The sequence below is a fragment of the Pseudomonas sp. B20(2017) genome, assembly GCF_002113125.1.
Lineage (GTDB): Bacteria > Pseudomonadota > Gammaproteobacteria > Pseudomonadales > Pseudomonadaceae > Aquipseudomonas.
In genome coordinates this window covers 1-57671 of the sequence record NZ_NEJP01000018.1, presented here as the reverse complement: position 1 = coordinate 57671, position 57671 = coordinate 1, and the positions used below count along the sequence as shown (strand labels likewise).

At 60.9% G+C, this 57671-nt stretch carries 50 protein-coding genes, 1 tRNA gene and 1 pseudogene (1 of these 52 running past the window's edge); 26 read left to right on the top strand and 26 right to left on the bottom strand.

Annotated elements, in window-relative coordinates:
- The 7 genes from tolB to nadA all read left to right on the top strand — a co-directional run.
- Positions 1 to 817 carry the 3' portion of a Tol-Pal system beta propeller repeat protein TolB gene (gene tolB / locus CAF63_RS23460; RefSeq protein WP_166742344.1) on the top strand. The gene continues 464 nt to the left of window position 1, outside the view, so only the last 817 of its 1281 coding nucleotides appear in the window; its start codon lies off the left edge, out of view; the stop codon is at positions 815 to 817.
- Positions 818 to 869: 52 nt separating this feature from the next.
- Positions 870 to 1367 (top strand): peptidoglycan-associated lipoprotein Pal, encoded by a 498-nt coding sequence (gene pal / locus CAF63_RS23455; protein ID WP_003178634.1) that lies wholly within the window; start codon positions 870 to 872, stop codon positions 1365 to 1367.
- A 6-nt stretch (positions 1368 to 1373) separates the two neighbouring features.
- Positions 1374 to 2213, top strand: a complete 840-nt coding sequence (gene ybgF / locus CAF63_RS23450) for a tol-pal system protein YbgF (RefSeq protein ID WP_085689397.1) — start codon at positions 1374 to 1376, stop codon at positions 2211 to 2213.
- A 165-nt stretch (positions 2214 to 2378) separates the two neighbouring features.
- Positions 2379 to 3026: a 7-carboxy-7-deazaguanine synthase QueE gene (gene queE / locus CAF63_RS23445; protein ID WP_085689394.1), complete on the top strand. Its 648-nt coding sequence runs from the start codon at positions 2379 to 2381 to the stop codon at positions 3024 to 3026.
- 1 nt (position 3027) lies between these two features.
- A complete protein-coding gene (gene queC / locus CAF63_RS23440; RefSeq protein ID WP_007951197.1) occupies positions 3028 to 3720 on the top strand; it encodes a 7-cyano-7-deazaguanine synthase QueC in 693 nt (230 codons plus the stop codon).
- Between the two features lie 63 nt (positions 3721 to 3783).
- Positions 3784 to 3859: transfer RNA gene (locus CAF63_RS23435), tRNA-Lys, on the top strand.
- A 271-nt stretch (positions 3860 to 4130) separates the two neighbouring features.
- Entirely contained in the window at positions 4131 to 5189 is a 1059-nt protein-coding gene (gene nadA, locus CAF63_RS23430; protein ID WP_085689392.1) for a quinolinate synthase NadA, read from the top strand.
- A 58-nt stretch (positions 5190 to 5247) separates the two neighbouring features.
- On the opposite strand, the gene CAF63_RS23425 is transcribed toward nadA, so the two are convergent.
- The 12 genes from CAF63_RS23425 to arcD (CAF63_RS23370) form a co-directional block, all read right to left on the bottom strand.
- Positions 5248 to 5736, bottom strand: a complete 489-nt coding sequence (locus CAF63_RS23425) for an RDD family protein (RefSeq protein ID WP_085689389.1) — start codon at positions 5734 to 5736, stop codon at positions 5248 to 5250.
- A 97-nt stretch (positions 5737 to 5833) separates the two neighbouring features.
- Positions 5834 to 6046: a cold-shock protein gene (locus CAF63_RS23420; protein ID WP_065258514.1), complete on the bottom strand. Its 213-nt coding sequence runs from the start codon at positions 6044 to 6046 to the stop codon at positions 5834 to 5836.
- A 405-nt stretch (positions 6047 to 6451) separates the two neighbouring features.
- On the bottom strand, positions 6452 to 7576 hold the full coding sequence (gcvT, locus tag CAF63_RS23415) for a glycine cleavage system aminomethyltransferase GcvT (protein WP_085689386.1): 1125 nt from the start codon (positions 7574 to 7576) through the stop codon (positions 6452 to 6454).
- A 51-nt stretch (positions 7577 to 7627) separates the two neighbouring features.
- Positions 7628 to 9004, bottom strand: coding sequence for an L-serine ammonia-lyase (locus CAF63_RS23410; protein ID WP_085689383.1), 1377 nt, complete (start codon positions 9002 to 9004; stop codon positions 7628 to 7630).
- A gap of 204 nt (positions 9005 to 9208) precedes the next feature.
- A complete protein-coding gene (gene gcvP, locus CAF63_RS23405; protein WP_085689381.1) occupies positions 9209 to 12061 on the bottom strand; it encodes an aminomethyl-transferring glycine dehydrogenase in 2853 nt (950 codons plus the stop codon).
- A 10-nt stretch (positions 12062 to 12071) separates the two neighbouring features.
- Entirely contained in the window at positions 12072 to 12455 is a 384-nt protein-coding gene (gene gcvH / locus CAF63_RS23400) for a glycine cleavage system protein GcvH (RefSeq protein ID WP_007951190.1), read from the bottom strand.
- Positions 12456 to 12904: 449 nt separating this feature from the next.
- Positions 12905 to 14413 carry a sigma-54-dependent transcriptional regulator gene (locus CAF63_RS23395; protein WP_085689379.1) on the bottom strand — a complete coding sequence of 503 codons (1509 nt, stop codon included), beginning with the start codon at positions 14411 to 14413 and terminating at the stop codon, positions 12905 to 12907.
- A gap of 208 nt (positions 14414 to 14621) precedes the next feature.
- Entirely contained in the window at positions 14622 to 14984 is a 363-nt protein-coding gene (locus CAF63_RS23390) for a DUF5064 family protein (protein ID WP_085689376.1), read from the bottom strand.
- 62 nt (positions 14985 to 15046) lie between these two features.
- Positions 15047 to 15976 (bottom strand): carbamate kinase, encoded by a 930-nt coding sequence (gene arcC / locus CAF63_RS23385; RefSeq protein WP_085689373.1) that lies wholly within the window; start codon positions 15974 to 15976, stop codon positions 15047 to 15049.
- 180 nt (positions 15977 to 16156) lie between these two features.
- The gene (locus tag CAF63_RS23380; protein ID WP_039766039.1) at positions 16157 to 17167 is read right to left on the bottom strand and encodes an ornithine carbamoyltransferase; all 1011 of its coding nucleotides are present in this window, start codon (positions 17165 to 17167) and stop codon (positions 16157 to 16159) included.
- A gap of 69 nt (positions 17168 to 17236) precedes the next feature.
- Positions 17237 to 18493: an arginine deiminase gene (arcA, locus tag CAF63_RS23375; RefSeq protein ID WP_085689370.1), complete on the bottom strand. Its 1257-nt coding sequence runs from the start codon at positions 18491 to 18493 to the stop codon at positions 17237 to 17239.
- Positions 18494 to 18527: 34 nt separating this feature from the next.
- A complete protein-coding gene (arcD, locus tag CAF63_RS23370; protein WP_085689366.1) occupies positions 18528 to 19955 on the bottom strand; it encodes an arginine-ornithine antiporter in 1428 nt (475 codons plus the stop codon).
- Between the two features lie 449 nt (positions 19956 to 20404).
- Here arcD (CAF63_RS23370) and arcD (CAF63_RS23365) point away from each other — a divergent pair, with 449 nt between their 5' ends.
- A complete protein-coding gene (gene arcD, locus CAF63_RS23365; protein ID WP_085689363.1) occupies positions 20405 to 21832 on the top strand; it encodes an arginine-ornithine antiporter in 1428 nt (475 codons plus the stop codon).
- Positions 21829 to 22680, top strand: coding sequence for a DNA-3-methyladenine glycosylase (locus CAF63_RS23360; RefSeq protein ID WP_085689360.1), 852 nt, complete (start codon positions 21829 to 21831; stop codon positions 22678 to 22680). The genes arcD (CAF63_RS23365) and CAF63_RS23360 overlap by 4 nt, the downstream gene beginning before the upstream one ends.
- Positions 22681 to 22813: 133 nt before the next feature.
- Here CAF63_RS23360 and CAF63_RS23355 read toward each other — a convergent pair whose 3' ends face one another.
- The 9 genes and pseudogenes from CAF63_RS23355 to gap all read right to left on the bottom strand — a co-directional run bounded on the left by CAF63_RS23355 (position 22814) and on the right by gap (position 33422).
- Positions 22814 to 24160, bottom strand: coding sequence for a CoA transferase (locus tag CAF63_RS23355; RefSeq protein WP_085689357.1), 1347 nt, complete (start codon positions 24158 to 24160; stop codon positions 22814 to 22816).
- Positions 24161 to 24317: 157 nt separating this feature from the next.
- Positions 24318 to 25073, bottom strand: coding sequence for a methyl-accepting chemotaxis protein (locus CAF63_RS29330; RefSeq protein WP_371320921.1), 756 nt, complete (start codon positions 25071 to 25073; stop codon positions 24318 to 24320).
- A 102-nt stretch (positions 25074 to 25175) separates the two neighbouring features.
- Positions 25176 to 26183 (bottom strand): annotated as a pseudogene (locus tag CAF63_RS29325) (HAMP domain-containing protein); the annotation flags it as partial.
- A gap of 453 nt (positions 26184 to 26636) precedes the next feature.
- Positions 26637 to 27032: a YbaN family protein gene (locus tag CAF63_RS23345; protein WP_085606588.1), complete on the bottom strand. Its 396-nt coding sequence runs from the start codon at positions 27030 to 27032 to the stop codon at positions 26637 to 26639.
- A 179-nt stretch (positions 27033 to 27211) separates the two neighbouring features.
- Complete coding sequence (locus CAF63_RS23340) at positions 27212 to 27808, bottom strand: biliverdin-producing heme oxygenase (RefSeq protein WP_085647314.1); 597 nt, start codon at positions 27806 to 27808, stop codon at positions 27212 to 27214.
- Between the two features lie 109 nt (positions 27809 to 27917).
- Complete coding sequence (locus tag CAF63_RS23335; RefSeq protein WP_085689355.1) at positions 27918 to 30503, bottom strand: TonB-dependent receptor; 2586 nt, start codon at positions 30501 to 30503, stop codon at positions 27918 to 27920.
- A 122-nt stretch (positions 30504 to 30625) separates the two neighbouring features.
- Positions 30626 to 31591, bottom strand: a complete 966-nt coding sequence (locus CAF63_RS23330) for a FecR domain-containing protein (RefSeq protein ID WP_085689352.1) — start codon at positions 31589 to 31591, stop codon at positions 30626 to 30628.
- A gap of 122 nt (positions 31592 to 31713) precedes the next feature.
- On the bottom strand, positions 31714 to 32232 hold the full coding sequence (locus CAF63_RS23325; RefSeq protein WP_007951175.1) for an RNA polymerase sigma factor: 519 nt from the start codon (positions 32230 to 32232) through the stop codon (positions 31714 to 31716).
- A gap of 188 nt (positions 32233 to 32420) precedes the next feature.
- The gene (gap, locus tag CAF63_RS23320; protein WP_085689348.1) at positions 32421 to 33422 is read right to left on the bottom strand and encodes a type I glyceraldehyde-3-phosphate dehydrogenase; all 1002 of its coding nucleotides are present in this window, start codon (positions 33420 to 33422) and stop codon (positions 32421 to 32423) included.
- Between the two features lie 220 nt (positions 33423 to 33642).
- Between gap and edd the strand changes: the two genes are divergently transcribed.
- The 11 genes from edd to CAF63_RS23265 all read left to right on the top strand — a co-directional run bounded on the left by edd (position 33643) and on the right by CAF63_RS23265 (position 46929).
- Positions 33643 to 35469 (top strand): phosphogluconate dehydratase, encoded by a 1827-nt coding sequence (gene edd, locus CAF63_RS23315; protein ID WP_039766072.1) that lies wholly within the window; start codon positions 33643 to 33645, stop codon positions 35467 to 35469.
- Entirely contained in the window at positions 35466 to 36422 is a 957-nt protein-coding gene (locus CAF63_RS23310; RefSeq protein WP_085689345.1) for a glucokinase, read from the top strand. Before edd ends, CAF63_RS23310 begins: the two co-directional genes overlap by 4 nt.
- A gap of 79 nt (positions 36423 to 36501) precedes the next feature.
- Positions 36502 to 37233 (top strand): response regulator, encoded by a 732-nt coding sequence (locus CAF63_RS23305; RefSeq protein ID WP_085689342.1) that lies wholly within the window; start codon positions 36502 to 36504, stop codon positions 37231 to 37233.
- A 31-nt stretch (positions 37234 to 37264) separates the two neighbouring features.
- Positions 37265 to 38692 (top strand): ATP-binding protein, encoded by a 1428-nt coding sequence (locus CAF63_RS23300; protein WP_178081318.1) that lies wholly within the window; start codon positions 37265 to 37267, stop codon positions 38690 to 38692.
- Positions 38693 to 38796: 104 nt separating this feature from the next.
- Entirely contained in the window at positions 38797 to 40056 is a 1260-nt protein-coding gene (locus CAF63_RS23295; protein ID WP_085689336.1) for an AGE family epimerase/isomerase, read from the top strand.
- 118 nt (positions 40057 to 40174) lie between these two features.
- Positions 40175 to 41476 (top strand): ABC transporter substrate-binding protein, encoded by a 1302-nt coding sequence (locus CAF63_RS23290; RefSeq protein ID WP_064598941.1) that lies wholly within the window; start codon positions 40175 to 40177, stop codon positions 41474 to 41476.
- Between the two features lie 93 nt (positions 41477 to 41569).
- Positions 41570 to 42478 carry a carbohydrate ABC transporter permease gene (locus CAF63_RS23285; RefSeq protein ID WP_007951166.1) on the top strand — a complete coding sequence of 303 codons (909 nt, stop codon included), beginning with the start codon at positions 41570 to 41572 and terminating at the stop codon, positions 42476 to 42478.
- The gene (locus tag CAF63_RS23280; RefSeq protein WP_007951164.1) at positions 42471 to 43316 is read left to right on the top strand and encodes a carbohydrate ABC transporter permease; all 846 of its coding nucleotides are present in this window, start codon (positions 42471 to 42473) and stop codon (positions 43314 to 43316) included. Before CAF63_RS23285 ends, CAF63_RS23280 begins: the two co-directional genes overlap by 8 nt.
- A 2-nt stretch (positions 43317 to 43318) precedes the next feature.
- Positions 43319 to 44479: an ABC transporter ATP-binding protein gene (locus tag CAF63_RS23275; protein WP_085689333.1), complete on the top strand. Its 1161-nt coding sequence runs from the start codon at positions 43319 to 43321 to the stop codon at positions 44477 to 44479.
- A gap of 132 nt (positions 44480 to 44611) precedes the next feature.
- Complete coding sequence (locus CAF63_RS23270; protein ID WP_085689330.1) at positions 44612 to 45958, top strand: carbohydrate porin; 1347 nt, start codon at positions 44612 to 44614, stop codon at positions 45956 to 45958.
- A 116-nt stretch (positions 45959 to 46074) separates the two neighbouring features.
- Positions 46075 to 46929 (top strand): D-hexose-6-phosphate mutarotase, encoded by an 855-nt coding sequence (locus tag CAF63_RS23265; protein WP_064383726.1) that lies wholly within the window; start codon positions 46075 to 46077, stop codon positions 46927 to 46929.
- A 135-nt stretch (positions 46930 to 47064) separates the two neighbouring features.
- On the opposite strand, the gene CAF63_RS23260 is transcribed toward CAF63_RS23265, so the two are convergent.
- On the bottom strand, positions 47065 to 47925 hold the full coding sequence (locus tag CAF63_RS23260) for a MurR/RpiR family transcriptional regulator (protein WP_169842436.1): 861 nt from the start codon (positions 47923 to 47925) through the stop codon (positions 47065 to 47067).
- Positions 47926 to 48151: 226 nt separating this feature from the next.
- Between CAF63_RS23260 and zwf the strand changes: the two genes are divergently transcribed.
- The 4 genes from zwf to CAF63_RS23240 all read left to right on the top strand — a co-directional run bounded on the left by zwf (position 48152) and on the right by CAF63_RS23240 (position 51906).
- Complete coding sequence (gene zwf / locus CAF63_RS23255) at positions 48152 to 49618, top strand: glucose-6-phosphate dehydrogenase (protein ID WP_085689327.1); 1467 nt, start codon at positions 48152 to 48154, stop codon at positions 49616 to 49618.
- Positions 49605 to 50318, top strand: coding sequence for a 6-phosphogluconolactonase (pgl, locus tag CAF63_RS23250; protein ID WP_085689323.1), 714 nt, complete (start codon positions 49605 to 49607; stop codon positions 50316 to 50318). The genes zwf and pgl overlap by 14 nt, the downstream gene beginning before the upstream one ends.
- A gap of 17 nt (positions 50319 to 50335) precedes the next feature.
- Positions 50336 to 51001: a bifunctional 4-hydroxy-2-oxoglutarate aldolase/2-dehydro-3-deoxy-phosphogluconate aldolase gene (locus CAF63_RS23245; protein WP_064598929.1), complete on the top strand. Its 666-nt coding sequence runs from the start codon at positions 50336 to 50338 to the stop codon at positions 50999 to 51001.
- Between the two features lie 188 nt (positions 51002 to 51189).
- The gene (locus CAF63_RS23240; RefSeq protein WP_085689320.1) at positions 51190 to 51906 is read left to right on the top strand and encodes an intradiol ring-cleavage dioxygenase; all 717 of its coding nucleotides are present in this window, start codon (positions 51190 to 51192) and stop codon (positions 51904 to 51906) included.
- Here the strand turns inward: CAF63_RS23240 and CAF63_RS23235 are convergent.
- Together CAF63_RS23235 and CAF63_RS23230 are read right to left on the bottom strand one after the other, a co-directional pair.
- Positions 51903 to 53084 carry an aminotransferase class V-fold PLP-dependent enzyme gene (locus CAF63_RS23235; RefSeq protein WP_085689317.1) on the bottom strand — a complete coding sequence of 394 codons (1182 nt, stop codon included), beginning with the start codon at positions 53082 to 53084 and terminating at the stop codon, positions 51903 to 51905. The genes CAF63_RS23240 and CAF63_RS23235 overlap by 4 nt on opposite strands.
- 30 nt (positions 53085 to 53114) lie before the next feature.
- Complete coding sequence (locus CAF63_RS23230; RefSeq protein ID WP_003213031.1) at positions 53115 to 53351, bottom strand: DUF3820 family protein; 237 nt, start codon at positions 53349 to 53351, stop codon at positions 53115 to 53117.
- A 205-nt stretch (positions 53352 to 53556) separates the two neighbouring features.
- Between CAF63_RS23230 and CAF63_RS23225 the strand changes: the two genes are divergently transcribed.
- On the top strand, positions 53557 to 54024 hold the full coding sequence (locus tag CAF63_RS23225; RefSeq protein ID WP_064598919.1) for a PA2169 family four-helix-bundle protein: 468 nt from the start codon (positions 53557 to 53559) through the stop codon (positions 54022 to 54024).
- A gap of 124 nt (positions 54025 to 54148) precedes the next feature.
- On the opposite strand, the gene CAF63_RS23220 is transcribed toward CAF63_RS23225, so the two are convergent.
- Both CAF63_RS23220 and CAF63_RS23215 read right to left on the bottom strand, forming a co-directional pair.
- Positions 54149 to 54619: a MaoC family dehydratase gene (locus CAF63_RS23220; RefSeq protein ID WP_003227420.1), complete on the bottom strand. Its 471-nt coding sequence runs from the start codon at positions 54617 to 54619 to the stop codon at positions 54149 to 54151.
- Between the two features lie 42 nt (positions 54620 to 54661).
- Positions 54662 to 55606 (bottom strand): alpha/beta hydrolase, encoded by a 945-nt coding sequence (locus tag CAF63_RS23215; RefSeq protein ID WP_085689314.1) that lies wholly within the window; start codon positions 55604 to 55606, stop codon positions 54662 to 54664.
- 247 nt (positions 55607 to 55853) lie between these two features.
- Here CAF63_RS23215 and fadD2 point away from each other — a divergent pair, with 247 nt between their 5' ends.
- Positions 55854 to 57542: a long-chain-fatty-acid--CoA ligase FadD2 gene (gene fadD2 / locus CAF63_RS23210; RefSeq protein ID WP_085689311.1), complete on the top strand. Its 1689-nt coding sequence runs from the start codon at positions 55854 to 55856 to the stop codon at positions 57540 to 57542.
- Positions 57543 to 57671: the final 129 nt, after the last annotated feature.

The window sequence follows — 57671 nt, the reverse complement described above, 5'->3', positions numbered from 1 at the left end:
GACTCGCCTGCTGTACGTCACAGCCGAGCGCTTCTCGGAGAAGAACACCCGTTACACCCTGCAGCGTTCGGACTATGACGGCGCCCGCGCCGTGACCCTGCTGCAATCGCGCGAGCCAATCCTGTCGCCGCGTTTTGCACCGGACGGCAAGCGTATCGCCTACGTGTCGTTCGAACAGAAGCGTCCGCGCATCTTCATGCAGAATATCGACACCGGTCGCCGCGAGCAGATCACCAACTTCGAAGGCCTGAACGGCGCGCCAGCCTGGTCGCCGGACGGCAATCGCCTGGCGTTCGTGCTGTCGAAGGACGGTAACCCGGACATCTACGTGATGAACCTCGGTTCGCGTCAGATCACCCGCGTGACCGCAGGTCCTGGCATCAACACCGAACCGTACTGGGGCAAGGATGGTTCGACCATCTACTTCACCTCCGACCGTGGCGGCAAGCCGCAGATCTACAAGACCAGTGCCGGTGGCGGCGGTGCCGAGCGTGTGACGTTCGTGGGCAACTACAACGCCAACCCCAAGCTTTCGGCGGATGAAAAGACCCTGGTGATGATCCATCGTCAGGACGGTTTCACCAATTTCAAAGTGGCGGCCCAGGATTTGCAGCGCGGAAGTGTAAAAATCCTCACTGATAGCACTCTGGACGAGTCGCCTACTGTTGCGCCCAACGGCACCATGGTAATCTACGCCACCCGCCAGCAGGGCCGGGGAGTCTTGATGCTCGTGTCCATTAATGGACGCGTGAGGCTCCCGCTTCCTACCGCACAAGGCGAAGTCAGAGAACCGTCCTGGTCCCCTTACCTGAACTGACGCGGCGCTTTACGTTTTACTTAACACACTGGGGTTCATTAGGAGTTTCACGATGGAAATGCTGAAGTTTGGTAAATTTGCTGCGCTGGCTCTGGCCATGGCTGTAGCTGTAGGTTGCTCGTCCAAAGGCGGCGACAACGCCGGTGAAGGCGCTGTTGATCCAAACGCTGGTTACGGCGCAAACACTGGTGCAGTTGACGGTTCCCTGAGCGAAGAAGCTGCTCTGCGCGCAATCACCACCTTCTACTTCGAATACGACAGCTCGGACCTGAAGCCAGAAGCCATGCGCGCTCTGGACGTTCACGCCAAAGACCTGAAAGCAAACGGCGCTCGCGTTGTTCTGGAAGGCAACACCGACGAACGTGGTACTCGTGAGTACAACATGGCACTGGGCGAGCGTCGTGCGAAAGCCGTTCAGCGCTACCTGGTACTGCAAGGTGTTTCCCCAGCTCAGCTGGAACTGGTTTCCTACGGCGAAGAGCGTCCAGTTGCTACCGGCAACGACGAGCAGTCCTGGGCTCAAAACCGTCGCGTCGAACTGCGTAAGTAATTCGATATGCGAACGTGCCGTCGTGCTGTAACTGTTCTGGCTCTCAGCCTCGCGCCGCTTGCGGCGTGGGCTGCGGTTCCTGTGGTCGATGACAACTCCGGTTATAACAATAGCGGGAGCAGTTATCCGCCTGCAGGTTACGGTACGAACGGCGCCTATGCCGGGGGAGCGGCTTCGGCCCCTGCCTCGGCACAAGGCATGCTGTTCAACCAACTGCAACAGATGCAGGATCAACTGTCGCGCCAGCAAGGTGTGATCGAAGAACTGCAGAATCAAGTTTCGCGCATGAAGCAAGAGTCCCTGGAGCGATACCAGGATCTTGATCGGCGCATAGGATCCGGCGTTGCACCTGCCGCGACTCCCGAGAATTCTTCTGCCGGTGGCGATGCAAGCGCTGCTGCCGGTGCCGCCGCTGGAGCCGGTGCCGCTGCGGCCACCCAGGCACCTGCTGCGGGTGGCGAACCGGCTGATCCGGCCAAGGAAAAGCTGTATTACGATGCAGCCTTCGACCTGATCAAGGCCAAGGATTTCGACAAGGCCAGCCAGGCGTTTGCCGCTTTCCTGCGTAAGTACCCGAACAGCCAATACGCGGGCAACGCCCAGTACTGGCTGGGTGAAGTGAACCTGGCCAAAGGCGATCTGCAAGGTGCAGGTCAGGCTTTCGCCAAGGTGTCGCAGCTGTATCCCAAGCACGCCAAAGTGCCGGATTCGCTGTACAAGCTGGCTGATGTAGAGCGCCGCCTCGGTCACACCGACAAGGTCAAAGGCATTCTGCAGCAGGTGGTGGCCCAGTATCCGGGCACGTCCGCCGCTCAGTTGGCCCAGCGCGATCTGCAACGCATGTAACAGCGTTTGACCCGTTTGGAAGAAACCCGCGCTTGTCGCGGGTTTTTTCGTTAGAATTCACGCCCTTTTATGAAACACGCTTCTGGTGATCTACGCGTTGGCGGGGTTGCCTGAAGTGCCTGACGGAGGCGGACAGCCTGTTTAGCTGTTACGCCCGTGGCGATTATGCAAGACACATTGAGAATCACCGAAGTTTTCTACTCGTTGCAGGGGGAAACGCGGACTGCCGGGCTGCCCACTGTTTTTGTGCGCCTGACCGGTTGCCCATTGCGTTGCCAATACTGCGACAGCGCCTACGCGTTCAGCGGTGGCACGATCCGCACCCTCGAAGACATCCTCGAGCAAGTGGCCGGCTTTCGCCCGCGCTACGTCTGCGTCACTGGCGGTGAGCCGCTGGCACAACCCAATGCCATCCCTTTGCTCAAACAGTTGTGCGATGCCGGCTACGAAGTCTCGCTGGAAACCAGCGGCGCCCTCGACATCTCGGCGGTCGATCCCCGGGTCAGTCGGGTGGTCGACCTGAAAACGCCTGACTCCAAAGAAGCCCATCGCAACCGTTACGAGAACATCGAACTGCTGACGCCTAACGATCAGGTGAAGTTTGTCATCTGCTCGCGGGAGGACTATGACTGGGCGGTATCGAAGCTGATCCAGTACGGTCTCGAGCGACGTGCAGGTGAAGTGCTGTTTTCCCCAAGTCACCACGACCTGAATGCTCGGGACCTGGCGGACTGGGTGGTGGCGGATAACCTGCCAGTGCGCCTGCAACTGCAGCTGCATAAATATCTATGGAATGATGAGCCGGGGCGCTGAGATGACTGAACAACTGAACACTAGCCAGAAACGTGCGGTAATCCTGCTGTCGGGTGGTCTGGACTCGGCTACGGTCGTGGCGATGGCCCGCGCTGAAGGTTACGCCTGCTACACCATGAGTTTCGATTACGGTCAGCGTTCCCACGCCGAACTGCATGCCGCTGCTCGCGTTGCCCGCGACCTGGGCGTTGTCGAGCACAAGGTGATCGGCCTGAACCTGAACGGCATGGGTGGTTCGGCCCTGACCGACACCAGCATCGATATCCCGGAAGAGCTGGGCGAAGGCATCCCGGTGACTTACGTGCCGGCGCGCAACACGGTTTTCCTGTCGCTGGCCCTCGGCTGGGCTGAAGTGCTCGGCGCCCGCGACATCTTTATCGGCGTTAACGCGGTGGACTATTCCGGCTACCCGGATTGCCGTCCCGAGTTCATCGAGTCGTTCGAACGCATGGCCAACCTGGCAACCAAGGCTGGCGTCGAAGGCAATGGTTTCCGCATCCAGGCACCGCTGCAGAACCTGAGCAAGGCGCAGATCGTCCAGGCGGGCGTGAAGCTTGGCGTTGATTACGGGCTGACCGTTTCCTGCTATCAGGCCGACGATGATGGCCGTGCTTGCGGCAAATGCGACAGCTGCCGACTGCGTGCAGAAGGCTTTGCGGCGGCCGGAATCAGCGACCCGACACCTTATTTTTGATTATTTTCAAATTAGGTGTTGAATAGTCCTTAAAAATCAGTATTATACGCGCCACCACACAGCGGGTCGTTAGCTCAGTTGGTAGAGCAGTTGGCTTTTAACCAATTGGTCGTAGGTTCGAATCCCACACGACCCACCATATTTGGCGGTTTAGAAAATCCGGAAGGCCCACGAAAGTGAGGATTTCCGGGTTTTTTTTTGCCTGCGATTCGGGCATCCCTCCCTTCGTATCTTCCTGCCGTGACGCAGGTCAGAATCATCTTTTGTATCAACGGGATATTCTGTAGCCTTGCGCAGCTTCAATGCTGTCCGTGCCTGATAATACTCACTCTCCCGGCGGTACCCTCAAGCGGTCCGGAGCCGGGTGTATACTCGACTTTCGCGCGAATGCGCCTGCAGGTCTTGCGAACATGACGCAGATTTCCGAACGCCTTCTGGTACAAGCCCACCTCGATGCCAAGCAGCCCAAGCCGCTGACGGCCGAGGAAGAGGCTTATTACCGTTCCGCCATCGCCGCCGAGCTCAAGGCTCAGGACGCGGTGCTGGTTGCCCACTTTTATTGCGATCCGATCATTCAGGCCCTCGCCGAAGAAACCGGCGGTTGTGTTTCCGACTCCCTGGAAATGGCCCGCTTCGGCAACGCCCATCCGGCCAAGACCGTGGTGGTCGCCGGCGTGAAATTCATGGGTGAGACCGCGAAGATTCTCAATCCGGAAAAACGCGTGCTGATGCCAACCCTGGAAGCGACCTGCTCGCTGGATCTGGGTTGTCCGGTAGACGAGTTCTCGGCGTTCTGCGATCAGCATCCGGAGCGCACCGTGGTGGTGTATGCCAACACCTCGGCCGCCGTCAAAGCCCGGGCTGACTGGGTGGTGACTTCAAGTTGTGCACTGGAAATCGTCGAAAGCCTGATGGATAACGGCGAAACCATCATCTGGGGCCCGGACAAGCATCTGGGCACTTACATCCAGCGCAAGACCGGTGCCGACATGCTGCTCTGGGACGGTGCGTGCATCGTCCACGAAGAGTTCAAGTCCAAGCAACTGGAAGACATGAAAGCGCTATACCCGGACGCGGCCATTCTGGTGCATCCGGAGTCGCCGACGTCGGTGATCGAGCTGGCGGACGCCGTCGGTTCCACCAGTCAGCTGATTGCCGCTGCTCAATCGCTGCCGAACAAGACCCTGATCGTCGCCACCGATCGCGGCATCTTCTACAAGATGCAGCAGCTGTGCCCGGACAAGGTCTTCATTGAGGCGCCAACCGCCGGTAACGGCGCCGCGTGCCGCAGTTGCGCACATTGCCCGTGGATGGCCATGAACACCCTTGAGCGCACGCTCAAGTGCCTGAAGGAGGGCTCGAACGAGATCTTCGTCGACCCGGCCCTGATTCCCCAGGCGATCCGCCCGCTCAAGCGCATGCTCGATTTCACTCAGGCAGCGCGGATGAAGCTGGCCGGCAACGCCTGACCTCGAGCCGCAAATAAAAACGCCCCGATTGGATCGGGGCGTTTTTGCATCTGCAGGATTATTTGGCTTTCTTCGGAATTCGCACGAGCTGCGTGTCGGAGTAGATGTCGTGCCAGGCGCGCTTCTTCTTGTCGAACAGTGACCAGAAGAACCCGAGGCCCAAGCACAGCCACGATGCAATCGACACCATAAACCTCAACAACGCCTGCCACAGGCTGATCGCAGTGCCATCGGCGTTCTGCACACGAACGCCCCAGACCTGCATGCCCAGGGTCTGCCCGGCGTGGGTCCAGAACTTGGCAAAGAAACCAAACAACACCAGCAGCAGCACCGTGGAGTACAGCGGATCGCCATCCAGTTGTCCGGCGTCGGTCAGAACCCGTAGACGCTCCTCACCGATGATCGCGGCCTGAATCATCTTGTAGACACCACCGGTCACGATCAGCAGGGCAGTGCACAGCAGAAAGTCATAGAACATCGCTGCCAGACGACGGCCCAGGCCGACGGCGGGGAAATCGCCCTGAGGAGTGAGCAGGTGTTTCGACATGGCAGCCTCTGGAAGGAAAATGAAGCGCCATTTTACGGATTTGCGCCCACAAAAAAGCCCCTGATATCAATATCAGGGGCTTTTTCGTTACAGAAAATCAGGCTTCTGCGATGACTTCATCAGCTTGCATGCCTTTCTGGCCCTGCACAGCAACGAAGGTCACTTTCTGGCCTTCTTTCAGGCTCTTGAAGCCGCTGCCCTGAATGGCGCGGAAATGCACGAACAGATCCGGACCGCTTTCTGGAGTGATAAAACCAAAACCTTTCTCGTCGTTAAACCACTTGACGGTACCGCTCTGACGTGTGGACATTTCTTATTTCCTTTGACGCAAAAAATTGATGACAGTCTCTTCCTCATGAAAGAGTACTGGGGCTGGTTGCAGGAGAGTAAGAAGACGTCGAACGGGATGTAGCTAACTTGTAGGCTACTGCCCAGGTCACGATTCCAAGCTGACCCATGCAAACACAGTGGACAAACTCTACGCCAACTACGGGAGGAAAAACAAGCCCCGCGAAGGCCCCGGTTTTCCTGCCCTTGCCGGCACTTAGTCGATTCACTAGTCCGGCTTATACGATTAGCTTGTTCAATTGTTTTCGAACGTTATAAGCCAATTTCATATTCGAATCGAATGTAAAGAGAGTGCACTGTTTTATGGCGATTGCGTTACACATTAGTGCACGCATAACGCAATCGCGTTACTTATAGAAACAGTCAATCAACCGCGATAGTAGCGTTGTGGAACAAATGGCATTTTGCTTACAAGCAATGGCACCTTTTTCCCACGAACTATCGCCCAGGCTGGCGTATCGAGTGCGACGTAGGCGCTGTCCAGGTAACCCATGGCCAATGGGCCGCCTAAAGTCGGGCCGAAGCCGCCGCTGCACACGCTGCCGATGATCTCGCCCGCTTCGTTGACGATCTCTGCACCTTCACGGACCGGCGTGCGCTCTTGCGGCAGCAGGCCGACGCGTTTGCGCTGAACGCCGTTCTTCTGTTGAGCGAAGACCTGTTCTGCGCCAGGGAAGCCGCCGGCACGCGCACCGTCGGCACGCCGAGGCTTGGAGATTGCCCACAGCAGGCTGGCTTCGATCGGGGTGGTTTCGGTGTTCATGTCGTGGCCGTACAGGCACAGGCCGGCTTCCAGGCGCAGCGAGTCACGGGCGCCGAGGCCGATGGCGGCGACTTCCGGTTCGGCCAGCAGGGCGCGGGCAAGTTTTTCCGCATCGGCTGCCGGAACCGAGATTTCGAAACCGTCTTCACCGGTGTAGCCCGAACGGCTGACAAAGCAGTCAACGCCCAGCAGCTTCGCGCGGGTGAATTGCATGAAAGTCATTTTCGCCACTTCCGGCGCCAGGCGCGCCAGCACGGTCACTGCGGCCGGGCCTTGCAGGGCGAGCAGGGCGCGTTCTTCGAACAACTGCTCGATCTTGCATTGATCGCCGATGTGTTTTTGCAGATGCGCCAGGTCCTGCTCCTTGCACGCGGCGTTGACCACCAGGAACAGTTCGTCGTTGCCCAGATTGGCGACCATCAGGTCATCGAGGATGCCGCCGGTTTCGTTGGTGAACATCGCGTAGCGCTGCATGCCCACCGGCAGGTCGATGATGTCCACCGGCACCAGGGTTTCCAGGGCTTTGGCAGCATTGGCGCCGGTCAGGCGGATCTGGCCCATGTGCGAGACATCGAACAGCCCGGCCTGCTCACGGGTGTGCTGGTGTTCTTTCATCACGCCCAGCGGGTATTGCACCGGCATGTCGTAGCCGGCGAACGGCACCATGCGGGCGCCGAGTTCGATGTGCAGAGCGTGCAGCGGGGTTTTCGACAGTTGTTCGGTGGACATGCGTGACTCCTTGATTCACACCAACCCTTTCCCGGAGGAAGAGGGGGCTAATTAACACTCGATAATGTTGACTGCCAGACCGCCACGGGCGGTCTCCTTGTATTTGCTTTTCATGTCGGCGCCGGTCTGGCGCATGGTGCGGATGACCTTGTCGAGGGAGACGAAATGTTGCCCGTCTCCGCGCATGGCCATGCGCACGGCGTTGATCGCCTTGACCGAGCCCATGGCGTTGCGCTCGATGCACGGCACCTGCACCAGCCCGCCAATCGGGTCGCAGGTCAGGCCGAGGTTGTGTTCCATGCCGATTTCAGCGGCGTTTTCCACTTGTTGCACGCTGCCCCCGAGCACTTCACACAACGCGCCGGCCGCCATCGAACAGGCCACGCCGACCTCGCCCTGGCAGCCGACTTCGGCGCCGGAGATCGAGGCGTTTTCCTTGTACAGAATGCCGATGGCCGCGGCGGTGAGCAGGAAGCGCACCACGCCGTCATCGTTGGCGCCGGGAATGAAGCGCATGTAGTAATGCAGCACCGCAGGGATGATCCCCGCCGCGCCGTTGGTCGGTGCCGTGACTACACGCCCGCCGTTGGCGTTTTCTTCGTTGACGGCCAAAGCGTAGAGGTTGACCCAGTCCAGCACCGACAGCGGATCGCGCAGCGACGATTCCGGGTTCTTGCACAATTGCCGGTGCAACGCCGCCGCCCGCCGCTTGACCTTCAGGCCACCCGGCAGGATGCCTTCGTTGCGACAGCCGGCGGCCACGCAGTCCTGCATCACTTGCCAGATTTTCAGCAGACCGGCGCGGGTTTCCGCTTCCGGGCGCCAGGCGCTTTCGTTGGTCAGCATCACCTGGCTGATCGACAGACCATAGGTGGTGCAGTGACCAAGCAGGTCCTTGGCACTCTTGAACGGGAAGGTCAGTGGTGTGGCGTCTTCGACGATGCGGTCGGCGCCGGCCGCATCTTCGTCGACCACAAAACCGCCGCCGACCGAGTAGTACTCGCGGCTGCGGATCTGTAATCCCGCCGCATCGAAGGCACGGAAGATCATGCCGTTGGGGTGATAGGCCAACGGTTTGCGGATCATTGCCAGGTGTTCTTTCTCGTTGAACGCAATGCTGTGTTCGCCGAGCAGGTTCAAGCGCCCGTTGCCACGAATCTCCGAGAGACGGGCGGTGACGGTTTCAGTATCCACGGTATCCGGGTGTTCACCTTCCAGGCCCAGAAGCACGGCCTTGTCGCTGCCGTGGCCCTTGCCGGTGGCGCCGAGGGATCCATACAACTCGACCTTGACGCTGGTGGTGGCCGACAACAGGTTTTCCCGACGCAGCCCTTCGACGAAGCGCGCAGCTGCGCGCATCGGGCCGACGGTGTGGGAGCTGGAGGGGCCGATGCCAATCTTGAACAGGTCGAACACGCTTAACGACATGAGTTGTTCTCCGGTTTCTTGTTATAGGAATTGGCGGACCATCAGGCTTGATACATTCCCTGTGGGAGCGGGCTTGCTCGCGAATGCGGTGAATCAGTCGCCATCAATGTTGCCTGACACACCGCATTCGCGAGCAAGCCCGCTCCCACAAGGGGATCTGTGGTGATGCTGAAATCGGGGCAGGTTTACCTGCCCCTCATTCGTTTAAGCGTAGCTTTCGATCGACGGGCAGGCGCAGACCAGGTTGCGGTCGCCGAACACGTTGTCGACGCGACCTACCGGCGGCCAGTACTTGCCTTCGATCAACGACGCCACCGGGTACACCGCTTGTTCGCGGCTGTAGGGATGAGTCCACTCGCCGACCAGCTCGGCAGCCGTGTGCGGAGCGTTCTTCAGCGGGTTGTCGTCCTTGTCCAGGGTGCCGTTTTCCACTGCGCGGATTTCTTCGCGGATGCGGATCATGGCGTCGCAGAAGCGGTCCAGTTCTTCCTTGGATTCGCTTTCGGTCGGCTCGATCATCAGTGTGCCGGCTACCGGGAACGACATGGTCGGGGCGTGGAAGCCGAAGTCGATCAGGCGCTTGGCGACGTCATCGACGCTGATGCCGCTGCTGTCTTTCAATGGACGCAGATCCAGGATGCACTCGTGCGCCACCAGGCCGTTGCTGCCGGTGTACAGCACTGGATAGTGCTCTTCCAGGCGACGGGAAATGTAGTTGGCATTGAGGATCGCCAGCTGCGAAGCGCGCTTCAGACCTGCGCCACCCATCATGCGAATGTACATCCAGGTGATCGGCAGAATGCTCGCGCTGCCGAACGGTGCTGCGCAGACCGCGCCTTCCTTGCGTTCCATGTGGCCGTGGCCCGGCAGGAACGGAGTCAGGTGCGACTTGACGCCGATCGGGCCGACACCCGGGCCGCCACCGCCGTGGGGGATGCAGAAGGTCTTGTGCAGGTTCAGGTGCGAGACGTCGCCGCCGAACTTGCCCGGTGCGCAGAGGCCGACCATCGCGTTCATGTTGGCGCCGTCGATGTACACCTGGCCGCCGTTGTCGTGAATGATGCCGCAGATTTCGCGGATGCCTTCTTCGAACACGCCGTGGGTCGACGGGTAGGTGATCATCAGCGCGGCGAGGTGTTCGCGGTGCTCGATGGCTTTGGCGCGCAGGTCTTCGATGTCTACGTTGCCACGGGCGTCGCACGCGGTCACGACCACGCGCATGCCGGCCATGTTGGCGGTCGCCGGGTTGGTGCCGTGGGCGGACGACGGGATCAGGCAGATGTCGCGACGGTCTTCGCCACGGCTCTGGTGATAGGCGCGAATCGCCAGCAGACCTGCGTACTCACCCTGGGAACCGGCGTTCGGCTGCAGCGAGATCGAGTCGTAACCGGTGGCGGCGCAGAGCATCGCTTCCAGTTCATCGGTCAGTTGCTGGTAACCGGCGCTTTGCTCGGCCGGAGCGAACGGGTGCAGGGCGCCGAATTCGGCCCAGGTCACCGGGATCATTTCGCTGGCGGCGTTGAGTTTCATGGTGCACGAACCCAGCGGGATCATGGTGCGATCCAGTGCCAGGTCCTTGTCCGCCAGTTTGCGCAGGTAGCGCATCAGCTCGGTTTCCGAGTGATAACGGTTGAACACCGGGTGGCTGAGGATCGGCGACTGACGAACCAGCGCGGCAGGAATGGTGCTTTGCGCGGCAGCGGCCAGAGCAGCGAAATCTGGCAGGGTCTTGCCGTCGGCGAACAGGCCCCACAGGGTTTCGATGTCAGCCTGGGTGGTGGTTTCGTCGACCGACAGGCCCAGACGCTGGGCATCGATCACACGCAGGTTGATCTGTTGGGCGCGGGCCTTGTCGTGCAGCGCAGCAGTTTGCGCACCGGTGGCCAGGGTCAGTGTGTCGAAGAAGCTGGCTTGCTCGACGGTCACGCCCAGTGCGCTCAGGCCCTTGGCCAGGATCGCTGTCAGGTGATGCACGCGGTTGGCGATCTGGGTCAGGCCTTTAGGGCCGTGGTACACGGCGTACATGCTGGCGATGTTGGCCAGCAGCACTTGTGCGGTGCAGATGTTCGACGTGGCTTTCTCGCGGCGGATGTGTTGCTCGCGGGTCTGCATCGCCAGACGCAGGGCCGGCTTGCCGAAACGGTCAACCGAGACACCGACCAGACGGCCCGGCATGTCACGCTTGAACGCATCTTTGGTGGAGAAGTAAGCCGCGTGCGGGCCACCGAAGCCCAGCGGCACGCCGAAGCGTTGCGCGCTGCCGATGGCCACGTCCGCACCGAATTCGCCCGGCGGGGTCAGCAGGGTCAGGGCCAGGAGGTCAGCGGCCACGGCCACCAGTGCGTTGGCGGCGTGGAAGCGTTCGGTCAGTTCGCGGTAGTCGAATACATCACCGTTGCTGGCCGGGTATTGCAGCAGCGCGCCGAAGAACGGCGTCACGTCGGTCAGTTCGCGCTCATCACCCACGACCACGTCAATGCCCAGCGGCTCGGCACGGGTGCGCAGCACGTCGAGGGTTTGCGGGTGGCTGTGGATCGAGGCGAAGAACTGGTGGCTGCCCTTGTTCTTGCTCAGGCGTTTGCAGAAGGTCATGGCTTCGGCAGCGGCGGTGGCTTCGTCGAGCAGGGAAGCGTTGGCGATCGGCAGGCCGGTGAGGTCGCTGATCAGGGTCTGGAAGTTCAGCAGCGCTTCGAGACGGCCCTGGGAAATTTCTGGCTGATACGGGGTGTAGGCGGTGTACCAGGCCGGGTTTTCCAGCAGGTTGCGCAGGATCGGCGATGGCGTGTGGCAGTTGTAGTAGCCCTGGCCGATGTAAGTCTTGAACAGTTGGTTCTTGCCGGCGATGCCTTTGATCATTGCCAGGGCATCGGCTTCGCTCAGGCCGTCGTTGAGGCCGAGCACGCTGGTGCCCTTGATGCTTTCCGGGATGACGCTGGCGCTCAGGGCTTCGAGCGAGTCGAAACCGAGGCTGTTGAGCATGGCTTGCTCGTCACCGGCGCGCGGGCCGATGTGACGGGCGATGAATTCGTTGGCGGTGCCGAGATTTACTTGGGTCATGTCAGGTTCCTCAGGCTTCGGCTTGGGCTTTGATCAGGCGGTCGTAGGCGTCCTGATCCAGCAGCTTGGCGACGGCCGAAGCGTCGGCCGGTTTAAAGCGGAAGAACCAGCCTTCGCCCAGCGGATCTTCGTTGACCAACTCAGGGCTGTCTTCCAGGGCTGGGTTGGTGGCCAGGACTTCACCGTCCAGCGGCATGTAAACGCCGCTGGCGGCTTTTACCGATTCCACGGTGGCGGCTTCGGCGCCTTTCTCGTACGCCTGCAATTCAGGCAGTTGCACGAACACCACGTCGCCCAGGGCGTTCTGCGCGAAAGCGGTGATGCCAACGGTGACAGAACCATCGGCTTCGGCGCGCAGCCATTCGTGATCTTCAGTAAAACGCAACTCGCTCATGGAATCTCCTAGGGGCCAGACTCGTCTGGTGGACGCGGTGGAATACTCGGGCGGCAATGCCCTGATTTTATGAGCGGTTACTTAGCAAGAACGCGGCCAACGTAAAAATATCGTTATAAATCAAGGGTTTGATTGATTTGTGGACGGGCGCGATCACGTTGACTGTAGCGAAATCGCTACAGCGTGAGGCGAAGAAAAAAGCTGAACCGGATCAAAGCCTTGCACAGCGGTGATCGGAGGAGGGTGTAGCGATATCGTTCCGCTGTAGCGCTTTCAGTACAGATGGAGGTCGCTTTTGGGCTCGGACACTCTGGATGGAGAGCCGGCTGGATGGAAAACCCTGTGGGAGCGAGCTTGCTCGCGATGGCGGTGTGACATTCAAAAAACTGTCGACTGACACGCCCTCATCGCGAGCAAGCTCGCTCCCACAGTTTATTCGGGGTTTCGCCTCAGGGTTTGTTGGGGATGCCGTACTTGCGCAGCCGGTGGGCAATCGCGGTGTGTGAGGTTTGCAGGCGGCTGGCCAGTTGGCGGGTCGAGGGGTAGCTGACGTAGAGCTTTTCCAGCAGCGATTTCTCGAAGGCTTCAACCGCTTCTTCCAGGCTGTCGACGTCGGTATCGGTCTGGCGTGCCACCGAGGTGCCGGCGATGTCGAGATCGCCGATGTCCACCAGGCTGCTTTCGCAGATCGCGGCGGCGCGGAAGATCACGTTCTGCAATTGCCGAACATTGCCTGGCCAGCGATTGCCGAGTAGCGCCGGATAAGTGCCGGGGGCGAGGCGGCAGACCGGGCGCTGGATCTGCGCGCAGGCCTGCTGCATGAAATAGCGGGCGAGCAGAAGAATGTCCTGACCACGTTCGCGCAGCGGCGGAACTTCGACGTTGAGCACATTGAGGCGGTAGAACAGGTCTTCGCGGAACAGGCCTTCGCTGACCATTTTTTCCAGGTCGCGGTGGGTCGCGCTGAGGATCCGTACGTTGACCTTCACCTCACGATCGCCACCGACCCGGCGGAAGCTGCCGTCGTTGAGAAAGCGCAGCAGTTTGGCCTGCAAGTACGGCGACATCTCGCCGATCTCGTCGAGAAACACCGTGCCCTGGTTGGCGAGTTCCATCAGCCCCGGTTTGCCGCCACGCGCTGCGCCGGTAAAGGCGCCGGGGGCGTAGCCGAACAGTTCGCTCTCGGCGAGGTTCTCCGGCAGGGCCGCGCAGTTCAGTGCGAGGAATGGCGCGTTGTGCCGGGCGCTGATGGCGTGGCAGGCGCGTGCCACCAGTTCCTTGCCGGTGCCGGTTTCGCCCTGGATCAGCAGCGGCGCGTCGAGGGCTGCCACCCGCTGCGCGCGGGCCTTGAGGGTGCGGATCGGTGGGGACTCGCCGAGCAGCGCATCGAAACCTTCGGCGTGGTCGTGGTGCAATGCCGAAAGTTGTTCACCGATGCGGTTCGGTTGATACAGGGTCAGCAGGGCGCCGGCGTCGGTGATCGGTGTGGCGTCGAGCAACAGGGTCTGGCCATTGACGGTGATTTCCCGCAGCGGCAGGCGGAAGCCTTGTTCGAGCAGGGTTTCGAGCAGGCCCGGATCGTTGAACAGCTCAGAAACGCTTTCGCCCGCCGGCTCGCGACCGTACAAGGCAATCAGCGCCGGGTTGGCCAGCAGCACCTTGCCGGCGCTGTCCAGCGCCAGCACCGGGTCGGTCATCGCCGCGAGCAACGCGTCGAGCTGCAAGTGCCGACGCTGACCGGGCAGGATGTCGACCACCACCACGGCCTCCACGCCGCGCACCCGGAACAACGCATCTTTGAGTTCTTCGAGCACTTGCGGGCTGAGGGTCGGGGCGTCGATGTAGACGTTCGGCGGGACCATTTCCACCGCATCCAGATTGAGGTTGCGCCCACCGAGCAGGGCCAGGACTTCCTGGGTGATGCCGACGCGGTCGATGAAGCTGACGTGGATACGCATGGGGCGGTTCTGGGTTCTGGAGTGCGGAGGGGGCAAGTATGCCTTGGGGCGGGGAAATGGTGAAACCGGACGCGCACTTCCGCTGGATACATACCCTTGTGGGAGCGAGCTTGCTCGCGAATGCGGTGTATCAGCGTTGAAGATATGGACTGACAGAGCGCTTTCGCGAGCAAGCTCGCTCCCACAGGGGGAGTGTGGTGAGTTCGGGTTACTCGAAATGCTCGGGATTGACCGGATCCCCGGATTGCATATTCAACTGCTTGCGAATGTCTTCAAACATCAAGTCGTAATGCTTGTGCACCGAGCCGATCTGGCTGTGTGCCTTGGGAATCCCGTATTTTTCGGCAATCCTGGTCACGTCGCGAGCAAAGTTGTAGGCCTCTTCCTTGGGCAGGAAAAACGTTTCCTTCATGTCCTTGCCCTGCATGCTGCCGTGCAGGGTGAACTGTATCCCTTTGCCTTTTTGCGGATCGGTGAACACTTCATAGTCGAGGTGCACGTTGTAATTGACGTCATCGTCAGTCAACGCATGCCGCTCGATATGCAAATGACCGGGTTCGAACTGGGCCATGGTTTTCTCCTTTCAAGGCATGGGAGAAGGGCAGACCTGAGGTCTGCCCCCGGAGTTTCTTTTTATCGGTAGGTGATCCCCGGCGCGGCCGTGCTGACCCGCGTACCGGCAGTACCCTGGACGATGGCTTCGATGTCCGCCAGCGAACCGATCACCGCGACCTTGCCAGTATGGCGCGCAAATTCACAGGCTGCCTGCACCTTCGGCCCCATGGAGCCAGCGGCGAAGCCCAGGCGTTCGAGTTCGTCCGGGTGGGCCTGGGCGATGGCTTTCTGGGTTGGCTTGTTGAAGTCGATGTAAGCCGCGTTGACGTCGGTGGCGATCACCAACAGATCGGCTTCCAGTTGTTCGGCGAGCAGCGACGAGCACAGGTCCTTGTCGATGACGGCCTCGATGCCTTTGAGATTGCGCTGCTCGTCATACATGGTCGGGATGCCGCCGCCGCCCGCGCAGATCACGATGCTGCCCTTGTCCAGCAGCCACTTGATCGGACGGATTTCGAAGATGCGCTTGGGTTTCGGACTGGCAACCACGCGGCGGTACTTGTCACCGTCGGCCTTGACCACCCAGCCTTTTTCCTTGGCCAGGCGCTCAGCCTCGTCCTTGGCGTAGACCGGGCCGATGAACTTGGTCGGGTCCTTGAAGGCCGGGTCCTTGGGATCGACTTCGACCTGGGTGAGCAGGGTGGCGAACGGGACTTCGAAGTCCAGCAGGTTGCCCAGTTCCTGTTCGATGATGTAGCCGATCATGCCTTCGGTTTCGGCACCGAGCACGTCCAGAGGGTAAGCTTCATCGGGTTTGTAGGAGAGGCCTTGCAACGATAGCAGGCCGACTTGCGGGCCATTGCCGTGGGCGATGACCAGTTGATTGCCGGGATGGATCTTGGCGATTTGCTCGGTGGCGATGCGGATGTTGGCGCGCTGGTTGTCAGCGGTCATCGGCTCACCACGGCGGAGCAGGGCGTTACCGCCCAGAGCTACGACGATACGCATGGTGCTGGTCCTTCTTGTACAGAGGAATGGCAAACGACTCGTGTCCATGTTGAAACCAGGATCCCTTGTGGGAGCGGGCTTGCTCGCGAAGGCGTCAGATCAGTAGACATCACTGTTGAATGACACTCCGCTTTCGCGAGCAAGCCCGCTCCCACATGGGGAGGCGGTTCCCTCAGTGGGTTACAGATCAGCCAGGGTCGACACCAGAATCGCCTTGATGGTGTGCATGCGGTTTTCCGCTTGCTCGAAGGCGATGCAGGCAGGCGACTCGAACACGTCGTCGGTCACTTCGATGCCGTTTTTCAGGTGCGGATACTGTTCGGCAATCTGTTTGCCGACCTTGGTATCGCTGTTGTGGAACGCCGGCAGGCAGTGCATGAACTTGGTGCGCGGGTTGCCGGTGGCTTTCATCAGCTCGGCGTTGACCTGATACGGCAGCAGTTGCTGGATACGCTCGGCCCAGGCTTCCACCGGTTCGCCCATCGATACCCAGACATCGGTGTGGATGAAGTCCACGCCTTTGACGGCGGCTTTCGGGTCTTCGGTCAGGGTGATGCGCGCGCCACTTTCCTCCGCGTATTTTTTGCAGCGATCCACCAGGTCGTCGTGCGGCCACAGGGCTTTCGGCGCGCAGATACGCACGTCCATACCCAGCTTGGAGCCGACCAACAGCAGCGAGTTGCCCATGTTGTTGCGCGCGTCGCCCAGGTAGGCGTAGCTGATCTCGTGGATTGGCTTGTCGGCGTGCTCACGCATGGTCAGCACGTCGGCAATCATCTGGGTCGGGTGATATTCATCGGTCAGGCCGTTGAACACCGGCACGCCAGCGAACTTGGCCAGTTCTTCGACGATTTCCTGCTTGAAGCCACGGTACTCGATGGCGTCGTACATGCGACCCAGCACGCGGGCTGTGTCCTTCATGCTTTCCTTGTGGCCGATCTGCGAAGAGTTCGGGTCGATGTAGGTGACGTTGGCGCCCTGGTCATAAGCGGCAACTTCGAACGCGCAGCGGGTGCGAGTCGAGGTTTTTTCGAAGATCAGGGCGATGTTGTTGCCCTTCAGGTGTTGCTGCTCGGTGCCGGTGTACTTGGCGCGTTTGAGGTCGCGGGACAGGTCGAGCAGGTAACGCAGCTCACGTGGGGTGTGGTGTTCCAGGCTGAGCAGGTTACGGTTGTGAATGTTGAACGCCATGATGATTCTCCTTGGATTCGATAATCGGCCCGGCCGCGACAGGGTCAGTGCGGCCGGGGAGATGGTCGTTTAGTAGTCGATCGGGTCGCGCACGATCGGGCAGGTCATGCAGTGGCCGCCGCCACGGCCACGGCCCAGTTCGCCGGCGCTGATGGTGATGACCTCGACCCCGGCCTTGCGCAGCAGGGTGTTGGTGTAGGTGTTGCGGTCGTAGCCGATGACCACGCCTGGTTCCACGGCCACGACGTTGTTGCCGTCATCCCATTGCTCGCGTTCGGCGGCGAAGCTGTTGCCGCCGGTTTCGACGACGCGCAGGTTCGGCAGATTGAGCGAGTTGGCCACCACTTCGAGGAACGTTTTGTTCTCCCGTCGTACGTCCAGGCCATACGGTTTGCTTTCGTCAGGACGGATGATGAACGGCACGATTTCCTTGACCACTTCCGGGAAGACCGTCACCAGGTCGCGGTCGCAGAAGCTGAACACGGTATCCAGGTGCATTGCCGCGCGGGATTTCGGCAGGCCGGCGACCACGACTTTGTCGGCCGCGCCTTTGGCGAACAGCGATTGGGCCAGTTGACCGATGGCCTGGCGCGAGGAGCGCTCGCCCATGCCGATCAACACCACGCCGTTGCCGATCGGCATCACGTCGCCGCCCTCGAGAGTGGCTTTGCCGTGGTCCTTGTCCGGATCGCCGTACCAGACTTCGAAGTCGGCACCGGTGAAGTCGGGGTGGAACTTGTAGATGGCGGTGGTCAACAGGGTTTCCTGGCGACGGGCCGGCCAGTACATCGGGTTGAGCGTCACGCCGCCGTAGATCCAGCAAGTGGTGTCGCGGGTGAACTGGGTGTTGGGCAACGGGTCGAGCAGGAAGCTGGAGTGGCCCAGGTAGTCGCGGTACATCTTGATCACGCTGGCGCCTTCGCTGTCCGGCAGATCCTCGCCGGCCACGCCGCCGATCAGGAACTCGGCGAGCTTGCGTGGCTCCAGGCCTTCGAGCCAGCTGCGCACTTCGTTGGTCAGGCCGACGCCGACGGTGTCAGGGGTGATCTTGCGATCCAGAATCCATTTCAGCGCTTCGGGGTTGGAAACGATGTCGGTCAGCAGGTTGTGCATTTCCAGCACTTCAATGCCGCGCTCGCGCATCTTGGTCACGAAGTCGAAGTGGTCGCGCTTGGCCTGGTTGACCCAGATCACATCGTCGAACAGCAGTTCGTCGCAGTTGCTCGGGGTCAGCCGCTGATGGGCCAGACCTGGGGAGCAAACCATGACTTTGCGCAGTTTGCCGGCTTCGGAATGGACGCCGTACTTAACTTTTTCCGTGGTCATTTCAGTGATCCTCCAGAGAGAAAACGTTGGGCAATTACAGAGTCAGGAAGCCGTCATACAGTCCGTAGGCGGCCACGAGGGCGCCCACGACCACTGCGGCGAAAATCAGCTTCTCGACGTTGGTGAAAACCGGTTGTTTGAGTTCGAGCTTGGCCTTGGCGAACAGGATCGCGCCGGGGGCATAGAGCAGGGCCGACAGCAGCAAATACTTCACGCCACCGGCGTAGAGCAGCCACACCGCATAGATCAGGGCGATGGCGCCGATGATCAGGTCCTTGCGCCGTTCGGCCGCGAAGCCTTCGTAGCTTTCGCCGCGTACCGCCAGCAGCAGGGCGTAGGCCGCCGACCACAGGTACGGCACCAGAATCATCGAAGTGGCGAGGTAGATCAGCGACAGGTAAGTGCTGGCCGAGAACAGGGTGATGATCAGGAACAGCTGCACCATCGCGTTGGTCAGCCACAGGGCGTTGACCGGCACATGGTTGGCGTTCTCCTTGCGCAGGAACTCCGGCATGGTGTGGTCCTTGGCGGCGGCGAACATGATCTCCGCACACAGCAGCACCCACGACAGCAACGCCCCGAGCAGCGAGATGATCAGACCGACGCTGATCAGCACCGCGCCCCAGTGACCGACCACGTGTTCCAGCACGGCAGCCATCGACGGGTTCTGCAGCTTGGCCAGTTCCGGCTGGGTCATGATGCCCAGCGACAGCACGTTCACCAGCACCAGGAACAGCAGCACGGTGATGAAACCGATCACGGTCGCCTTGCCGACGTCCGAACGTTTTTCCGCCCGGGCCGAGAAGATGCTCGCGCCTTCGATGCCGATGAACACCCACACGGTGACCAGCATCATGTTGCGCACCTGGTTCATCACGCTGCCCAGATCCGGGTTTTTCATGCCCCAGATGTCGGCGGTGAAGATGTCCAGTTTGAAGGCGAAGAGCGCGATCAATACGAACAGCAGCAGCGGCACGACCTTGGCGACGGTGGTCACGAGGTTGATGAACGCCGCTTCCTTGATCCCGCGCAGCACCAGGAAGTGTACGGCCCACAGCAGTACCGAGGCGCCGACCACGGCCGCAACCGTGTTGCCTTCACCGAACACCGGGAAGAAATAGCCGAGGGTACTGAAGAGCAGAACGAAGTAACCGACGTTGCCCAGCCAGGCACTGATCCAGTAACCCCAGGCCGAGGAGAAACCCATGTAGTCGCCAAAACCGGCCTTGGCGTAGGCGTAGACACCGCCGTCCAGGTCAGGCTTGCGATTGGCGAGGGTTTGAAAGACGAAAGCGAGGGTGAGCATGCCGACAGCGGTGATGGCCCAACCGATCAGTACCGCGCCGACATCGGCACTGGCGGCCATGTTTTGTGGCAAAGAGAATATCCCGCCACCGATCATTGAACCGACTACCAATGCAACCAGTGCACCTAGTCGCAGTTTTCCGGGAGCTTCAGACATTGCATGACTCCATTGCAGGAGAGAAGAGTTCACAGCGTAGTTCTGTTGGCTTTTCAAACAGCTGACTTAGATCAGTGCATAGTCACATTCCATTGTTAATGAATGACTTATGAAGCCGTTTCAGGGATAAGCCTTCTAGCTGGAAGGCCCGTCGCAGAGGCCTCTTGTCCGGATTTTTTAAGAATGACTCCTATTACTTTCGAATTATCACGCTAGTTCGTTTTGCGGTTTTGGCAAATTTTTCAACGCTGTTTTCAGTACAGAATTGATTTATTAGGATTCGCGCACAAAACTGCCTGAGCGTGCTACGGCGTTAGCGCCAATGGCTATATATAAAGGGCGCAAGTTGGCGTTATTCAATAAACGTCATTACGCTTTATCCATTTAGTTAAAACCGGTTGCATAACGGTTTCGCGGCATTCGCCGCTCTGGAACTTGGAGACGCTGGAATGTCGCAACCGACGCAAAAACTGCGCCTTGGCGCACTGATCGCCCTGGTGGTGGGTTCGATGATCGGCGGGGGGATTTTTTCCCTGCCGCAGAATATGGCGGCCCGGGCCGATGCGGGGGCGATCCTCATCGGCTGGGGCATCACGGCGATCGGCATGCTCACGCTGGCCTTCGTGTTCCAGACCCTGGCCAACCGGAAACCGGAACTGGACTCCGGCGTCTATGCCTATGCCAAGGCCGGGTTCGGCGACTACATGGGGTTTTCTTCGGCGTGGGGTTACTGGATCAGCGCCTGGCTTGGCAACGTCGGGTATTTCGTGTTGCTGTTCAGCACCCTCGGTTACTTCTTTCCGGTGTTCGGTCAGGGCAATACGCCGATTGCCATTGGCTGCGCCTCGGTGCTGTTGTGGGCCGTGCACTTTCTGGTGATGCGCGGGATCAAGGAGGCGGCGCTGATCAATCAGTTGACCACCGTGGCCAAGATCATTCCGTTGATCATGTTCGTGGTCATTGCCGCTGTGGCGTTCAAGGCCGACATTTTTACCCGCGACATCTGGGGCCGCAGCAACCCGAATTTCGGCGGCGTGATGGATCAGGTGCGCAACATGATGCTGGTCACCGTGTTCGTGTTCATCGGTATCGAAGGCGCCAGCGTTTACTCGGCGCGGGCGGAGAAACGCACGGACGTGGGCCGGGCCACGGTGATCGGTTTCCTCGGTGTGCTGGCGCTGCTGGTGCTGGTCAATGTGCTGTCGCTTGGGATCATGAGTCAGCCGGAGCTGGCGACCTTGCAGAACCCGTCGCTTGCCGCCGTGCTGGAGCACATCGTCGGGCCATGGGGCGCGTTGCTGATCAGCGTGGGCCTGGCCATTTCGTTGCTCGGTGCGTTGCTGTCATGGGCGTTGTTGTGCGCGGAGATCCTGTTCGCCACCGCCAAGGACAATACGATGCCGGCGTTCCTGGAAAAGGAAAACGCCAACCATGTGCCGGTCAATGCGTTGTGGCTGACCAACGTGATGATCCAGATTTTCCTGCTGATCACGCTGTTTTCCGCCGGAACCTACACCAGCCTGATTTACCTCGCCTCGTCGATGATTCTGGTGCCGTATCTGTGGTCGGCGGCCTACGCCGTATTGCTCAGCGGACGGGGTGAAACTTATGAACATGCTTCCGCCGAACGCACCAAGGATCTGCTGATCGGCGGTATCGCCCTGTGTTATGCGGTCTGGTTGTTGTATGCCGGCGGGGTGAAATACCTGCTGTTGTCGGCGCTGTTGTATGCGCCGGGGGTGATCCTGTTCGCCAAGGCCAAGCATGAGCAGGGCGAGCCGCTGTTCACCACGCTCGAGAAGGGGATTTTCACCTGCGTCATTGTCGGGGCCGGGCTCGCGGCCTACGGGTTGTACAGCGGCGTGTTGTCACTGTGAGATTGCGGCTCGACTATCGGGGATCTTACGACTGGCCGGCGATGCTCGGGTTTCTCGCGGCGCGGGCGGTGACGGGGATGGAGACGGTGGTCGATGGGGTGTATTCGCGCAGCATCGGGTTGAACGGGCTTCACGGTACGGTTTCGGTCTGGCCCGGTGACGGTGATGCGCTGGAGGTGGAACTGGATTTCCCGGATCCGTCGGCGGTTCCCGAGATCGTCGCGCGCTTGCGACGGATGTTTGATCTGGATGCGGAACTGCCGACCATGCAGCGGCATCTGGCGGCGGATCCGTTGCTGGCGCGGCTGATCGCCGAGCGCCCGGGGTTGCGGGTGCCGGGGGCGTGGGATGGTTTGGAGCTGGCGTTTCGCGCGGTGCTGGGGCAGCAGATTACCGTGGTTGCGGCGATCCGGCTGGCGGGGAAACTGGTGGCGCAGTATGGCGAGCCTTTGCGTTCTTCAGTGCCGGGCCTGACTCATGTTTTTCCTCAGGCAAAGGTTTTGGCGAACGTTGATCTGGCGGCGCTGGGTATGCCGAAAAGTCGGGGGCGCACCTTGTCCGGGGTGGCGCAGGCGTCGCTGGACGATCCGTTGCTGTTTGCCTCCGGGACGACGAGGTTGCTGGCGCTGCACGGGATCGGCGACTGGACGGCTCAGTACATTGCCCTGCGCCAGTTGCGGGACATGGACGGTTTTCCGACCGGGGATGTGGGGTTGCTGCGGGCGCTGGAGGTGCTGGAGGGGGAACGGATGACTGTGCGGGAGTTGTCTGCCCGGGCAGAGGCCTGGCGGCCGTTTCGGGGGTATGCGGCGCAGATGTTGTGGACATCCTTGAGTCGTGCGGATTGACCCTGATTCTGGTTTGTAAGTTCTGGCCTCTTCGCGAGCAAGCTCGCTCCCACAAGAATTGGCGATCAGTCCAGGAATGTGGCGCCCTCGATCCACTGTGGGAGCGAGCTTGCTCGCGAAAGCGGTGGAAAGATCACCACTGCGCTCGATGCGACCCCAATTCACTCGCTGGCAAAGACCACTGCAACGGCGTTCCAGTAATAAGAAGCGGTGCATGTAGCCGATGCGCCGGCCCCCATGGTGTCTGCTCTATCTGCAACCCCTGATCCTTTGCATCCTCCGGACGCAACATTTCGTCCGTCCCCGGCCCATGCTCAATCAACAACTTCGCCGTCCGCGCCAACGATAACCGCGCCGAACCTCCATGACCGCTGCTCAGTCGCTGCGTCAGCAACCGAATCACACTCGCCGCCATCAGATACCCCGTCGCATGATCCAGCGCCTGCACCGGCAGCGGTGTCGGTTTGTCCGCCTGCTTCCAGCGCTGCCCGGCTTCGGCAATCCCGCTGCTCATCTGCACCAGACTGTCGAAGCCCCGGCGGTTCTGCCACGGGCCGCTCCAGCCGTAGGCGTTGAGGCAAACGTCGATCAGCCCCGGCGCGAGTTGCCGGCGGCGTTCGACGCCGAAGCCAAGATGTTCAAGGGCATCGGCGCGATAGCCGTGCAGAAGGATGTCGGCATCCTTGAGCAGACTTTCGAACACTGCGCGATCTGCCGGCTCATGCAGATCCAGTCGTGCACAACGTTTGCCGAGGGTCACTTCCGGCACCACGCCGGGTTCGTTCCAGGTCGGCGGGTCGATGCGCAGCACGTTGGCGCCGAGCCCTGCAAGAAAACGGCTGGCAGTCGGGCCGGCCAGTACGCGAGTCAGATCGAGCACCTTGAGCCCGGCCAATGGCTGCGCCACCGAGCCTTGCCAGGGTTGGTGGCTTTCGTCTTTCCCATCACTGAAATGCACCAAGGGTTCGGCATTCACCGCCAATCCTTGGGGATGTTTCTGCCACTGTTCCCAACTGCGCATTTCAGCCGCACAGCCCTTGGCCTCGACCACCGCTTGCTCCAGATCGGCACTGGCCCACTGCGCGACTTTCGCTGCCATCGCCGCGCGGTCGGCACAAGCGCCGAGCACGCTTTCAGCAGCGGCGCGATGATGCGGGGCGTTGGTGTGCAGGCGAATCCAGCCGTCCTTTGTTGCGTAGTCTCCGGCTACCGGATCCCATAGCGGCGGGACTTCCCAGCCGATCGGTCTTAGTGAAGTGGCGAACCAGAACGAGGCGAGGCGGCGGTCGACTTCAATTCCGGGCAAGTGGCCGGTTTGCTGTTTGAGGAGTTCGGCGACGGCTTGCCCCGCAGCGGCAATACTCGCGCAGGCAAGGTCGGTAACGGCAAACGCCGAGGGCAGGGCGCCCTCGCCGGTGAACGGAATCGGCGTGCGGGACAAGCCGAGCGCGGCTTGAATGGACGTGAGCAGATCAGTCATCGAAGGCCCTCCGGAAGAGGGCCTGATCATAGAACAGATGACGAGATCGTTCCCATGCCCTGCGCTCCAGTTCAGGAGCGGGACGCGGAGCGTCCTGGGCTGCATTCCCACGCGGACGGTTCGACGCCTCGACGTGGGAACGATCAGGGAGGGGAGGTCAGACGCGGAACTGATCCATCAATTTCATCTGCTGACTGGCGAGGGCATTGAGCTGGCTGCTGATCGCTGCCGATTCGGTGGCCTGTTCGGTCAGGGTTTCGGTGACGGTACGGATCGCCGAGACGTTGCGGTTGACCTCCTCGGCGACGGCGCTTTGCTGTTCGGCGGCGCTGGCGATTTGCAGGTTCATGTCGCTGATCACGGTGACCGCGTCGCTGATCTTGCCGAGGGCGTCCACGGCCTGGCGGATCTGCCCGGCGTTGTTGTGGGCCTGGGTCTGGCTCGAATGCATGGTCGCGACCACACCACGGGTGCCTGTCTGGATGCGTTCGATCACCACGCGGATTTCTTCCACCGAATCCTGGGTGCGCTTGGCGAGGTTTCGGACTTCGTCGGCCACCACCGCAAAACCACGACCGCTTTCACCGGCACGGGCCGCTTCGATTGCGGCGTTCAGCGCCAGCAGGTTGGTCTGTTCGGCGATGCTGCGGATCACTTCCAGCACCGAACCGATCTGCTCGCTATTGACCGCCAGCTCTTCGACTTCGGTCACCGCTTTGCTGACTTCGTCGGCCAATTGATTGATGTCGCGGGTGCTGCGCTCGATGATCGACATCCCGTCCTTGGCCGATTGGTCGGCGCCTTTCGCTGCGTTGGCAGCGTTCGAAGCGCTGTTGGCCACGTCGTGGGCGGTGGCGCTCATTTCGTTGGAGGCGGTCGCCACCTGATCGATCTCGCGGAACTGCACCTGCATGCCTTCGCTGGTCTGGCGGGCGATTTCCGACGACTGATCGGCGGTGCCACGGGCTTCGGTGATGCTCTGTTTGATCTGGGCGATGGTCGGTTGCAGCTTGTCGAGGAAGCGGTTGAACCAGTTCACCAGCTCGCCCAGTTCATCTTTCTTGGTGTAGTTCAGACGCTGGGTCAGGTCGCCTTCACCGCTGGCGATGTTCTTCAGCATCTCGGCAACGCTGTTGATCGGACGGGTCACGCCGGAGGCGGTGAGCCAGATCAGCACCAGGCCGATCAAGCCTGCGATCACGGCCACTGCGAGTGCGGTAATCGTGCCGGTTTCCTGCGCGTCGTCGAGTACCGATTGCAGCTTGACCGAGTCGGCCAGCAGCACTTGTTTCGGCAGGTCGATGACCACGCCCCAGGCTCGGGAATTGCCGATCGGATCGACCGGGTACACCGCGCGGATCAGGTCGCCCTGTTCGAGAATCTTCGGCGTGCCGGCGCTCAGCAGTTGCAGGATGTCCTTGCCTTCGGCGCCGAGGGTTTCGGCGATGCCTTTGCCGACCTTGGTCGCGTCGGTGCTGTAAGCACCCAGCACACCGCTGCCGGAGACAATCAGCATGTGCCCGGCACCGTTGAACAGTTCGCGCTGGGAACCCACGACTGCCGCTTGCAGCGCATCGAGTGCGATGTCGATACCGACCACGCCGATGGCCTTGCCGTCCACCAGCAGCGGCACGGAAATGGTGGTCATGAGCATTTCCTTACCGCCCACGGTGTCGGCATACGGGTCGAGCAGGCAGGTGCGCTTGTTGTCGCGAGGGCAGGTGTACCAGCTGTTGTAAGGCGTGCCGCTGACGCTGAGGGTGGTCTTGGTCATGTCTTCTTCGACCATGATCGTGTTCAGCGCAGAACCGGCGGCGCGGCTCCAGTAAGTGGCGAAGCGCCCGGCTTCGTTGGACTGGCGCGCGGCATCGTTGATGAACTCACTGTCCTTGCCGTCGAGGCCATTGGGTTCGAAGGCCAGCCAGATGCCGAGCACCTTGTTGTTGCGTTCGAACGCGGTCTTCAGGCTCAGGTTCAACTCTTCACGCAGGGCGCCGGCGTCCAGCGAACGCTTGGCGGCCATGACGCGCATGTCCTTGATCTGGTCGGCCAGTGCAGTGATCACCAACAGGCTTTCGCCGAAGGTTTTCTGTACTTGCACGGCCTGTTCGGCCGCCTTGGCCTGCAGCAGGTTCTGCACGCTGGCGGTGAGCATCTTGCTGCTCGACTGGCTGACCAGTTCGTCGTTCTGGTTGGTCTGGTAGATATTGATGCCGACGATCAGCGCAACCACACCGAGCAGGCACAGGCCGGACAGCAGGACGATTTTCAGGCGTATGGACAGAGAGTCGAACATGGGACGTTCTCGCGAATGAATGAACTGTTGGCTGCGGGGCAGGGAGGAGCCCGGATCGCCAAATCCATTCAGCGCCATTCAATGCTCATCGGCGCGAGGCGAGAGTGCATGAGCGACATGCCGACGAACGGTCATGACTAAACGTTTGCGCGGGTAAAAGCCCTGAAAACAAGGGAAAAATCAGGAAATCTTCGGCAACGCTTCCGGTCGTGACCAGATCCACAGGTTGCCCATCGTCATGCCGGCAATCGCCAGATAGATCGGCCAGCCGTGATCGAGCATCACCAGCATCAGGGTCGCGCACAGCAGCATGCTGACGGTGGCGCTGACCTTGGCCTTGCGGGCGATGATCTTGCCGTTGCGCCAGTTGCTCAGGATCGGCCCGAACAGCCGATGGTTTTCCAGCCAGGCACTCAGGCGCGGCGAGCTGCGGGTCGCGGCCCAGGCGGCGAGCAGGATGAACTCGGTGGTCGGCAGGCCGGGCACGACGATGGCGATCAGGCCGATGCCGAGGCTGACATAGGCGAGCAGGCCGAACAGCAGGCGGGCGAGTCGTGAGGAGGCGGGTTGGGGCATGGGCTCGGGGGAATGCGTGAGGCGAAATGGCAATCTTACAGACTTGTGCAGTTCCCTGTGGGAGCGAGCTTGCTCCGGGCGGCGCTCCGACGAAAGCGGTACGTCAGTCAACGATGATGTTGAATCTGACGGCCTCTTCGCGAGCAAGCTCGCTCCCACAATGGGGAATCGGTGTCGCTTCAGGCCGGCTCGGCTTCTGTGGCGTAAGCCTGTTCCAGCAACACCGTGAAGCGGTTGAATGCATCGATCGCGCCTTGCTCCACTTCGGCTTCCTCTTCAGCGCTGAATTGCAGCGAATCGAGGGTGCGCACAAAACTCTTCCAGCCCTCAGCGCGACCGCCTTCAGGCTCGCCCAGATGACGGGCGCCAAAGGTTTCGCTCAGGTCCAGCGCCACCGCGCGTTTGATCAGGAACGCAGCGCCGAGTTTGGAACCCTCGGAAACGAAGATCCAGCCCAGGGCGCGGGCCTTGCTCGGATTTTTCACCGCGCCGGCGACTGGCGCAGGCACTTCGGTGTCGAGGTCGGCGAGGTCGGCCCTGGCCGCTTCGGCGCGGCAGCGGGCCGGAAGGTCAGGGACGATGGCGGTCAGCTCGGCATCGTTGTACAGCGACACCAGTTCCGACTGGAACAGGTACTGCGCGACCACGAAGCGGGCGAAGTTGGCGCGGGTCTCGAACGGCGCATGGGCCTTCACCAGTGCATCTAGCTTGCTGTGCGGCTCGTGGGTGATCTGGTTCAGGCGTTGCGAACGCAGGGCTTTTTCCGGGGTGCTCATGAGATGTCCTTGAAAAGAAGAGGCGCTTGATAACGAGACGTACGGACAAGCGCCGGACAGTAAAAAAACCTCACGGCGCGGCAATGCACGCGCCGTGAGGTCATCCGGATCAGATATCCCAGACCAGATTGATCGCGAAGTTGCGACCTGGCTGGGTCAGGCGATCGAGGTTGGCCGGTTGTGTCACCGACGCTTCGCCGACGCTGTCGTAACCGCGCACGTCATCCCACAGCCAGTATTTCTTGTCGGTCAGGTTGTAGATGCCGCCGCTGACGGTGACGTCGTCGGTAACCTTGTAATAACCGGCCAGATCGAGAATGCCGAAACCCGGCGACTTGAATTGACTGCTGACGCCGTCCGGCGACTTGAAGTTGCTGTCGTCGACACGATCCTTCTTCTTGACCACGGTCCAGCTCAGCAGACCGCCGTAGTTGTCCTGGTCGTAACCGAGGCCGAACACGCCGGTCAGCGGGTTGACGCTGTTCAACGGCTCGCCGTTGTCGTTGTTGCGTCCGTAGGCGTAAGAGATCGAACCCTGCGTGTACAGGCCTTGCGGCGCGCCGAAGGAATCCAGGTTCAGGCGACCTTTGACTTCGGCACCCTTGATGGTGGCGTGCTTGATGTTGCTGGACTGGAACGTCAGCTCGCTGTAGCCCGGGGTGACGGCGTCTTCATTGATGAAGTCGCGGTACTTGTTATAGAACACCGCCACGTCGAACGAGCCTTGCTCGAAGTTACCGCGCAGACCGGTTTCATAGCTTTTGCTTTTTTCCGGTTCCAGGTCCGGATTCGGTGCCACGTTGTACCCGGTGGTGCTGTTTTCGAAGCGGCCGTACAGCGCTTTCGCGGTCGGGGTGCGGAACCCTTCGGCGTATTGACCGTACCAGGTGTAGTTTTCGGTCAGGGCGTAGGTCAGGCCGAATTTCGGCGAGACTTTATGCCAGGTCTTGTTCTCGTCGCTGACCGTGCCGTTGCCGTCGGCGGCCACGGTGTTGAGGAATTCCTGGGTGATGTGCGGCTTGAGCTGGGTGTAGTCGTAGCGCAGGCCCGGCAGGAAGGTCCAGTTGTTCCAGCTGATCTGATCCTGGGCGAACAGGCTGTAGGTGTTGATGGTCGGGTCCGGGAAGTCGCTGGATTTTTTCAGCACATCAGCCGCGCTGGTGGCGCCGATGGCGGTGCAGCCGCGACCGACCGCCAGGCACTTGCCGTCGCCACTGCGCGAGCCGGTGACTTTCTGCTGCTTGATGGTGGTGCCGTAAGTCAGCACGTGATCGGTGGTGCCGATGCTGAAGGCCTTGTCCAGTTGCGCGTCGAAGACCCACTGTTTTTCTTCGTAGATCGTGTCGCGGGTACGCAGCACTTTACGGGTGATCGGGTAGTAGAACTCATCGGTGCTCTGGTCGGTCTTGGCGGTCTGGTGGTTGAGGCTCCACTTCACGTTGTCCGCCAGCAGGCTGTTCAGCTCAAAACTGTGCTCCAGGCCGAAACGCTCGCGGGTGATGGTGTCGTTGCCGGTGCGCCACTGGTACATGCCGCCGGGCAGCACGCTGTTCGGAATGGTAGGGGCACCGTTGAAGTACGGGCCGCCGTAGGCGCTTTTCTGATCGGTGTCGCGATCATCCTTGTACTTTTCGTAGGTCAGGCCCAGGCGCGAACCTTCGTTGTAGTTCCAGCCGATCTTGGCCAGCACGTTGGTGGCCTTCACGTCTTCCGGGTTGGCGGCGGTGCGTTCAAGACCGGTGCCGTTGTTGCTGCCGTAGGAATCGGTTTCATGACCGTCGCGCTGGCTGTAGTGCAGCAAACCGTCGAACTGGTCGGCGCGACCGGCGACTGTGGCGGATTTCAGCCAGCTCTCGTCGGCGGAGCTGTAGCCGGTTTTCAGGCGGGCGCCGACGTCTTTGCCGGGCTTGATGATGTCGTCCGGGTCGAGGGTGTAGTAGCTGACGGCGCCGCCGATGGCGTTGCTGCCGTACAGCACCGAGGCCGGGCCGCGAAGGATTTCGACGCGCTTGACGATTTCCGGATCGACGTAGTTGCGCTGGGTCTTGGCGTACGGGCCATTGAAGAAACCGTCCGGCACTTCGACGCCGTCGACCTGAGTCAGAATCCGGTCGCCGTCGATACCGCGAATGTTATAGCCGCTGATCCCGCCGCGCTGGCCGGCGCCGCCGACAGATACGCCCGGCTCGTAACGCACCAGATCCTTGATGGTGTTGACGTTGTTGCGGTCCAGGTCCTGACGGGTCTGCACAGTGACAGTGGCCGGTACGCTGCTCACCGATTGTTCCTGACGGGTGGCGCTGATGGTCACCTGATCAAGATTGAGTGCGCCGCTGCTGGCGCGTTTTTCCAGCACGACGTTGTTGTTGCTCAGTTTGCGGAAGCTCAGGTTGGTCCCCACCAACAGGCGCTCCAGGGCTTTTTCCGGTGGCAGCGAACCGCGCACGCCCGGCGACGACACGTCCTGACCCAGTTCCGCCGGCAAACCGACCTGCCAGCCCGTGACGGCGGTGAACGCATTGAGCGCCGACACCAGCGGCTGCTGGGCAATGGCGAACGAGTAATCGCCCATGTTGCGCGTCGGCTGTTCGGTGGCGGCCATCAGCGGCGCGGTGCCGGCCATCAGGATGGCGGCGGTCAGCAGCGACAGCACGCGGGAAGGGGAAGAAGTCTGGCGGGTAAGGCGTGAGGACATCGATAGCGCTCCGTGTCGCACGAATCTTTATAGGTGCTGATTGATCTCGCGAGATGCGAATCAATTGCATTGGCTATAACGAGACGAACGAGCTTTGGCTATCGAGTAAAAATAATTCTCATTTAGTTCAGAATCACCAGCGCCGGGAATTCCTGAAGCTTGGCCGAGGTGATGTGAGCGAGCGAACGCACCACGTCCAGCGGCTGGTCGAGACGGTAATTGCCAGTGACGGCGACGTCGGCCAACTGTTCGTTGGTGTTGATGATGAAGCCCGGGTAGTAACGGCGCAGTTCGGCCAGCACCTGGTTCAGCGGGCAGTTCTCGAAGATCAGCCGACCCTGCACCCACGCCAGATCGGTGGCGGCGTCGACCTTGGCCGGGCGGTCGAAACCGTTCGGGCCGACGCGGATGCTTTCCCCGGCGGACAGCCGCACACGGGCATCGTCGCGGGTAGCCCGCAGATCGACATCGCCGCGCTGCACGCGCACCTGCGCCACGCCGTCCAGATAACGCACGGCGAATGCGGTGTCGCGCACGCTGGCTTTCACCGGGCCGGCATCGATTTCCAGCGGCTGGCTGCGGCTGGCCGGGATCTCGAAAAACGCTTCGCCCTGATACAGCCGTGCGACTCGCTGCTGATCATTGATCGTGCTGGAGAACGCGGAATTGGTGTTGAGCAGGACTTTCGAACCGTCCTCAAGCTGCAGGCGCTGACGCTCGCCGACCACGGTCAGGTGATCGGCCTGCAGACGCATCGGCAGGTTGCTGAAACTGAACAGCCCGAGCAGCAGAACGGCGGCGGTGGCCAGCGGTTTCCAGTGCGGACGCAGGCGTGTGAGGACGGTGACTTTCTTCGGTTTGGCCGCGAGGTTCTGCGCGCACTGGGCGATCTGCGGACCGTCCCAGATTGCCTGGGCCTTGGCGAACGCCTCGGCATTCAACGGATCGGCCGCCAGCCAGGCATGGAATTGCCGGGTCTGCTCCTCGTCCGGACTGCCGAGCACGATGAGCCAGTCCAGAGCCTGGTCCATTGCGCTTGCGGCGTCCTGCGCCGATGAAGGCGAAGGGGAGCGGTGGGTGTCCGTCACGGTGTTTCCTCGGCAGTGTCTGTGCACGGCTGTTTTTTTAGTGAAGCGTAAAAGTCGGGCAAGGGTAACAAAGCCCGATGATCAGTGCAGTCGATCCTGTCGAATACAGACAAGGGTGGGTATCAGTCGCCGTTCAAGCGTTCGGCGACACCGATGCAGATGGTCATGATCAGTTTGAGCTCTTTCTGCACCGTGCTGAGGGAGACGCTCAGTTCTTCGGCGATTTCCTGATAGCTGTGCCCGTGCAGGCGGCTGAGGATGAAGATTTGCTGTTGGCGGGGGCTGAGTTCACCTAGGCTCACGTTCAGGCGCTCCAGCAATTGTTCGGCGTGGGCGGCGTCTTCGGCGCTGCTGGCGGGGGCGGCGACGCTGTGCACCACGTCCTGCGGCACGTCGTCGACCATGGTGCGTGAATGAATCTTGCGCGCACGCAAATGGTCCAGCGCCAGGTTGCGCGCGGTCTGGAAGACAAAGGGTTCAAGGTGATCGATGGCCCGTTCGCTCAGCGCCCGGGTGACGCGCAGGTAGGTTTCCTGCAACAGGTCTTCGGCGGTGCTGTGGTTGTTGACCATCCGTTCCAGGGTCCGCAGCAGCGACGTGCGCTGGGCGAGGAACACGTGATTGAAGTGTGATTGACTCACGGGAAGACCTGATCCATTTCGAGCGAATGATAATGCTTATCATCTGCCTGAGTGGTCAAGCCTTGATTTCAGATCGAAATCAAACCTGTGGGAGCGGGCTTGCTCGCGAAAGCGTCGTGTCAGGCAATAAATATGTCGACTGACCCACCGCATTCGCGAGCAAGCCCGCTCCCACAGGGGGCAGGCGTTTATTCCGCGTTGCACAGCGCCAGGCAGTTATCGAGCATCCGGTTGGAGAAGCCCCACTCGTTGTCGTACCAGGCCAGTACTTTCAGCAGTTTGCCGCTGGCTTTGGTGTGGTTGGCGTCGAAGATCGACGACAGCGGGTTGTGATTGAAATCGCTCGAGACCAGCGGCAGGGTGTTGTAGCCGAGGATCTTCGAATGCTGGCTCGCGGCTTTCATCAATGCGTTGACTTCATCGGCCGAGGCTTCGCGCTTCAGTTGCACGGTCAGGTCCACCAGCGACACATTGATCACCGGTACGCGCACGGCCATGCCGGTCAGCTTGCCCGCCAGTTCCGGCAGCACCAGGCCCACGGCTTCGGCGGCGCCGGTCTTGCTCGGGATCATGTTCTGGGTGGCGGAGCGGGCGCGGTACGGGTCGGTGTGATAGACGTCGGTCAGGTTCTGGTCGTTGGTGTAGGCGTGGATGGTGGTCATCAGACCGCTTTCGATGCCCAGCTCGCGGTGCAGCACCTGGGCCACCGGGGCCAGGCAGTTGGTGGTGCACGACGCGTTGGAAATGATCTGGTGCGACTGGCGCAGAATGTCGTGATTCACACCGTAAACGACGGTGGCATCGGCGCCTTTGGCGGGGGCCGAGATAATCACTTTGCGTGCGCCGGCGGTAATATGCGCGGCGGCTTTGGCCCGGTCGGTGAACAGACCGGTGCATTCGAATACCACATCAATCTTTTCCGCGGCCCATGGCAGGTCGGCCGGGTTGCGGATGGCGCTGACCGAAATGCGGTCGCCGTTGACGGTCAGGCTCTCGTTGTCATGAGCAACTTCGGCGTCGAATGTGCCATGAACGGTGTCGTACTTGAGCAGATGCGCATTGATCGCGCTGTCGCCCAGATCGTTGATGGCGACGATCTGCAAATCCTGACGATAGCCTTGGGTATACAGTGCGCGCAGGACATTACGGCCGATGCGGCCAAAACCATTGATTGCGATTCGAAGAGTCATTGAACAGCGCCGCCGTCGTTTTGTTGTTGGAATTACAAGATTATTCGCATAAAAATAGAAAACAAGCCTTTTTAGTGGCAATATTTTGTTTTATCTACAACGAGTGACCTGAATCAACTGGTCCGAATGATCAAGAAAACCGCTCGTCATCCCACGCGAACGGGCTTTTGATCAGCATAGACAATCAGGTCGCCACATCCGTTAGCCTGGAGTTCTAAACATGCATCCCCGCGTTCTTGAGGTCACCGAACGGCTTATCGCCCGCAGCCGCGCCACGCGTCAGGCTTACCTTGCGCTGATTCGCGGCGCTGCAACTGACGGGCCGATGCGCGGCAAGCTGCAATGCGCCAACTTCGCCCACGGCGTGGCCGGGTGTGGCAGCGAAGACAAGCACAGCCTGCGGATGATGAACTCGGCGAACATCGCCATTGTTTCGTCATATAACGACATGCTCTCGGCGCATCAGCCGTACGAAGTCTTCCCGCAACAGATCAAGAACGCCCTGCGTGAAATCGGTTCGGTCGGCCAGTTCGCCGGCGGCACGCCTGCGATGTGCGACGGCGTGACCCAAGGCGAGCCGGGCATGGAGCTGAGCCTGCCGAGCCGCGAAGTCATCGCGATGTCGACGGCGGTGGCGCTGTCCCACAACATGTTCGACGGCGCGCTGATGCTCGGCATCTGCGACAAGATCGTACCGGGGCTGATGATGGGCTCGCTGCGTTTCGGTCACCTGCCGACGATTTTCGTTCCGGGTGGGCCGATGGTCTCGGGGATTTCCAACAAGGAAAAAGCCGACGTGCGGCAGAAGTACGCCGAAGGCAAGGCGACCCGCGAAGAGCTGCTGGAATCGGAAATGAAGTCCTACCACAGCCCGGGCACCTGCACGTTCTACGGCACCGCCAACACCAACCAGTTGCTGATGGAAGTCATGGGCCTGCACTTGCCGGGCGCCTCCTTCGTCAACCCGAACACGCCGCTGCGTGAGGCCCTGACCCGCGAAGCCGCGCATCAGGTCACGCGCCTGACCAAACAGAACGGCAACTTCATGCCGATCGGCGAAATCGTCGACGAGAAGGCGCTGGTCAACTCGATCGTCGCGCTGCACGCCACCGGCGGTTCGACCAACCACACCCTGCACATGCCGGCCATCGCCATGGCGGCGGGCATTCAACTGACCTGGCAGGACATGGCCGACCTCTCCGAAGTCGTGCCGACCCTGAGCCACGTCTATCCGAACGGCAAGGCTGACATCAACCACTTCCAGGCGGCGGGCGGCATGTCGTTCCTGATCCGCGAACTGCTCGAGGCCGGCCTGCTGCACGAAGACGTCAACACCGTGCTCGGCCACGGCCTGAGCCAGTACACCAAGGAGCCGTTCCTCGATAACGGCAAACTGGTGTGGCGCGAAGGTCCGACCGACAGCCTCGACGAAAACATCCTGCGTCCGGTGGCCCGTGCATTCTCGGCAGAGGGCGGCTTGCGGGTGATGGAAGGCAACCTCGGTCGTGGCGTGATGAAGGTGTCCGCCGTGGCGCTGGAAAACCAGATTGTCGAAGCACCGGCCATGGTGTTCCAGGATCAGCAGGATCTGGCGGACGCGTTCAAGGCCGGTCTGCTGGAGAAGGATTTTGTCGCAGTGATGCGCTTCCAGGGCCCGCGCTCAAACGGCATGCCGGAACTGCACAAGATGACGCCGTTCCTCGGCGTGCTGCAGGATCGCGGCTTCAAGGTTGCCCTGGTGACGGACGGGCGCATGTCCGGCGCCTCCGGGAAAATCCCGGCGGCCATTCACGTCAGTCCCGAAGCTTATGTCGGCGGCGCTTTGGCACGTGTGCAAGAGGGCGATATCATCCGCGTCGATGGCGTCAAAGGCACTTTGGAACTCAAGGTGGACGCCGCCGAATTCGCAGCGCGCGAACCTGCCAAAGGCCTGTTGGGCAACAACATCGGCAGCGGCCGCGAGCTGTTTGGCTTCATGCGTTTGGCCTTCAGCTCGGCGGAGCAGGGCGCCAGCGCCTTCACTTCTGCCCTGGAGACGCTTAATTGAAACTGGCTTTGGTCGGTGACATCGGAGGCACCAACGCGCGGTTTGCGTTGTGGAAAGATCAGCAGCTCGAATCGGTTCAGGTGCTGGCCACGGCCGACCATGCCAGCCCGGAAGAGGCGATCAGCCTCTACCTGAGCGGGCTCGGTCTGGCGCCGGGCGCCATCGGTTCGGTGTGCCTGTCGGTGGCGGGGCCGGTGAGCGGCGATGAATTCAAGTTCACCAACAACCACTGGCGCCTGAGTCGCAAGGCGTTCTGCCAGACCTTGCAGGTTGAGCAGTTGTTGCTGGTCAACGACTTCTCGGCCATGGCCCTGGGCATGACCCGTTTGCAGCCCGGCGAATTCCGTGTGGTCTGCGAAGGCGAGCCGGAGCCATTGCGCCCGGCAGTGGTCATCGGCCCGGGCACTGGCCTGGGCGTCGGCACGTTGCTTGATCTCGGTGAAGGACGGTTTGCCGCGTTGCCGGGAGAGGGCGGTCACGTCGATCTGCCGCTGAGCAGTCTGCGTGAAACACAGCTCTGGCAGCACATCCACAACGAGATCGGCCACGTCAGCGCGGAAACCGCGTTGAGCGGCGGTGGCTTGCCGCGGGTCTACCGGGCGATCTGCGCGGTGGATGGTCATGAACCGAAACTCGACACGCCAGAAGCCATCACTGCGGCGGGACTTGCAGGCGACCCGATCGCCCTGGAAGTGCTGGAGCAGTTCTGCTGCTGGCTCGGTCGCGTGGCTGGCAACAACGTGCTGACCACCGGCGGCCGTGGCGGGGTGTACATCGTGGGGGGCGTGATTCCGCGTTTCGCCGATTTCTTCCTCGAAAGCGGTTTCGCCCGCAGCTTCGCCGACAAGGGCTGCATGAGCGATTACTTCAAGGGCATTCCGGTGTGGCTGGTGACGGCGCCGTACTCGGGGCTCGTCGGTGCAGGAGTGGCGCTCGAACAATCCGGTAAATGATCATTCCCACGCCGAGCGTGGGAACAATCAACACATCAGGCATAATCCGCCCAATTCCAACAACAAGGATGCCTTCGAAGTGAGCTCAGTCAACAAGTCGATTTTGTTGGTCGATGACGACCAGGAGATACGCGAGTTGCTGGAAACCTACCTGACCCGCGCGGGTTTTCAGGTACGGGCCACGGCGGATGGCGCCGGTTTTCGTCAGGCGCTGAACGACGCGCCGAGCGATCTGGTGATCCTCGATGTAATGCTGCCCGATGAAGACGGCTTCAGCCTGTGCCGCTGGGTGCGCCAGCATCCGCGTCAGGCCCAGGTGCCAATTATCATGCTCACCGCCAGTTCCGACGAAGCCGATCGCGTGATCGGTCTGGAACTCGGCGCCGACGATTACCTCGGCAAACCTTTCAGCCCCCGCGAACTGCAAGCCCGGATCAAGGCCCTGCTGCGTCGCGCCCAGTTCGGCCAGGAACGCGGCGGCAGTGAAGTGCTGGCGTTCGATGAGTGGCGGCTGGACATGGTCAGCCATCGACTGTTTCACACCGACGGCGAGGAAGTGATTCTGTCCGGTGCTGACTTCGCCCTGCTGAAACTGTTCCTCGATCACCCTCAGGAAATCCTCGACCGCGACACCATCGGCAACGCCACCCGTGGCCGCGACCTGATGCCCCTCGATCGCATCGTCGACATGGCCGTCAGCCGTTTGCGCCAGCGTCTGCGCGACACCGAAAAGCCGCCACGGCTGATCCGCACTGTGCGTGGCAGCGGCTACCAGCTGGCAGCCAATGTGGTTGCCGGCAATGGTCACTGAGTTCCTGCGCACCACCGCGCGCAAAGTGCCGATGCCGCGTTCGCTGCTTGGGCGGATGTTGCTGCTGACGTTGCTCGCGGTGTTGTTCGCCCAGACGCTGTCCAGCGTGATCTGGGTTTCCCAGTTGCGCGCGACCCAGCTCGAAGGCCTGGTCACCAGCGCCCGCAGCCTCGCCCATTCGATGACCGCCAGCGTCAGTTACTTCCGCTCGTTGCCGGTGGCCTATCGGCCGCTGGTGCTCGATCAATTGCGCAGCATGGGCGGCACGCGTTTTGTAGTGACGCTGAATGACAAACCGCTGGGCATGGACGTGCTGCCGGTGACACCGCGCAAGGCCGCGGTGCTGAAAGCGGTGGACGAAGTGCTGCGCCAGTCGCTGGGCCAGGACACCGACATTCTGGTGACCTTCGTCAGCCCCGATGACTTACGGATCTTCAACGCCGGGTTGAAACTCGATGAGTTGCCTCGCTCCTGGGCGCATTACGCGCTAACCCTGGAACCGGTGAATCCGCCGGTGCTGGTGACCCAGATCCAGTTGGCGCCCGGTGAATGGCTGTACATTGCCTCGCTGCTGCCCGAGCCCTACACCAGTCTTGAAGAACAGGGCCTGCCGACTCAGCAGGTGTGGTTCATCGTCTTCACCAGCGGTTTTCTGTTGTTGTTCATCGGCCTGCTGGTGCACTGGCAGAGTCGGCCGCTCAAGCGCCTGGCGCGGGCGGCGCGGGACTTGTCGCTGGGCGCCGACGTCGAGCCGGTGGCCGAGGGCGGTGGCAGTGAAGTGGTCGAAGTGGGGCGCGCGTTCAACACCATGCGCGAGCGGATCAGCCGTTATCTGACTGAGCGCAGCCAGTTGTTCAGCGCGATTTCCCACGATCTGCGCACGCCAATCACCCGTTTGCGTTTGCGGGTCGAACTGCTGGAAGACGAAAAATTGCAGACCAAGTTCGGCCGTGATCTGGACGAGCTGGAGCTGCTGGTCAAAGGCGCGCTGCAATGCGTGAAAGACACCGACATCCACGAAAACATCGAACCGGTGGACCTGAACCATGTGCTCGACTGTCTGGTGGAACCGTATCTGGCGCCCAACGGCAACGGTCGTGTGACCCAGCAGGGGCGGGCGCTGGCGGCGTATCCGGGCAAGCCACTGGCACTCAAGCGTTGCATCGGCAATTTGATCGACAACGCGTTGAAGTACGGGCAGAACGCCCATCTGCACATCGACGACGACGAAAGCGCATTCGTGCTGCACGTCGACGATGAAGGGCCAGGTGTGCCGGAGCAACGGCTGGAGCAGGTGTTCGAGCCGCACTTCCGGTTGGCGGGGCAGCAGCAGGGGTACGGTCTCGGTTTGGGGATCGCCCGCAACATTGCCCATAGCCATGGTGGAGAAGTGACGTTGCAGAATCTGCGTGAGGGTGGCTTGCGCGTGACCCTGCAATTGCCGCGCTCGGCGGATTGATCTCAATGTCACCGGTCTGTGACAAAACCTGCCCCCTTCGTTACAAGCTCCCCTCGGCCCGTTGTTTAGACTGCCCGCAGTCATAACAACAAAAAAGGCCACCCATGGATCACTTCAATCCGGGTTTCAGCAGTTGGCTGAACGCCCCTGCCCACCAGCAATGGCTCGCCGATGAAGGCCTGCGCCTGCTGGCATTTGCCAAGGCTTCACGGTTGCCCGAAGGCTTCGGCAATCTCGATGAGCGCGGCCAGCTTCAAGCCGGCGCGCTGGCCGAAACCATGAACACCGCGCGCATGACCCACAGCTTCGCCATGGCCCATATTCAGGGCCTGCCGGGATTCGCCGAACTGGTCGATCACGGCATTGCGGCGTTGCGCGGCCCGTTGCGCGATGCACTGCACGGCGGCTGGTTCGCCGTCGCTGAACACCGTGACGGCAACACCGGCAAGAACGCTTATCTGCACGCCTTCGTCGCCCTCGCGGCGAGTTCCGCTCTGGTCGCGCAACGCCCCGGCGTCCAGGCTTTGCTGGATGACGCCATCGACATCATCGACACCTATTTCTGGAGCGAAGAAGAGGGCGCCATGCGCGAATTCTTCAATCGCGACTGGAGCGAAGAGGAAGCCTATCGCGGCGCCAACAGCAACATGCACGCCACCGAAGCGTTCCTTGCTTTGGCCGATGTCACTGAAGACCCGCGCTGGCTGGTGCGTGCGCAGCGCATCGTCGAGCGGGTGATTCACGGTCACGCCGCCGCCAACGATTATCTGGTGATCGAGCATTTCGACCGCGACTGGCAACCGCTGCGCGAATACAACCATGACAATCCGGCCGACGGTTTCCGTCCCTACGGCACCACGCCGGGCCACGGTTTCGAGTGGGCGCGGCTGTTGCTGCACCTCGAAGCCGCGCGGGTTCAGGCTGGCATGCTCACGCCCGGCTGGCTGGCCACCGACGCGCAAAAGCTGTTCGAACAAAACTGCCGCCATGGCTGGGATGTCGATGGTGCGCCGGGCATTGTCTACACCCTCGACTGGAACAACAAAGCCGTGGTGCGCCATCGCCTGCACTGGACTCACGCCGAGGCCAGCGCTGCCGCCAGTGCCTTGCTCAAGCGCACCGGCGATGCGCAATACGAAAGCTGGTATCGCCTGTTCTGGGAATTTTGCGAAACGCATTTCATCGACCGCTGCGACGGCAGCTGGCACCACGAACTCGATCCGCAGAACCGCCCAAGTGCCGATATCTGGGCCGGCAAACCGGATCTGTACCACGCCTGGCAGGCCGTTCTGATTCCGCGACTGCCGCTGGCGCCGAGCATGGCCAGTGCTCTGGCACACCTGTCCCGAAGCGTTCCTGTGTAACCATGTGGTGACATTCGCGCGTCCCTTCGTTACCTGCGAGGGGAAACGCTCTGTTTAAACTCGTGTGCAGCGCAAGCACCAGACTTGCATGCATAACAACAAGAAAGGTACATCTCAGATGAATGCGATTTCTCGCCTCGCTACTGTCATTTCTGTCGCCTCCCTGTTCCCGCTCGCTGTGCTGCCGCTGAGTGTTTCCGCTGCCGAATCCAAAGGTTCGGTGGAAGTCGTGCATTGGTGGACGTCCGGTGGCGAAAAAGCTGCCGTCGATGTGCTCAAGGCACAAGTCGAGAAAGACGGTTTCACCTGGAAAGACGGCGCTGTCGCCGGCGGTGGCGGTGCGACTGCCATGACCGTGCTGAAAAGCCGCGCGGTAGCCGGCAACCCGCCAGGCGTTGCCCAGATCAAAGGCCCGGACATCCAGGAATGGGCGTCGACCGGTCTGCTCGACACTGACGTCCTGAAAGACGTTTCCAAGTCCGAGAAGTGGGACAGCCTGCTCGACAAGAAAGTCTCCGACACCGTGAAGTTCGAAGGTGATTACGTGGCCGTACCGGTGAACATTCACCGCGTGAACTGGCTGTGGATCAATCCGGAAGTCTTCAAGAAAGCCGGTATCGAAAAAGCCCCGACCACCCTCGAAGAATTCTACGCCGCCGGCGACAAGCTGAAAGCGGCGGGCTTCATCCCGCTGGCTCACGGCGGTCAGCCATGGCAGGACAGCACCGTGTTCGAAGCGGTCGTGCTGTCGGTGATGGGCGTTGATGGTTACAAGAAAGCCCTGGTCGACCTGGACAACGCTGCCCTGACCGGCCCGGAAATGGTCAAGGCCCTGACCGAGCTGAAGAAAGTCGCGACCTACATGGACCAGGACGGCAAAGGCCAGGACTGGAACCTGGAAGCGGCCAAGGTCATCAACGGCAAGGCCGGCATGCAGATCATGGGTGACTGGGCCAAGTCCGAATGGACCGCCGCCAAGAAAGTCGCCGGCAAGGACTACGAGTGCGTAGCGTTCCCGGGCACCGACAAGGCGTTCACCTACAACATCGACTCGCTGGCCGTGTTCAAGCAGAAGGACGCGGGCACCGCGGCCGGTCAGCAGGACATCGCCAAAGTCGTGCTGGGTGAAAACTTCCAGAAAGTCTTCAGCATCAACAAGGGTTCGATCCCGGTGCGTAACGACATGCTCGCCGACATGGGCAAGTACGGTTTCGACTCCTGCGCCCAGACCGCTGCCAAGGACTTCCTGGCAGACGCCAAGAGCGGCGGCCTGCAACCGAGCATGGCGCACAACATGGCGACCACGCTGGCGGTGCAGGGTGCGTTCTTTGATGTCGTGACCAACTACATCAACGACCCGAAAGCCGACCCGGCCGACGCTGCCAAGAAACTCGGCACTGCCATCAAGGCTGCCAAGTAACGTCAGCGTAGAGCAGCTGCGAGCTTCAGGTCGCGCATCGGCCTGAAGCCTGCAGCTTGCAGCGGTCCTTCATCTTCTTTACTGGATCTTCCCATGAGTTCTGTTGCTGTGTTCAGCAAGGCCTCGCCGTTCGACGCATTGCAGCGCTGGCTACCGAAACTGGTGCTGGCGCCGAGCATGTTCATCGTTCTGGTGGGCTTCTATGGCTATATCCTCTGGACGTTTGTCCTGTCGTTCACCACGTCGACCTTCCTGCCGAACTACAAGTGGGCAGGGCTGGCGCAATACGAGCGCCTGTTCGACAACGACCGATGGTGGGTGGCGAGCAAGAACCTGGCCGTGTTCGGCGGCATGTTCATCGGCATCACCCTGGTAATCGGCGTGACACTGGCGATTTTCCTCGACCAGAAAATCCGTCGCGAAGGCTTTATCCGCACCATTTACCTGTACCCGATGGCGCTCTCGATGATCGTGACCGGTACTGCGTGGAAATGGCTGCTCAACCCGGGCATGGGCCTGGACAAATTGCTGCGGGACTGGGGCTGGGAAGGCTTCCGTCTCGACTGGCTGATCGACCCGGATCGCGTGGTGTACTGCCTGGTAATCGCGGCGGTCTGGCAGGCTTCGGGCTTCATCATGGCGATGTTCCTCGCCGGTCTGCGTGGCGTTGATCAATCGATCATCCGTGCCGCCCAGATCGACGGCGCAAGCATGCCGCGCATCTACTGGAAAGTGGTGCTGCCAAGCCTGCGTCCGGTGTTCTTCAGTGCGGTGATGATCCTGGCGCACATCGCGATCAAGAGCTTCGACCTGGTGGCGGCCATGACGGCCGGCGGCCCGGGTTATTCCTCGGATTTGCCGGCGATGTTCATGTACTCGTTCACCTTCAGCCGTGGACAGATGGGCATGGGCTCGGCCAGTGCAATCCTGATGCTCGGTGCGATCCTCGCGATCATCGTGCCTTACCTGTACTCCGAGCTGAGGACCAAGCGTCATGACTAGTCTCGCCTCCAAACCGGCCATCAGCCTGAGTCGCATCGCGATCTACGCGGTGCTGATCCTTGCGGTCCTGCTGTATCTGGTCCCGCTGGTGGTCATGCTGCTGACCAGCTTCAAGACCCCGGAAGACATCTCCACCGGCAACCTGCTGAGCTGGCCGACCGTGGTCAGCGGCATCGGCTGGGTGAAAGCCTGGGCCACCGTTGACGGCTACTTCTGGAACTCGATCAAGATCACCGTTCCGGCCGTGATCATCTCCACCGCCATCGGTGCGTTGAACGGTTATGTGCTGTCGTTCTGGCGCTTCCGCGGTTCGCAACTGTTCTTCGGCCTGTTGCTGTTCGGCTGCTTCCTGCCGTTCCAGACCGTGCTGCTGCCGGCGTCGTTCACCCTCGGCAAGATGGGGCTGGCGAGCACCACCACAGGCCTGGTGTTCATCCATGTGGTCTACGGTCTGGCGTTCACCACGCTGTTTTTCCGTAACTACTACGTGAGCATTCCGGATGCGCTGATCAAAGCGGCGCGTCTCGATGGCGCGGGGTTCTTCACGATCTTCCGCCAGATCATCCTGCCGATGTCGACGCCGATCATCATGGTCTGCCTGATCTGGCAGTTCACCCAGATCTGGAACGACTTCCTGTTCGGCGTGGTGTTCTCCAGCGGTGATTCGCAACCGATCACGGTGGCGCTGAACAACCTGGTCAACACCAGCACCGGGGCCAAGGAATACAACGTGGATATGGCGGCGGCGATGATCGCCGGGCTGCCGACCCTGCTGGTCTATGTGGTCGCAGGCAAGTATTTCGTGCGCGGGCTGACGGCCGGCGCAGTCAAGGGGTAATCATGGCTACGCTTGAACTTCGCAATGTAAACAAGACCTACGGTACCGGCCTGCCGGACACCCTGAAGAACATCGAACTGTCGATCAAGGACGGTGAATTCCTGATCCTCGTCGGGCCTTCGGGCTGTGGCAAGTCGACCCTGATGAACTGCATCGCCGGCCTGGAAACCATCACCGGCGGCGCGATCATGATCGGTGACCAGGACGTCAGCGGCATGAGCCCGAAAGATCGCGACATCGCCATGGTGTTCCAGTCCTACGCGCTGTATCCGACCATGAGCGTGCGCGAGAACATCGAGTTCGGTCTGAAAATCCGCAAGATGAGCCAGTCGGCGATCGATGAAGAAGTTGCCCGCGTGGCCAAGTTGCTGCAGATCGAGCACCTGCTCAATCGCAAGCCGGGCCAGCTCTCCGGCGGCCAGCAACAGCGCGTGGCGATGGGCCGTGCCCTGGCGCGTCGACCGAAGATCTATCTGTTCGACGAACCGCTGTCCAACCTCGACGCCAAGTTGCGCGTCGAGATGCGCACCGAAATGAAACTGATGCACCAGCGCCTGAAAACCACCACGGTCTACGTGACCCACGACCAGATCGAAGCAATGACGCTGGGCGACAAAGTGGCGGTGATGAAGGACGGGATCATCCAGCAGTTCGGTACGCCGAAGGAGATCTACAACGACCCGGCCAACCTGTTCGTGGCGAGCTTCATCGGTTCGCCGCCAATGAACTTCATCCCGCTGCGCCTGCAACGCAAGGACGGCCGTCTGGTGGCGCTGCTCGACAGCGGCCAGGCCCGCTGCGAATTGCCGATGGCGATGCAGGACGCCGGTCTCGAAGACCGCGAAGTCATCCTCGGCCTGCGTCCTGAGCAGATTGCGCTGGCGAACGGCGAGGGCAACGGCCTGCCGAGCATCAAGGCTGAAGTGCAGGTCACCGAACCGACCGGTCCGGACACCCTGGTGTTCGTCAACCTCAACGACACCAAGGTCTGCTGCCGTCTGGCGCCGGACGTGGCGCCGCAGGTGGGCGAAACCCTGACGTTGCAATTCGATCCGTCGAAAGTGCTGCTGTTCGACGCCAAGTCCGGTGAGCGCCTTGGGGTTGCGGGCCTGCCGAAAACCGAGTCGCACAGCGCAAACGTGGCCCAGTTCAAGGGTCGCTGATCAACAAATGTGGGAGCGGGCTCGCCCGTTTCCGCAGGGAGCACGCGGTGCGTGGCCTGTCGCGCGCCGCATCAGATGTAAACCGCGTTAGATAAGAAGAACAGTTAATAACAATAAAACGAGGATGTAGGGATGAAGAAGAACAACAACGCTCAGCGAATCGGCCAGTTGTCAGCGGTTGCGGCAATGATGCTGGCCGGTAGCGTCCACGCAGCTGACGCGTTCAGCTCCGATTCGGAGTGGATGACCGGGGACTGGGGTGGCGAACGTACCAAGCTGATCGAGCAGGGTATCGACATCAAGATGGACTACGTCGGTGAGGTGGGCGGCAACCTTCACGGCGGCTACAACAACGACAAGACGGCGCGTTACTCCGACCAGTTCGGTCTGGGCGTGGCGCTGGACCTGCAAAAACTGTGGGGCTGGGACAACACCCAGGCCAAGATCCAGCTGACCAACCGTAATGGCGAAAACATTTCCAACGATCGTGTTGGCGATCCGCGTGCCGGCACACTTAGCTCCTCGCAGGAAGTCTACGGTCGTGGCCACATGGTGCGTCTGACCCAGTTGTGGATCAAACACCAGTTCTTCGACAACAAACTCGACGTCAAGGCCGGTTACTTCGGCGAAGGCGAAGACTTCAACACCTTCCCGTGCGACTTCCAGAACCTGGCGTTCTGCGGTTCGCAAGTGGGCAACTGGGCGACCAACATCTGGTACAACTGGCCGGTCAGCCAGGCGGCCATTCGCGTCAAGTACAACATCAACGACGAGCTGTATGCGCAGATCGGTGCGTACAACCAGAACCCGTCGCAACTGGAACACGGCAACGGCTTCAAGCTGAGCGGCAGCGGCACCAAAGGCACTGTGTTGCCAGTGGAACTGGTCTGGTCGCCTAACCCGAGCGGCCTGCCGGGCGAATACCGTGTCGGTTACTACAAGAGCACGGCCGATGCCGACGACGTTCGCGAAGACGTCAACGGTTTCGACGCGGCGACCACCGGTGATGCCTACCGCACCCACAGCAGCAAGCACGGTTACTGGTTCGTTGCGCAACAGCAACTCACCAGCCACAACGGTGACAAGAGCCGTGGTCTGAGCATCGCTGCCAACGCCACGTTCCATGACAAGGACACCAACTTCATCGACAACTACCAGTCCTTGATGTTTGTGTACAAAGGTCCGTTCGACGCACGTCCGAAAGATGACGTCGGTATCGGTGCGGCACGTATTCACGTCAACAATGACGTGAAGAAAAACGCCGAGCTGCTCAACGTCGCCAACGGTGTTTCGGACTACGACAATCCGGTGTTCTCGCCGATTCGTGAAACCGAATACAACTACGAGATCAACTACGGCTTCCATGTAACCAACTGGCTGACCGTACGCCCGAACCTGCAATACATCACTCATCCGGGCGGTGTGGATGAAGTGGATAACGCTTTGGTCGCAGGCCTGAAAATTCAGTCTACGTTCTGACGCGTCTGCGATAAGCTCCTCTCTATGTGCGCATATTTGCGGACAGCCCAGGCTGTCCGCTTTTTTTTGGACAGGGGTGTCGCAGCCCATGAAAGTTGATTCTGGAACCGTGGCCCATGCATGAGCATCCGCTGCAACGCTTCTTCAAATCCCTGCGCGAGCGACCGGTGTTCGCCTGGGAGCGCTATCAGATGCGCGATGTGCTGGTGATCGATCATCCGCTGTGTCAGGCGGTGTTCAGTCGCCAAGGCGCGCAATTGCTGCATTTTCAACCGCGCGGGCAGAAACCGTGGCTGTGGTGCGCGGCGAAGTGGCCGCATGTCGGCGCGATTCGCGGCGGCGTGCCAGTGTGCTGGCCTTGGTATGGCCGTCACCCGAGCGAAAACGCGTGGCCGTCCCATGGCTGGGCGCGACTGCTGGACTGGAAACTGCTCGACAGCAGCACCAGCGATGACGGCGTGCGCCTGCATTGGCAATTGCAGCTGTGCGACTGGCAAGTAGACCTGCACGCACACCTGGGTGAACGCATGGAATTGCGCCTGAGCACCGAGCATCAGGACGACATGCCGTGCCAGTTGAGCCAGGCTTTGCACGCTTACTGGCGTATTGGCGATGTGAGTGAGATAGCGCTGTCTGGGCTCGAAGGCGCGCAGGGTTATGATCAGTTGAACCGTGAGGTCTGCCAGCAGGAGGGCGAGTTGCGGGTCGATGGTGGCTGTCAGCGAGTGTTCCAGCACGACGGCGAATTGCAGCTCAAGGATCACGCCTGGCAGCGCGAGTTGTGCATCGATACCGGTGACAGCGCGGACACCGTGGTGTGGCATCCGGGAGCACGGCCGTTGCTGGGCGTGAGTTGGGACGAGATCTCGGAGTTTGTCTGTGTTGAAGCGGCGGCGGGCGGGACTGACAGCCTGCATCTGGCGCCGGGGGAGAAGGCGCATTTGAGTTTGCAGGCTTGGGCTGGGGCCTAGCGATGATCGTTCCCATGCTCTGCGTGGGAATGCTTCTAGGGACGCTCCGCGTCCAGTGACGCGGAGCGTCACGGGTTGCATTCCCACGCGGAGCGTGGGAACGATCAACGGGCTAGGGTGAGGGGCTTCGGATCTTCAGTTGAATTCGTCACCCACCGGATACCGGCTCGCATTCAAACTCTCTTTGATCTTGCGCAGATGCGGCTGGAAATCCACCCCGCGACGCAGCGTCATCCCCGTCGCCAACACATCCAGCACCGTCAACTGAATGATCCGCGAAGTCATCGGCATATAGATGTCGGTGTCTTCCGGCAACGGAATGTTCAGGCTCAGGGTACTGGCCTTGGCCAGCGGCGAATTCTCTGCCGTCAGGCCCAGCACCGAAGCGCCGTTCTCCCGGGCGATGCGCGCCACTTCCACCAGTTCGCGGGTGCGGCCGGTGTAGGAAATGATCACGAACAGCTCGCCGGTGTGCGCCACCGAAGCGATCATTCGTTGCATCAGCACATCGGCGTGGGCAGTGACCGCCAGGTTGAAGCGGAAGAACTTGTGCTGCGCATCCAGCGCCACCGGAGCCGAAGCCCCGAGGCCGAAGAAGTGGATCTGCCGGGCCTGGATCAACAGGTCGACGGCGCGGCTGATCAGGTTCGGGTCCAGCGCCTGGCAAGCGCTGTCCAAAGACGCGATCGCACTGCCGAAAATCTTCTGCGTGTAGGCCTCGGGATTGTCGTCGGCTTCTACTGCGCGGCTGACATACGCCGCGCCGCTGGCCAGGCTCTGGGCCAGTTGCAACTTGAGTTCGGGGTAGCCGCTGACGCCGAACGAACGGCAGAAACGGTTGACCGTCGGTTCACTGACCGACGCCGCCTGGGCGAGGGCGGCGATGCTGAAGCGGGTGGCCTGCTGTGGGTTGAGCAGGATCACTTCGGCGACTTTGCGTTCGGCCTTGTTCAGCTCTTCAAGGCGACTCTGGATCTGTTCCAGTAAATTTCGCACGCGGTCCATAAGAATTCCTAGATTCACCGGCGCCGATAAGCGCGCGGCTATGCAAATTGGGCCTTTGATGTGGCCCGTGACGGTGGCCTATCCTACTGATGGCTCCGACCGACCACCACTCGGAATCTGTATTTTGCGAAAATGTTGTGGTTATTACTACATTTTCCCTTGAGTGATGCCTTGAAAAAAGGTATTTGTAGCTTAACTTGATAAAAGAACAAACATCATGCCTTCGATTACGGTTGAACCGTGCACCTTCGCCTTGTTCGGCGCCTTGGGCGATCTGGCCCTGCGCAAGCTGTTTCCTGCCCTTTATCACCTTGATGGCGCCGGCCTGCTGCACGAGGACACGCGCATTATCGCACTGGCCCGTGAGGCGGGCACCGAGCAGCAGCACCTGGCGTTCATCGCCGCCGAGCTGCGCCGTTACGTGGGCAAAGAGCTGGACGAGGCCGTGGCCGAGCGCTTTCTGGCGCGTCTGACCTACCTGCACGTCGACTTCCTCAAGGCTGAAGATTACGTAGCGCTGGCCGAACTGGTCGGCAGCACGCAACGCATGATTGCCTACTTCGCCACTCCGGCGGCGGTGTACGGCGCGATCTGCGAAAACCTGGCGAACGTCGGTCTGGCGGAAAACACCCGCGTGGTGCTGGAAAAACCGATCGGCTCCGACCTGGAATCCTCGCGCAAGGTCAACGACGCCGTGGCGCAGTTCTTCCCGGAGAACCGCACCTACCGCATCGACCACTACCTGGGCAAAGAAACCGTTCAGAACCTGATCGCCCTGCGTTTCGCCAACAGCCTGTTCGAAACCCAGTGGAACCAGAACTACATATCCCACGTGGAAATCACCGTGGCCGAGAAGGTCGGTATCGAAGGCCGCTGGGGTTACTTCGACAAGGCTGGTCAGCTGAGGGACATGATCCAGAACCACCTGCTGCAACTGCTGTGCCTGATCGCCATGGACCCGCCGGCCGACCTGTCCGCCGACAGCATCCGCGACGAGAAGGTCAAGGTGCTCAAGGCCCTGGCGCCGATCAGTCCGGAAGGCCTGACCACGCAAGTGGTGCGCGGCCAGTACATCGCCGGGCACAGCGAAGGCAAGTCCGTGCCGGGCTACCTCGAAGAACCGAATTCCAACGCCCAGAGCGACACTGAAACCTTCGTCGCCCTGCGTGCCGACATCCGCAACTGGCGCTGGGCCGGCGTGCCGTTCTACCTGCGCACCGGCAAGCGCATGCCGCAGAAACTGTCGCAGATCGTCATCCACTTCAAGGAGCCGTCGCACTACATCTTCGCCCCCGAGCAGCGCCTGCAGATCAGCAACAAGCTGATCATCCGCCTGCAACCGGACGAAGGTATTTCCTTGCGCGTGATGACCAAGGAGCAAGGCCTGGACAAGGGCATGCAACTGCGCAGCGGCCCGCTGCAACTGAATTTTTCCGACACCTGGCGCAGCGCTCGGATCCCCGATGCGTACGAGCGGTTGTTGCTGGAAGTGATGAACGGCAATCAGAACCTGTTTGTCCGTAAAGATGAAATCGAAGCCGCGTGGAAATGGTGCGACCAGCTGATCGCCGGGTGGAAAAAATCCGGTGACGCGCCCAAGCCGTATGCGGCCGGGTCGTGGGGGCCGATGAGCTCCATTGCACTGATCACGCGGGACGGGAGGTCGTGGTATGGCGATATCTGAAGTGAAACTGCCCGAGGGCGTGAATGCCCACGAATTCAAGAGCCCGGTGCTGCTCGCCGAAGGCCTGGCGCTGAATGTCGCCAAGCAATTGAGCGAAGCGCTGGCGGCACGCGGCAACGCCGTGCTGGTGGTGTCCGGCGGTCGTAGCCCGGTGGCGTTTTTCCAGCACCTGGCCAAGCAGGAACTGGACTGGTCGAAGGTCGTCGTGACTCTGGCCGACGAACGCTGGGTGCCGGTCGAACACCCCGACAGCAACGCCGGTCTGCTCAAGCAGTATCTGCTCAAGGGCCCGGCGGCCAAGGCGCAGTTCCTCAGCCTTTACAGCGCGGCGGCCAACGTCGAGCAGGCTGCGGAGCAGGCCGATCGTTTGCTCGCCGAGTTGCCGCCAATCGACGTGCTGGTACTGGGCATGGGCGATGACGGCCACACCGCGTCGCTGTTCCCCGACAGCCCGAACCTGGCCGAAGCCCTGCAAGCCGACGGCACCCGTCGCTGCTGGCCGATGCTGGCACCCAGCGTGCCGCGTCAGCGCCTGACCATGAGTCGCGCCCTGCTGGCCTCGGCCCGGCACAAGATTCTGTCGATTTCCGGTCAGTCGAAACTGACCACCCTGAATGCCGCACTGGCATCCAACGACGTCGCCGCCATGCCGGTTCGCGCGTTTCTGCAACCTACGTTAGAGATTTACTGGTGCCCATGAGCCAAGGAACAGCCGCTATGACAATTCCATCCCCGACCGTTTCCATGGCGGACAAAGTTGCCCTGATCGACAGCCTCTGCGCCAAGGCGCGGATTCTGCCGGTGATCACCATCGCCCGCGAACAGGACGTGCTGCCGCTGGCCGACGCCCTGGCTGCTGGCGGTCTGACCGCGCTGGAAGTGACCTTGCGTTCGCAGTTCGGCCTCAAGGCGATCCAGATCCTGCGCGAACAGCGCCCGGAACTGGTGACCGGTGCTGGCACCGTGCTCGACCGCAACATGCTGGCCGCGGCGGAAGCGGCCGGTTCGCAATTCATCGTTACCCCAGGCATTACTCGTGACCTGCTGGAAGCCAGCGTTGAGAGCCCGATCCCGCTGCTGCCGGGCATCAGCAATGCCTCCGGCATCATGGAAGGCTATGGCCTGGGTTATCGCCGCTTCAAGCTGTTCCCGGCTGAAGTCAGCGGCGGCGTGGCGGCAATCAAGGCCCTTGGCGGTCCGTTCGGCGAAGTGAAATTCTGCCCGACCGGCGGCGTCGGCCCTGCCAACATCAAGAGCTACATGGCGCTGAAAAACGTCATGTGCGTGGGCGGTAGCTGGATGCTCGATCCGGAGTGGATCAAGAACGGCGACTGGGCCCGCATTCAGGAATGCACCGCCGAGGCGTTGGCGCTGCTGGACTGATCAGTTTCAACCCTACACTTCGTTGTGTGTTCTACGGCTTTACGGTGCGCTTGGTCGGTGCACCGTTTTTTTTTGCCCGCGAAAAACTTCGTTATCTGGAGATACGTTATTTGGAGATACATAGTTACCGCACCTGGCTGCGCGCGTGGCGTTAACCTGCGTTCATCTTATGGAAGAGAGAACGCGTCATGGATAACCAGTCTTCAGCCCCATCGGTTTATCAACTGGCCCCCGAGCAAGTCGCCGGGCCATATTTTCGCAATCCCAAACTGCTGCGCCGCAACATCAGCGAAGGCGCCGAAGGCCTGCCGCTGCTACTGCGCCTGACCATCGTCGACGCCATGACCGCCGAGCCGGTCAGCGGTGCACTGGTGGACATCTGGCATTGCAACGCGCGTGGCGCCTATTCAGGCTGGAGTCGGATCAATCCGGATCTGGAAGTCGACGTCGAAGACATTGGCTCGATCCCGCGAACCGACGATGACACTTATTTGCGCGGCGGTCAGTTCAGCGATCACAAGGGCAGGGTGCGCTTCACCACGATCTATCCGGGTTTCTACGCGGGGCGCGCGCTGCACATTCATGTGGCGGTGCGCATCGTCTCAGGCAACGAGTACCTTGAGGAACGTAATGTGGCGTGGGTCGGGCAGCTGTATTTCCCGGAGGTTGTTTCCCGTGGCGTGCTTAATGCCAAGGCCTATCGCGGGCGCGGCTCGCTGCCGCTGTGCAACGCCCAGGACAGCTATTACACCGATATGGGCGGAGACGCTTCGACCTTGACTGTCTGGCCGATCGGCCGCGAATCCCACGAGGACGGTTACTTCGGTCACCTCACGATCGGCATCGACACCTTTGCGGTGTCGTCGCAGATCAAGCCTGAGGACTTCGACAAGTACACGGTTTAACGCAGTTCATTCAGCGCCAGAATCAGCGACTGAATCTCCGCCGCCGTGGTGGTCAGCGACGGTGTGACGCGGATGCACGGCCCGCAGGCTGCGCCGTTGCGCACGACAGTGAACAGGTTGTAGTCGTTGAGCAGGCGTTCGACCATCGCCTGCTGGTCGGCATGCCGGGTAAAACGCATCGAGGTGATGCCGCAATACAGACGCGGATCGTCCGGGGTCATGACTTCGATGCCCGGCAGGTTACGCACGGCGCTGACCCACAGGTTGCGCAGGTAATTCACCCGCGCGCCTTTGGCGGCGGCGCCACCCAGTGAGCGGTGTTCCTCGAATACCAACGGCAGGGTCATCAGCGCCGGAACGTTCGGCGTGCTGTAGGGCGTGCGTGAGCGTATGTCGCCGACCGGAAAATGCATCTCGCCCATGTCCGGATCGATGTCGGCCAGGCGCTGCGGTGCGATGTAGATAAAACCGAGGGTCAGCGGCGAGCCGATCCACTTGTGCAGGTTGTAACCGGCGAAGGCGATGCCCAGCGCTTCCAGGTCGAACTCGATCTGACCAAGGGCATGGGCACCATCAAGGATGATGTCGACGCCGTGTTCCTTGGCCAGCGCGGCAATGGCCTGCACCGGCATCACCAGCCCGGTGCGATGGGTGACGTGGGTCAGGGCCATCAGCTTGAGCTTCGGATAACGGATAAAGGCTTCGCGGTATGTGGCCAGCAGGCTGTCGAAGGTGGCGGGGTGGGCGTGCTCGATCTCGATCACCTCGACCCCGCGATGCTGCGCCAGCCAGCGCATGGCGCCCTTGACCGTGTCGTACTCCAGATCGCAGATCAGCACCTGATCGCCAGGCTGCAGGCGGTTGTAGTTGCGGATCAGCGATTGCAGGCCGGCAGTGGCGTTGTGGGTGAACGCCACGCTTTGCGCGCGTACGCCAATCAGCTCGGCCAGTTGTGCGTGGATATCGAGGCTGTCGTGCTGCTCGAAACGCTGGCGCACGTAGATCGAGTTGCTGTTGTTGATCAGCTCGATGTTGCGCTGGTACTCCTCGACCACGGTGCGCGACATGCGCCCGAAGTAACCGTTCTCCAGATTCACGGGGCCTGGGTGGCGGTCGTAACGGTCGGCGAACGTTTGCCAGAAGGCTTCGTCTCGGGCGCGGCGGGTGTTATCGGGCATGGTCGACTCGACTCGGATCAGGGTAACGCCTCAGTGGCGCGGGGCAGGTTTGCCATGTTTGGCGCGCAGCGGTTCTAGCAGTTCCGACAGGCCGTTGTGATCGATTTCCTGCATCAACGCCAGCAGTCCGCCCAGTTCGCCATGGGGAAATCCTTCCCGGGCAAACCAGTTCAGGTAGGGGCCTGGCAGGTCGGCAATGATCCGGCCCTTGTACTTGCCGAAGGGCATTTCGCGGGTGATCAGCAGTTCGAGCTTTTCAGGGTTCATCGTTGGAATCGTCTGGCTTTGAAAACACTTCGGAAAATACAGGCATTCTGCATGCAGGCCAAATGACAGATCATGCAAATAACAGGCATACAGATTTTGGTTGTATTTGTAACTTATTGAAAATTAACAATTAAATTGAAAATAAAAAGCTGGCATGACCACTGCAACACTCCTTGCATCTTTAACCCACGCAAGGAATTGAAAAATGACTGACATGAATAAAGAAGCCATCTCCGTCCTCAACGACCTGATCGAAACCAGCAAGGACGGTCAGGAAGGGTTCAAGACCTGCGCTGAAGACATCAAGCATCCAGAGCTGAAAGCTCTGTTCACGCAGCGCTCTGCCGATTGCGCCACGGCTGCGGCCGAGCTGCAAGCCGCCGTGCGTTCGATGGGTGGCGATCCGGAAACCTCGACCAGTGTCAGCGGTGATCTGCACCGTCGCTGGGTCGACGTCAAAGCGATGTTCACCGGCAAGGACGAAGAAGCGGTGCTCAACGAAGCCGAGCGCGGTGAGGATCACGCCCTGAAGGCTTATCGTGAAGCGATCGAGAAGATCAACAAGCACAACCTGGTGGGTATCCGTGATCTGGTCGAGCGCCAGTACCATGGTGTGCAACGCAATCACGATCAGGTGAAAGCGCTGCGTAACCAGGCTCGCGCCCGCTCGTAAGCATCCCTGAAAACTGTGGGAGCGAGCTTGCTCGCGATGATGGACCGACATTCAACGCTGATGTTGACTGGTCTGGCCCTATCGCGAGCAAGCTCGCTCCCACTTTGTTTTTTTGCAGAAAAAATCAGCCGATGCTGATCGCCGGCAACGTCGGCAGGGTAACGGTCTGTTGCTTGCGCGGCGCGAGGATCTCGGCCTCACCGTCCACCACCAGCTCATCGCGCTGGTTGAATACGCGAGTGGCGATGCGCACACGGAACTTCGGCAGCTTTTCGAGGATTTCCAGGCGCACGGTCAGGGTGTCGCCGATCTTCACCGGCTTCTGAAAGCTCATTTGCTGACCGATATAAATGGTGCCCGGCCCCGGCAGCTCGCAAGCCACTGCCGCACTGATCAGCGCACCGCTGAACATGCCGTGGGCGATGCGTTCCTTGAACATGCTGGCGGCGGCGAACTCGGCGTCCAGGTGCACCGGGTTGTGATCACCGGACATCGCGGCGAACAGCTGAATGTCGCGTTCCTCGACAGTCTTGCTGTAGCTCGCGGTCTGGCCCACTTCGAGGGCTTCGTAAGGGATGTTGGTAACCTGGGTCATGGGTCTGAATTCCTGTGACGGATGAAATGAATCCACAAAAAATTATTCGCTGCGGTGCGGCCGGCGATGGCTCAGGGCCTGGTCGATCCAGGCCAGCACATCGGCGGTCACTTCGTCGCGGTTGCTCTCGTTGAACAATTCGTGCCGCGCCTGCGGGTAGATCCTGAGTTGCAGGTTCTGGCTGCCGGCCGCGCGCAAGGCATTGGCCAGATCAGTCAGACGCTTGCCTTCACTCACCGGATCACATTCGCCGCCGATCACCAGCAGCGGCAGGCCCGGATCAATCTGGGCGAGATTGGACGCTTTGCTGATTTGCTGCAACCCGCCGAGCAGGTCGATCCACAACTGATTGGTGCAGCGAAAGCCGCACAGCGGATCGGTGGCGTACTTGTCGACCTCGGCCGGGTCGCGACTCAACCAGTCAAACGCGGTGCGCGCCGGTTTGAATTTATTGTTGAACGAACCGAACGACAGCCATTCGATCAGCGCGCTGCGGCCCTTGCCGCCCTGGCGCAGCTTTTCGAACCGGGCGATCTGCCGGGCCGCTCGGTACAGCGCAACCGGCTGGAAATTCGAGCCGCTGAGAATCGCGCCATGCAGGCTGGCGCTGTGATGCAGTAAATAGGCCTGCGCGATGTAGCTGCCCATGCTGTGCCCGAGCAGCACGATCGGCACTCCCGGATGGCGCTGGCCGATGTGCTGGTTGAGGCTGGCCAGGTCACCGACCACCTTGCACCAGCCATCGTCATCGGCGAAATGCCCCAGCGTCCCATGATCGGCGGTTTTGCCATGACCGCGCTGATCGGGCGCGTACACACCGTAGCCTTCAGCGCAGAACGCCTCTGCCAGCCGAGCGTAGCGGGCGCTGTGTTCCGCCATGCCGTGGGCCAGCAGAATCACCGCCTTCAGCGGCGCGTTCGGCAGCCACAGGTTGACGAAGAGGCGGCTGCGGTCACTCGCGTCCAGCCAGAAGGTGTCGTGGATCATGGCGATTCCTTTTGCGGCATGCTTTTGTTGCAAGGGATTGCAGAGATTGCATTGTATAGCGCGTCCGATCAGCTCACGCCACGGCAGGAAGATTCACACGATCAATGACGACCTTGCCCATATTTGCCTGATTGACCATAGCTGCTAGTGTCCGTGAAGCCCGCTTTTTGCTCTCGGCTTTTTCAGGGACAGAAAGAAATGACAGCGAAGCGGCCCCGGATCGGCTCAGGTAAAGAGGACAAGAACAATGCAACCTGATTTCTGGAATGACAAACGCCCTGCGGGCGTACCCCTGGACATCGACGCGGGTGAGTTCAAGTCGGTGATCGAGGTGTTCGAGCGTTCCTGCAAGAAATTCGCTGATCGCCCGGCGTTCAGCAACATGGGCGTGACCCTGACCTATGCCGAGCTGGAGCGCCAGAGCGCCGCGTTCGCCGGTTATCTGCAAGCCCACACCGACCTGGTGCCGGGGGATCGCATCGCGGTGCAGATGCCCAACGTCCTGCATTATCCGATTGCCGTGTTCGGTGCCCTCCGTGCCGGGCTGATCGTGGTCAACACCAACCCGCTGTACACCGCACGCGAGATGCGTCACCAGTTCAAGGACTCCGGTGCCCGGGCGCTGGTGTACCTGAACATGTTCGGCCAGAAGGTCCAGGAAGTGCTGCCGGACACCGACATTCAGTACCTGATCGAAGCGAAGATGGGCGACTTGATGCCCACCGCCAAGGGCTGGCTGATCAACACCGTGGTCAGCAAAGTGAAGAAGATGGTGCCGGCGTATTCGCTGCCCCAGGCGATTTCCTTCAAGAGCGCGTTGCGCATGGGCCGGGGCCTGGGCATCAAGCCGCTGAAGGTCGGCCTGGACGACATTGCGGTCCTGCAATACACCGGTGGCACCACCGGTCTGGCCAAGGGCGCGATGCTCACCCACGGCAATCTGGTGGCGAACATGCAGCAGGTGCGTGCCTGTCTTGGTCAGTTCGGCAGCGACGGTCAGCCGTTGTTGCGCGAAGGTCAGGAAGTGATGATCGCGCCGCTGCCGCTGTACCACATCTATGCCTTCACCGCGAATTGCATGTGCATGATGGTGTCCGGCAATCACAACGTGCTGATTACCAATCCGCGAGACATCGGTGGCTTTATCAAGGAGCTGAAGAACTGGAAGTTTTCGGCACTGCTGGGGCTCAACACCCTGTTCGTCGCGCTGATGGATCATCCGGACTTCAAGACCCTGGATTTCTCCACGCTCAAACTCACCAATTCCGGCGGCACCGCGTTGGTCAAGGCCACTGCCGAGCGTTGGGAGCAACTCACCGGTTGCCGCATCACCGAAGGCTACGGCCTGACCGAAACCTCGCCGGTAGCCTGCACCAACCCGTACGGCGAGCTGTCTCGGATCGGCACGGTCGGCCTGCCGGTGCCGGGCACCCGCTTGAAGGTCCTCAATGACGACGGCGTCGAGCAACCCCTGGGCGAGCGTGGCGAGCTGTGCATCAAGGGCCCGCAGATCATGAAGGGCTACTGGAACAAACCCGAGGCCACCGCCGAGGTGCTGGATGCAGAAGGCTGGTTCAAGTCCGGCGACATTGCTGTGATCGACCCGGACGGTTTCGTGCGCATCGTCGATCGCAAGAAAGACATGATCATCGTCTCGGGTTTCAACGTGTACCCGAACGAAATCGAAGACGTGGTGATGGCTCACCCGAAAGTCGCCAACTGCGCGGTGATCGGCGTGCCGGACGAGCGCTCAGGGGAGGCGGTGAAGCTGTTTGTGGTGGCGCGGGAAACCGGCGTGAGCCTGGAAGAGCTGAAGGCCTACTGCAAAGAGAATTTCACCGCGTACAAGGTGCCGAAACACATCGTGCTGCGTGAGTCGTTGCCGATGACGCCTGTCGGGAAAATCCTGCGGCGGGAGTTGCGCGATATCGCATAAATAGACCGCGCTTAGCGCAATCGCGAGCAGGCTCGCTTGTATGCTGGTACTTGAAGGGAGGAGGAGGGACAAGGCTCGATTCTGACTGTTGGCGCAGTACAGATCCGTGGGAGATTTCGCCCCTCCTCC

Excerpts from the sequence above, each read along its gene's own strand:
- zwf (WP_085689327.1), top strand. The coding sequence starts at position 48,152 with ATGCCTTCGATTACGGTTGAACCGTGCACCTTCGCCTTGTTCGGCGCC.
- queC (WP_007951197.1), top strand. The coding sequence starts at position 3,028 with ATGACTGAACAACTGAACACTAGCCAGAAACGTGCGGTAATCCTGCTG.
- CAF63_RS23355 (WP_085689357.1), bottom strand. The coding sequence starts at position 24,160 with ATGACTGATCTGCTCACGTCCATTCAAGCCGCGCTCGGCTTGTCCCGC.
- CAF63_RS29330 (WP_371320921.1), bottom strand. The coding sequence starts at position 25,073 with ATGCAGGTGCAGTTCCGCGAGATCGATCAGGTGGCGACCGCCTCCAAC.
- CAF63_RS23340 (WP_085647314.1), bottom strand. The coding sequence starts at position 27,808 with ATGAGCACCCCGGAAAAAGCCCTGCGTTCGCAACGCCTGAACCAGATC.
- CAF63_RS23225 (WP_064598919.1), top strand. The coding sequence starts at position 53,557 with ATGACTGACATGAATAAAGAAGCCATCTCCGTCCTCAACGACCTGATC.
- CAF63_RS23345 (WP_085606588.1), bottom strand. The coding sequence starts at position 27,032 with ATGCCCCAACCCGCCTCCTCACGACTCGCCCGCCTGCTGTTCGGCCTG.
- pgl (WP_085689323.1), top strand. The coding sequence starts at position 49,605 with ATGGCGATATCTGAAGTGAAACTGCCCGAGGGCGTGAATGCCCACGAA.
- CAF63_RS23335 (WP_085689355.1), bottom strand. The coding sequence starts at position 30,503 with ATGTCCTCACGCCTTACCCGCCAGACTTCTTCCCCTTCCCGCGTGCTG.
- CAF63_RS23275 (WP_085689333.1), top strand. The coding sequence starts at position 43,319 with ATGGCTACGCTTGAACTTCGCAATGTAAACAAGACCTACGGTACCGGC.
- CAF63_RS23420 (WP_065258514.1), bottom strand. The coding sequence starts at position 6,046 with ATGTCCACACGTCAGAGCGGTACCGTCAAGTGGTTTAACGACGAGAAA.
- CAF63_RS23270 (WP_085689330.1), top strand. The coding sequence starts at position 44,612 with ATGAAGAAGAACAACAACGCTCAGCGAATCGGCCAGTTGTCAGCGGTT.
- arcD (WP_085689366.1), bottom strand. The coding sequence starts at position 19,955 with ATGTCTGAAGCTCCCGGAAAACTGCGACTAGGTGCACTGGTTGCATTG.
- ybgF (WP_085689397.1), top strand. The coding sequence starts at position 1,374 with ATGCGAACGTGCCGTCGTGCTGTAACTGTTCTGGCTCTCAGCCTCGCG.
- arcD (WP_085689363.1), top strand. The coding sequence starts at position 20,405 with ATGTCGCAACCGACGCAAAAACTGCGCCTTGGCGCACTGATCGCCCTG.
- gap (WP_085689348.1), bottom strand. The coding sequence starts at position 33,422 with ATGACTCTTCGAATCGCAATCAATGGTTTTGGCCGCATCGGCCGTAAT.
- edd (WP_039766072.1), top strand. The coding sequence starts at position 33,643 with ATGCATCCCCGCGTTCTTGAGGTCACCGAACGGCTTATCGCCCGCAGC.
- pal (WP_003178634.1), top strand. The coding sequence starts at position 870 with ATGGAAATGCTGAAGTTTGGTAAATTTGCTGCGCTGGCTCTGGCCATG.
- fadD2 (WP_085689311.1), top strand. The coding sequence starts at position 55,854 with ATGCAACCTGATTTCTGGAATGACAAACGCCCTGCGGGCGTACCCCTG.
- CAF63_RS23380 (WP_039766039.1), bottom strand. The coding sequence starts at position 17,167 with ATGGCGTTCAACATTCACAACCGTAACCTGCTCAGCCTGGAACACCAC.
- CAF63_RS23245 (WP_064598929.1), top strand. The coding sequence starts at position 50,336 with ATGACAATTCCATCCCCGACCGTTTCCATGGCGGACAAAGTTGCCCTG.
- CAF63_RS23220 (WP_003227420.1), bottom strand. The coding sequence starts at position 54,619 with ATGACCCAGGTTACCAACATCCCTTACGAAGCCCTCGAAGTGGGCCAG.
- CAF63_RS23295 (WP_085689336.1), top strand. The coding sequence starts at position 38,797 with ATGGATCACTTCAATCCGGGTTTCAGCAGTTGGCTGAACGCCCCTGCC.
- CAF63_RS23265 (WP_064383726.1), top strand. The coding sequence starts at position 46,075 with ATGCATGAGCATCCGCTGCAACGCTTCTTCAAATCCCTGCGCGAGCGA.
- CAF63_RS23425 (WP_085689389.1), bottom strand. The coding sequence starts at position 5,736 with ATGTCGAAACACCTGCTCACTCCTCAGGGCGATTTCCCCGCCGTCGGC.
- CAF63_RS23230 (WP_003213031.1), bottom strand. The coding sequence starts at position 53,351 with ATGAACCCTGAAAAGCTCGAACTGCTGATCACCCGCGAAATGCCCTTC.
- gcvP (WP_085689381.1), bottom strand. The coding sequence starts at position 12,061 with ATGACCCAAGTAAATCTCGGCACCGCCAACGAATTCATCGCCCGTCAC.
- arcA (WP_085689370.1), bottom strand. The coding sequence starts at position 18,493 with ATGACCACGGAAAAAGTTAAGTACGGCGTCCATTCCGAAGCCGGCAAA.
- gcvT (WP_085689386.1), bottom strand. The coding sequence starts at position 7,576 with ATGTCCACCGAACAACTGTCGAAAACCCCGCTGCACGCTCTGCACATC.
- CAF63_RS23410 (WP_085689383.1), bottom strand. The coding sequence starts at position 9,004 with ATGTCGTTAAGCGTGTTCGACCTGTTCAAGATTGGCATCGGCCCCTCC.
- gcvH (WP_007951190.1), bottom strand. The coding sequence starts at position 12,455 with ATGAGCGAGTTGCGTTTTACTGAAGATCACGAATGGCTGCGCGCCGAA.
- CAF63_RS23290 (WP_064598941.1), top strand. The coding sequence starts at position 40,175 with ATGAATGCGATTTCTCGCCTCGCTACTGTCATTTCTGTCGCCTCCCTG.
- queE (WP_085689394.1), top strand. The coding sequence starts at position 2,379 with ATGCAAGACACATTGAGAATCACCGAAGTTTTCTACTCGTTGCAGGGG.
- CAF63_RS23280 (WP_007951164.1), top strand. The coding sequence starts at position 42,471 with ATGACTAGTCTCGCCTCCAAACCGGCCATCAGCCTGAGTCGCATCGCG.
- CAF63_RS23395 (WP_085689379.1), bottom strand. The coding sequence starts at position 14,413 with ATGCGTATCCACGTCAGCTTCATCGACCGCGTCGGCATCACCCAGGAA.
- CAF63_RS23300 (WP_178081318.1), top strand. The coding sequence starts at position 37,265 with ATGCCGCGTTCGCTGCTTGGGCGGATGTTGCTGCTGACGTTGCTCGCG.
- arcC (WP_085689373.1), bottom strand. The coding sequence starts at position 15,976 with ATGCGTATCGTCGTAGCTCTGGGCGGTAACGCCCTGCTCCGCCGTGGT.
- CAF63_RS23235 (WP_085689317.1), bottom strand. The coding sequence starts at position 53,084 with ATGCCCGATAACACCCGCCGCGCCCGAGACGAAGCCTTCTGGCAAACG.
- nadA (WP_085689392.1), top strand. The coding sequence starts at position 4,131 with ATGACGCAGATTTCCGAACGCCTTCTGGTACAAGCCCACCTCGATGCC.
- CAF63_RS23390 (WP_085689376.1), bottom strand. The coding sequence starts at position 14,984 with ATGGCCCAGTTCGAACCCGGTCATTTGCATATCGAGCGGCATGCGTTG.
- CAF63_RS23215 (WP_085689314.1), bottom strand. The coding sequence starts at position 55,606 with ATGATCCACGACACCTTCTGGCTGGACGCGAGTGACCGCAGCCGCCTC.
- CAF63_RS23285 (WP_007951166.1), top strand. The coding sequence starts at position 41,570 with ATGAGTTCTGTTGCTGTGTTCAGCAAGGCCTCGCCGTTCGACGCATTG.
- CAF63_RS23240 (WP_085689320.1), top strand. The coding sequence starts at position 51,190 with ATGGATAACCAGTCTTCAGCCCCATCGGTTTATCAACTGGCCCCCGAG.